This window comes from Cupriavidus sp. FW305-27, assembly GCF_058787995.1.
In genome coordinates this window covers 1-46,568 of sequence record NZ_JBYTAG010000058.1, presented here as the reverse complement: position 1 = coordinate 46,568, position 46,568 = coordinate 1, and the positions used below count along the sequence as shown (strand labels likewise).

46 protein-coding genes, 1 tRNA gene and 1 other RNA gene are annotated in these 46,568 nt (G+C 68.2%); 22 read left to right on the top strand and 26 right to left on the bottom strand.

What is annotated here, in order from left to right; genetic code table 11:
* Positions 1 to 65: 65 nt before the first annotated feature.
* Genes cobU through AC3WRI_RS24685 form a run of 4 tightly spaced genes read left to right on the top strand, consistent with a single transcriptional unit; the run spans position 66 to position 3,549 of the window.
* Entirely contained in the window at positions 66 to 641 is a 576-nt protein-coding gene (gene cobU, locus AC3WRI_RS24700; protein WP_492294266.1) for a bifunctional adenosylcobinamide kinase/adenosylcobinamide-phosphate guanylyltransferase, read from the top strand.
* Positions 635 to 1,609 (top strand): CobD/CbiB family cobalamin biosynthesis protein, encoded by a 975-nt coding sequence (locus tag AC3WRI_RS24695; RefSeq protein WP_010814910.1) that lies wholly within the window; start codon positions 635 to 637, stop codon positions 1,607 to 1,609. Before cobU ends, AC3WRI_RS24695 begins: the two co-directional genes overlap by 7 nt.
* Positions 1,606 to 2,625, top strand: coding sequence for a threonine-phosphate decarboxylase CobD (gene cobD, locus AC3WRI_RS24690; protein ID WP_439668195.1), 1,020 nt, complete (start codon positions 1,606 to 1,608; stop codon positions 2,623 to 2,625). Before AC3WRI_RS24695 ends, cobD begins: the two co-directional genes overlap by 4 nt.
* Positions 2,626 to 2,643: 18 nt before the next feature.
* Complete coding sequence (locus AC3WRI_RS24685; protein ID WP_492294264.1) at positions 2,644 to 3,549, top strand: cobalamin-binding protein; 906 nt, start codon at positions 2,644 to 2,646, stop codon at positions 3,547 to 3,549.
* Here AC3WRI_RS24685 and AC3WRI_RS24680 read toward each other — a convergent pair whose 3' ends face one another.
* The 7 genes from AC3WRI_RS24680 to AC3WRI_RS24650 are packed head-to-tail and all read right to left on the bottom strand — an operon-like array spanning position 3,550 to position 10,402.
* A complete protein-coding gene (locus AC3WRI_RS24680) occupies positions 3,550 to 4,131 on the bottom strand; it encodes a histidine phosphatase family protein (RefSeq protein ID WP_492294262.1) in 582 nt (193 codons plus the stop codon).
* The gene (locus tag AC3WRI_RS24675; RefSeq protein ID WP_058697777.1) at positions 4,116 to 4,940 is read right to left on the bottom strand and encodes an adenosylcobinamide-GDP ribazoletransferase; all 825 of its coding nucleotides are present in this window, start codon (positions 4,938 to 4,940) and stop codon (positions 4,116 to 4,118) included. Before AC3WRI_RS24675 ends, AC3WRI_RS24680 begins: the two co-directional genes overlap by 16 nt.
* Positions 4,937 to 5,977, bottom strand: coding sequence for a nicotinate-nucleotide--dimethylbenzimidazole phosphoribosyltransferase (gene cobT, locus AC3WRI_RS24670; protein WP_010814915.1), 1,041 nt, complete (start codon positions 5,975 to 5,977; stop codon positions 4,937 to 4,939). Before cobT ends, AC3WRI_RS24675 begins: the two co-directional genes overlap by 4 nt.
* Before the next feature lie 33 nt (positions 5,978 to 6,010).
* Positions 6,011 to 6,643, bottom strand: coding sequence for a cob(I)yrinic acid a,c-diamide adenosyltransferase (cobO, locus tag AC3WRI_RS24665; RefSeq protein ID WP_011615935.1), 633 nt, complete (start codon positions 6,641 to 6,643; stop codon positions 6,011 to 6,013).
* Positions 6,636 to 7,478 (bottom strand): ABC transporter ATP-binding protein, encoded by an 843-nt coding sequence (locus AC3WRI_RS24660; protein ID WP_010814917.1) that lies wholly within the window; start codon positions 7,476 to 7,478, stop codon positions 6,636 to 6,638. The genes cobO and AC3WRI_RS24660 overlap by 8 nt, the downstream gene beginning before the upstream one ends.
* Positions 7,475 to 8,482, bottom strand: coding sequence for a FecCD family ABC transporter permease (locus AC3WRI_RS24655; RefSeq protein ID WP_011615937.1), 1,008 nt, complete (start codon positions 8,480 to 8,482; stop codon positions 7,475 to 7,477). The genes AC3WRI_RS24660 and AC3WRI_RS24655 overlap by 4 nt, the downstream gene beginning before the upstream one ends.
* 15 nt (positions 8,483 to 8,497) lie before the next feature.
* Positions 8,498 to 10,402: a TonB-dependent receptor domain-containing protein gene (locus tag AC3WRI_RS24650; protein ID WP_041687494.1), complete on the bottom strand. Its 1,905-nt coding sequence runs from the start codon at positions 10,400 to 10,402 to the stop codon at positions 8,498 to 8,500.
* A 582-nt stretch (positions 10,403 to 10,984) separates the two neighbouring features.
* Here AC3WRI_RS24650 and AC3WRI_RS24645 point away from each other — a divergent pair.
* The 6 genes from AC3WRI_RS24645 to AC3WRI_RS24620 all read left to right on the top strand — a co-directional run bounded on the left by AC3WRI_RS24645 (position 10,985) and on the right by AC3WRI_RS24620 (position 14,401).
* Positions 10,985 to 11,305 carry a hypothetical protein gene (locus AC3WRI_RS24645; protein ID WP_010814920.1) on the top strand — a complete coding sequence of 107 codons (321 nt, stop codon included), beginning with the start codon at positions 10,985 to 10,987 and terminating at the stop codon, positions 11,303 to 11,305.
* Positions 11,302 to 11,634 (top strand): cell division protein ZapA, encoded by a 333-nt coding sequence (locus AC3WRI_RS24640; protein WP_010814921.1) that lies wholly within the window; start codon positions 11,302 to 11,304, stop codon positions 11,632 to 11,634. The genes AC3WRI_RS24645 and AC3WRI_RS24640 overlap by 4 nt, the downstream gene beginning before the upstream one ends.
* Positions 11,635 to 11,900: 266 nt before the next feature.
* A non-coding RNA gene (gene ssrS / locus AC3WRI_RS24635) (6S RNA) lies at positions 11,901 to 12,118 on the top strand.
* A 109-nt stretch (positions 12,119 to 12,227) separates the two neighbouring features.
* A complete protein-coding gene (locus AC3WRI_RS24630) occupies positions 12,228 to 12,710 on the top strand; it encodes an EVE domain-containing protein (protein WP_010814922.1) in 483 nt (160 codons plus the stop codon).
* Positions 12,711 to 12,763: 53 nt separating this feature from the next.
* Positions 12,764 to 13,588 (top strand): sulfite exporter TauE/SafE family protein, encoded by an 825-nt coding sequence (locus AC3WRI_RS24625; RefSeq protein WP_492294261.1) that lies wholly within the window; start codon positions 12,764 to 12,766, stop codon positions 13,586 to 13,588.
* 114 nt (positions 13,589 to 13,702) lie between these two features.
* Complete coding sequence (locus AC3WRI_RS24620) at positions 13,703 to 14,401, top strand: SIMPL domain-containing protein (protein ID WP_011615939.1); 699 nt, start codon at positions 13,703 to 13,705, stop codon at positions 14,399 to 14,401.
* A gap of 48 nt (positions 14,402 to 14,449) precedes the next feature.
* On the opposite strand, the gene AC3WRI_RS24615 is transcribed toward AC3WRI_RS24620, so the two are convergent.
* The 5 genes from AC3WRI_RS24615 to AC3WRI_RS24595 all read right to left on the bottom strand — a co-directional run bounded on the left by AC3WRI_RS24615 (position 14,450) and on the right by AC3WRI_RS24595 (position 20,308).
* Positions 14,450 to 16,003, bottom strand: coding sequence for a malonate--CoA ligase (locus AC3WRI_RS24615; RefSeq protein WP_010814925.1), 1,554 nt, complete (start codon positions 16,001 to 16,003; stop codon positions 14,450 to 14,452).
* Positions 16,004 to 16,076: 73 nt separating this feature from the next.
* Complete coding sequence (locus AC3WRI_RS24610; protein ID WP_010814926.1) at positions 16,077 to 16,859, bottom strand: enoyl-CoA hydratase/isomerase family protein; 783 nt, start codon at positions 16,857 to 16,859, stop codon at positions 16,077 to 16,079.
* A 44-nt stretch (positions 16,860 to 16,903) separates the two neighbouring features.
* Positions 16,904 to 17,917: a Bug family tripartite tricarboxylate transporter substrate binding protein gene (locus AC3WRI_RS24605; RefSeq protein WP_010814927.1), complete on the bottom strand. Its 1,014-nt coding sequence runs from the start codon at positions 17,915 to 17,917 to the stop codon at positions 16,904 to 16,906.
* Between the two features lie 147 nt (positions 17,918 to 18,064).
* Positions 18,065 to 19,522: a malonyl-CoA decarboxylase domain-containing protein gene (locus AC3WRI_RS24600; protein ID WP_492294260.1), complete on the bottom strand. Its 1,458-nt coding sequence runs from the start codon at positions 19,520 to 19,522 to the stop codon at positions 18,065 to 18,067.
* A gap of 66 nt (positions 19,523 to 19,588) precedes the next feature.
* Positions 19,589 to 20,308, bottom strand: coding sequence for a GntR family transcriptional regulator (locus tag AC3WRI_RS24595; protein ID WP_010814929.1), 720 nt, complete (start codon positions 20,306 to 20,308; stop codon positions 19,589 to 19,591).
* Between the two features lie 816 nt (positions 20,309 to 21,124).
* On the opposite strand from AC3WRI_RS24595, the gene AC3WRI_RS24590 reads away from it, so the two are divergent.
* Complete coding sequence (locus AC3WRI_RS24590) at positions 21,125 to 22,219, top strand: YjgN family protein (RefSeq protein WP_011615943.1); 1,095 nt, start codon at positions 21,125 to 21,127, stop codon at positions 22,217 to 22,219.
* 29 nt (positions 22,220 to 22,248) lie between these two features.
* A complete protein-coding gene (locus AC3WRI_RS24585) occupies positions 22,249 to 23,268 on the top strand; it encodes a M48 family metallopeptidase (RefSeq protein ID WP_010814931.1) in 1,020 nt (339 codons plus the stop codon).
* Between the two features lie 15 nt (positions 23,269 to 23,283).
* Here the strand turns inward: AC3WRI_RS24585 and lgt are convergent, their stop codons facing one another.
* Together lgt and AC3WRI_RS24575 are read right to left on the bottom strand one after the other, a co-directional pair.
* Positions 23,284 to 24,102: a prolipoprotein diacylglyceryl transferase gene (lgt, locus tag AC3WRI_RS24580; RefSeq protein ID WP_010814932.1), complete on the bottom strand. Its 819-nt coding sequence runs from the start codon at positions 24,100 to 24,102 to the stop codon at positions 23,284 to 23,286.
* 72 nt (positions 24,103 to 24,174) lie between these two features.
* Positions 24,175 to 25,119, bottom strand: a complete 945-nt coding sequence (locus AC3WRI_RS24575) for a LysR family transcriptional regulator (RefSeq protein ID WP_041687497.1) — start codon at positions 25,117 to 25,119, stop codon at positions 24,175 to 24,177.
* A gap of 168 nt (positions 25,120 to 25,287) precedes the next feature.
* Between AC3WRI_RS24575 and ilvD the strand changes: the two genes are divergently transcribed.
* Complete coding sequence (gene ilvD / locus AC3WRI_RS24570; protein WP_010814934.1) at positions 25,288 to 26,961, top strand: dihydroxy-acid dehydratase; 1,674 nt, start codon at positions 25,288 to 25,290, stop codon at positions 26,959 to 26,961.
* 102 nt (positions 26,962 to 27,063) lie between these two features.
* Here the strand turns inward: ilvD and AC3WRI_RS24565 are convergent, their stop codons facing one another.
* The 3 genes from AC3WRI_RS24565 to AC3WRI_RS24555 are packed head-to-tail and all read right to left on the bottom strand — an operon-like array spanning position 27,064 to position 29,553.
* Positions 27,064 to 27,549, bottom strand: coding sequence for a hypothetical protein (locus AC3WRI_RS24565; protein WP_010814935.1), 486 nt, complete (start codon positions 27,547 to 27,549; stop codon positions 27,064 to 27,066).
* Complete coding sequence (locus AC3WRI_RS24560) at positions 27,546 to 27,980, bottom strand: DNA polymerase III subunit chi (protein WP_010814936.1); 435 nt, start codon at positions 27,978 to 27,980, stop codon at positions 27,546 to 27,548. Before AC3WRI_RS24560 ends, AC3WRI_RS24565 begins: the two co-directional genes overlap by 4 nt.
* Positions 27,981 to 28,014: 34 nt before the next feature.
* Positions 28,015 to 29,553 (bottom strand): leucyl aminopeptidase, encoded by a 1,539-nt coding sequence (locus AC3WRI_RS24555; protein ID WP_454749639.1) that lies wholly within the window; start codon positions 29,551 to 29,553, stop codon positions 28,015 to 28,017.
* A gap of 187 nt (positions 29,554 to 29,740) precedes the next feature.
* Here AC3WRI_RS24555 and lptF point away from each other — a divergent pair, with 187 nt between their 5' ends.
* The 3 genes from lptF to AC3WRI_RS24540 are packed head-to-tail and all read left to right on the top strand — an operon-like array spanning position 29,741 to position 32,437.
* Positions 29,741 to 30,868 carry an LPS export ABC transporter permease LptF gene (gene lptF, locus AC3WRI_RS24550; RefSeq protein ID WP_011615947.1) on the top strand — a complete coding sequence of 376 codons (1,128 nt, stop codon included), beginning with the start codon at positions 29,741 to 29,743 and terminating at the stop codon, positions 30,866 to 30,868.
* Positions 30,865 to 32,031: an LPS export ABC transporter permease LptG gene (lptG, locus tag AC3WRI_RS24545; protein WP_454749640.1), complete on the top strand. Its 1,167-nt coding sequence runs from the start codon at positions 30,865 to 30,867 to the stop codon at positions 32,029 to 32,031. Before lptF ends, lptG begins: the two co-directional genes overlap by 4 nt.
* A gap of 13 nt (positions 32,032 to 32,044) precedes the next feature.
* Entirely contained in the window at positions 32,045 to 32,437 is a 393-nt protein-coding gene (locus AC3WRI_RS24540) for a sirohydrochlorin chelatase (RefSeq protein WP_058697783.1), read from the top strand.
* Positions 32,438 to 32,518: 81 nt separating this feature from the next.
* On the opposite strand, the gene cobA is transcribed toward AC3WRI_RS24540, so the two are convergent.
* From cobA to AC3WRI_RS24505, 7 genes are read right to left on the bottom strand one after another with little or no spacing between them, the layout of a single operon-like run.
* Positions 32,519 to 33,319, bottom strand: a complete 801-nt coding sequence (cobA, locus tag AC3WRI_RS24535) for a uroporphyrinogen-III C-methyltransferase (protein ID WP_010814941.1) — start codon at positions 33,317 to 33,319, stop codon at positions 32,519 to 32,521.
* A gap of 27 nt (positions 33,320 to 33,346) precedes the next feature.
* Positions 33,347 to 34,651 carry a sulfate adenylyltransferase subunit 1 gene (locus AC3WRI_RS24530; RefSeq protein WP_010814942.1) on the bottom strand — a complete coding sequence of 435 codons (1,305 nt, stop codon included), beginning with the start codon at positions 34,649 to 34,651 and terminating at the stop codon, positions 33,347 to 33,349.
* 25 nt (positions 34,652 to 34,676) lie between these two features.
* Positions 34,677 to 35,642: a sulfate adenylyltransferase subunit CysD gene (gene cysD / locus AC3WRI_RS24525; RefSeq protein WP_010814943.1), complete on the bottom strand. Its 966-nt coding sequence runs from the start codon at positions 35,640 to 35,642 to the stop codon at positions 34,677 to 34,679.
* Between the two features lie 11 nt (positions 35,643 to 35,653).
* Positions 35,654 to 36,457, bottom strand: a complete 804-nt coding sequence (locus AC3WRI_RS24520; protein ID WP_439668211.1) for a phosphoadenylyl-sulfate reductase — start codon at positions 36,455 to 36,457, stop codon at positions 35,654 to 35,656.
* Positions 36,454 to 37,038: a DUF934 domain-containing protein gene (locus AC3WRI_RS24515; RefSeq protein WP_010814945.1), complete on the bottom strand. Its 585-nt coding sequence runs from the start codon at positions 37,036 to 37,038 to the stop codon at positions 36,454 to 36,456. The genes AC3WRI_RS24520 and AC3WRI_RS24515 overlap by 4 nt, the downstream gene beginning before the upstream one ends.
* A gap of 16 nt (positions 37,039 to 37,054) precedes the next feature.
* Complete coding sequence (locus AC3WRI_RS24510) at positions 37,055 to 38,737, bottom strand: nitrite/sulfite reductase (protein ID WP_010814946.1); 1,683 nt, start codon at positions 38,735 to 38,737, stop codon at positions 37,055 to 37,057.
* Between the two features lie 28 nt (positions 38,738 to 38,765).
* On the bottom strand, positions 38,766 to 39,539 hold the full coding sequence (locus tag AC3WRI_RS24505; protein WP_010814947.1) for a sulfite exporter TauE/SafE family protein: 774 nt from the start codon (positions 39,537 to 39,539) through the stop codon (positions 38,766 to 38,768).
* A gap of 166 nt (positions 39,540 to 39,705) precedes the next feature.
* Here AC3WRI_RS24505 and AC3WRI_RS24500 point away from each other — a divergent pair, with 166 nt between their 5' ends.
* The 4 genes from AC3WRI_RS24500 (at position 39,706) to AC3WRI_RS24485 (ending at position 44,057) form a co-directional block, all read left to right on the top strand.
* Positions 39,706 to 40,647: a CysB family HTH-type transcriptional regulator gene (locus AC3WRI_RS24500; RefSeq protein WP_010814948.1), complete on the top strand. Its 942-nt coding sequence runs from the start codon at positions 39,706 to 39,708 to the stop codon at positions 40,645 to 40,647.
* 84 nt (positions 40,648 to 40,731) lie between these two features.
* Positions 40,732 to 41,895, top strand: a complete 1,164-nt coding sequence (locus AC3WRI_RS24495) for a methyltransferase (RefSeq protein WP_492294259.1) — start codon at positions 40,732 to 40,734, stop codon at positions 41,893 to 41,895.
* A gap of 94 nt (positions 41,896 to 41,989) precedes the next feature.
* The gene (locus tag AC3WRI_RS24490) at positions 41,990 to 43,147 is read left to right on the top strand and encodes an ABC transporter substrate-binding protein (RefSeq protein WP_037023635.1); all 1,158 of its coding nucleotides are present in this window, start codon (positions 41,990 to 41,992) and stop codon (positions 43,145 to 43,147) included.
* On the top strand, positions 43,131 to 44,057 hold the full coding sequence (locus AC3WRI_RS24485) for an NAD(P)-dependent oxidoreductase (protein ID WP_492294257.1): 927 nt from the start codon (positions 43,131 to 43,133) through the stop codon (positions 44,055 to 44,057). The genes AC3WRI_RS24490 and AC3WRI_RS24485 overlap by 17 nt, the downstream gene beginning before the upstream one ends.
* Before the next feature lie 22 nt (positions 44,058 to 44,079).
* On the opposite strand, the gene AC3WRI_RS24480 is transcribed toward AC3WRI_RS24485, so the two are convergent.
* Complete coding sequence (locus tag AC3WRI_RS24480; protein ID WP_439668214.1) at positions 44,080 to 45,000, bottom strand: alpha/beta hydrolase; 921 nt, start codon at positions 44,998 to 45,000, stop codon at positions 44,080 to 44,082.
* Between the two features lie 149 nt (positions 45,001 to 45,149).
* On the opposite strand from AC3WRI_RS24480, the gene AC3WRI_RS24475 reads away from it, so the two are divergent.
* Both AC3WRI_RS24475 and loiP read left to right on the top strand, forming a co-directional pair.
* Positions 45,150 to 45,234: transfer RNA gene (locus tag AC3WRI_RS24475), tRNA-Leu, on the top strand.
* A 194-nt stretch (positions 45,235 to 45,428) separates the two neighbouring features.
* Positions 45,429 to 46,172: a metalloprotease LoiP gene (gene loiP, locus AC3WRI_RS24470; protein ID WP_010814953.1), complete on the top strand. Its 744-nt coding sequence runs from the start codon at positions 45,429 to 45,431 to the stop codon at positions 46,170 to 46,172.
* Between the two features lie 211 nt (positions 46,173 to 46,383).
* Here the strand turns inward: loiP and AC3WRI_RS24465 are convergent.
* Positions 46,384 to 46,568: hypothetical protein (locus AC3WRI_RS24465; RefSeq protein ID WP_492294256.1), on the bottom strand; the 185-nt coding region annotated here is incomplete at its 5' end.

Sequence of the window (46,568 nt, the reverse complement as noted above, 5' to 3'; positions counted from 1 at the left end):
CCTCCGCCCCCGACACCGCCACCCAGCCGCGTGCCGCCGGCGGACACGGTAACCGCCAGCTCACCCTGGTGCTGGGCGGCGCGCGTTCCGGCAAGAGCCATTACGCCGAACAGCTCGCCACCGACCATGCCACCATCACCGGCGGCCCGGTCACCTACATCGCCACCGCGCACCAGGACCTGGCGCACGCCGACCAGGAGCTCGAGGTCCGCATCGCCCTGCACCGCGCCCGCCGCCCCGCCGACTGGCGCCTGGTGGAAGAGCCGGTGCACCTGGCCGATGCGCTCTACGCCAACGCGCGCCACGACGGCTGCATCCTGGTGGATTGCATGACGCTGTGGATGAACAACCTGATCTTCCCCGACGGCCGCGCGTATCCCGAACATGGCGTGATCACGCCGCCGGATGCCTTCACCGAGGAAATCGAAGCGCTGCTCACCGCGCTGCCGACGCTGCCGGGCCATGTGATCCTGGTCTCGAACGAGATCGGCTTCGGCGTGATCCCGATGGGCGCCATCACCCGCTTCTATGTCGATGAACTGGGCCGCCTGAACCAGAAGCTGGCCGCCGCCGCCGACTGCGTGCGGCTGATGGTGGCAGGCATTCCGGTTGCGGTGAAGGGCGCCGATCCCACATGCTGATGCTGGCCTGGCCGGCATGCGTGGCAGCGGCACTGACGGGCGTTCTGCTGGACCTCTGGCTGGGCGAGCCGCGCCGCTGGCATCCGCTGGTGGGCTTCGGCCGCATCGCTGCCGCGTTTGAGCGGCGGCTCAACCCTGCGCCGCACCGCGGTGCGCCCTGGCGCCAGCGCCTTGCCGGTCTCGCCGGCTGGTGTGTGCTGGTGCTGGTGCCGGCAACGCTCGCATGGTGGCTGGTCGACGCTGCGGCCGGCCTGCATCCTGTTGCCGCCCTGGCGCTGCATGCGGTGGCACTGTACGCCGCACTCGGCGCGCGCAGCCTGCACCAGCATATCGCCCCGATCGCCGCCGCCCTTGCCGCGGCAGACCTGCCCGCCGCGCGCACGCTGACCGCGCGCATCGTCTCGCGCGACACCACCGATGCCGATGCTGAAGCACTGGCCCGTGCCGCCTGCGAGTCGGCGCTGGAAAACGGCAACGACGCGGTCTTCGGCGCGCTGTTCTGGTTCCTGGTCGGCGGCGCGCCCGCCGTGATCGTGTTCCGGCTGGCCAATACGCTCGATGCGATGTGGGGCTACCGTACGCCGCGGCTGCTGTATTTCGGCTGGGCCGCGGCGCGCATCGACGACGGGCTCAACCTCGTGCCCGCGCGCCTGACCGCGCTGTCCTATGCGCTGCTCGGCGCCACCGCGCAGGCGTTGCATTGCTGGCGCACGCAGGCGCCGGCATGGTCAAGTCCCAATGCCGGCCCCGTGATGGCCGCGGGCGCCGGTGCGGTGGGCGTGCGACTCGGCGGCCCGGCGCGCTATCACGGCGAGATCGAGCAACGCCCGCCGCTGGGCGCCGGCCCCGCGCCGCAAGCCGCGCACGTGACGGCCTGCCTGCGGCTGGTCGAGCGCACCTTGTGGCTGTGGCTGGCGCTGGCAGGCGCCAGCGCGCTGGCCGTCCTTGCGCTTGCCACGCCGGCATGAGCAGCGCCCTGCCCCCGATCCGCCACGGCGGCGACCTGCTTGCCGCGGTGCGCCGCTACGGCCGCCCCGCCGGCGACTGGCTCGACCTGTCCACCGGCATCAATCCCGACGGCTATCCGGTGCCGGCGCTGCCTGCGCAAGCGTGGCAACGGCTGCCGCAGGATGACGACGGACTGGCCGAGCTGGCCGCACAGGCCTGCGGCGCGCCGCGGGCCTTGCCCGTCGCCGGCTCGCAGGCCGCCATCCGCACGCTGCCGGGTCTGCTGCGCCCGGGCCGCGTGGGCATCGCCGCGCTCGGCTACAGCGAATACGCGCCGGCCTTCGCTGCCGCGGGCCATGCGGTGGCGCCGCTGGATGAAGCGGCTTTCGCGCAGGCGGCGCTGGCCGACGAGCTCGACCATCTCGTCGTCGTCAACCCGAACAACCCGACCGGCCGCATGCTGCCCGCCGCAACGCTGCTGCGCTGGCACGCGAAGCTGGCGGCGCGCGGCGGCACGCTGCTGGTCGATGAAGCCTTTATCGACTGCCTGCCCGATGGCTCGGTGGCCGCGCACAGCGGCAAGGCCGGCCTGGTGGTGCTGCGCTCGATCGGCAAGTTCTATGGCCTGGCCGGCATCCGCTGCGGCTTCGTGCTGGCGCAGCCGGCACTGCTGGACGCGCTGCGCGAGCGCCTGGGCCACTGGACCGTATCGGGCCCGGCACGCGAGGTCGCGCGGCATGCGCTGGCCGACCACGGCTGGCAGGATGCCACCCGCGCGCGGCTGCAAGCATGCGGGGCGAAGCTGGCCGCGCTGCTGGACCGCCATGGCCTGGCGCCGGTGATGCATCCGCTGTTCTGCTGGGTGCCGCATGGCGACGCCGCACGGCTGCAGCACGGGCTCGCGCAACATGGCGTCTGGACCCGCTGCTTCGACGCCGCCGGCGGCTGCCCGCCGAGCCTGCGCCTGGGCCTGCCGCCGGACCAGCCGCACGCCTGGCAGCGGCTGGACGCGGCACTGGCCGCGGTCACTGCCTGAACCACTTTCCCCGATTCCATGCTGAACCGCCTGACGCCCGTTATCGCTTCCACGCTGCTGCTGGCAGCCCTGCCTGCCGCCGCCACGGTGTCTGCCGTCGACGACGCTGGCCAGACGGTGACACTGCCGCAGCCCGCGCGCCGCGTGATCTCGCTGGCGCCGCACGTCACCGAGATGATCTTCGCGGCCGGCGGCGGCGACCGCATCGTCGGCACGGTCAGCTACAGCGACTACCCGCCGCAGGCGCGCGAGATCGCGCGCGTGGGCGACAACAAGGCGCTGGACCTGGAGCGCATCGCCGCGCTCAAGCCGGACCTGATCGTGGTCTGGCGCCACGGCAATGCGCAGAGGCAGACCGACCGTCTGCGCGCGCTCGGCATCCCGTTGTTCTACAGCGAGCCGCGCAGGCTGGCCTCGATCCCGGAGAACATGGAGAAGCTCGGCACGCTGCTGGGCACCGAAGCCACCGCGCGGCGCGCTGCCGACGGCTTCCGCCAGCAGGTGGAGACGCTACGCAAGACTTACGCGGCCCGCCCGCCGGTGACGGTGTTCTACCAGGTCTGGCAGCAGCCGCTGATGACGCTCAACGGCCAGCACCTGGTCAGCGACATGCTGGCGCTGTGCGGCGGGCGCAACCTGTTCGCGGCCGAGACGCCGCTGGTGCCGACGGTGTCGGTCGAAGCGGTGATCGCGGGCAACCCGGAGGCGATGCTGACGGCGGGCATGGGCGCCACGCGCTCGGATCAGCCGCTGCCGGATTTCGAGATGTGGCGGCGCTGGAAGCAGGTCACGGCGGTGGCGCGCAACAACCTGTTCGTGATCGACGGCGACCTGGTCAACCGCGCCGGTCCGCGCGTGGCGCAAGGCGCCGAGCTGATCTGCAAGGACCTCGACACGGCGCGCAAGCGCCGGCCCGCACGCTGATCAGGCGGCGCGGTTCCACCAGCCGAGCCGGACCTCTCCCGGCCCCAGCGTGAAGCCACAACTGGCCCCGAAGCCCAACGCCCAGTTGACCGTCGTCGCCAGCGGCACGCCCAGCCAGTGCGCGGCCAGCATGCGCATCGGGCCGGCATGGCCGACCACCCACAGGCATTCCGCGCGATCTTCCGCCAGCGTTGCGGCCCAGCCGGCAACCCGCGCCATCGCCTGCGCCGGCGCTTCGCCGCCATGCGGGCGCGCGTGCAGCAGGTCGGCCGCCCACTGGTCGAGCGCGGCGCGGTCGATCGCATCCCAGGCCACACCCTCCCAACTGCCGAAATCGATTTCGCGCAGCCGGGGTTCGGTGTCGATGGCCGGCGCGCCGGCCGATAACGTCTGCACCAGCGCCTGCGCGGTGCCGAGCGCGCGCGCCAGCGGGCTGGCGACAATGCGATCTGGCGTGGGCAGGCCCGCGGCGATCTGTGCCGCCGCAGGCGCCAGCGGTGCCACCAGAGGCAGGTCGAGGCAGCCATAGCAGGTGCCCGCCGGCACCTGCGGCTGCGCATGGCGGATCAGGACCACATCCATGCCGCGGCCACCAGGTAGAGCAGGATCTCGGCGCACTGCTGGGCCATGCCCAGGCAGTCGCCGGTATAGCCGCCGATGCGGCGCACGAAGTAGCGGCCGAGCAGCAGGCGCAGACCCAGCAGCGCGACCACTGCCGCCGCGCAGAACCACGGCGACACCAGCCACAGCGGCACCAGCCCGCACAGCAGCGCGAACGCCAGCCCCGCGCCGGCCAGCTTCTGCGCCACCGGCTTGGCCTTGCCTTGCGCGCGCACGTAGGTCAGCGTGGCCAGATAGCTGACCGCCATCGCGCGGCTGGCGGCATGCGCGGCGACGATCACCGCCAGCAGCACCATCAACCCGCCGCGCCCGGCAATCGCCACCAGCAACTGCCACTTGAGCAGCAACGCCACCACCAGCGCGATCGCACCGAACGCGCCGATGCGCGAGTCATGCATGATGCGCAGCACGTCCTCGCGCTGCCACGCGCCGCCGAAGGCATCGACGCAATCGGCCAGGCCGTCTTCATGGAAGGCCCCGGTCAGCAGCAGCGTGGCGGCCATGCCCAGCAGCACGGCCACGCCGGGCGGCCACCACAGCATCGCGCCCCAGGTGACCAGCGCGCCCACGCCGCCCACCAGCAGCCCGACCAGCGGGAAGTAGCGCGCGGCGGCGTGCAGGTAATGCGGTTCGAATCCGGCCCAGCGCGCCAGCCAGCCCGGCAGCGGCACGCGCGTGAAGTAGCCCAGCGCCGTCAGGAAATAGCGCAGCTCGCCGGCCACGCCGGCGGGGCCAGCTTGTGCAGGCACCGGGTCGGACGGCACGCTCATGGCGAGGCGGTGCTGACGCCGGCGCCGCTGAAGGTCGCCATTTCGTTCAGGAATGCCGCCGCCGAAGCCAGCAACGGCCACGCCAGCGCGGCGCCCGTGCCCTCGCCCAGGCGCAGGTCCAGCGCCAGCAGTGGCGCGGCGCCGAACTGGTCCAGCAGCGCACGGTGGCCGCGCTCATGCGAGCAGTGCGTGAACACGCAGTACTGCAGCACATTGGGGTCCAGGCGCTGCGCCACCAGCAGCGCAGCCGTGGCGATAAAGCCATCGACCAGGATCACCATGCGGCTCGCGGCGGCGGCCAGGAAGGCGCCTGCCATCATCGCGATCTCGAAGCCGCCGAAGGTGGCCAGCACGTCCAGCGGCGCCTGCGCATCGGCATGCAGCGCCAGCGCGCGCTCCAGCACCTCGCGCTTGCGCGCGAGGCCGGCATCGTCCAGCCCGGTGCCGCGCCCGATGCAGTCTGCCAGCGGCAGGCCGGTCAGCCGCTGCATCAGGCACGCGGCCGCTGAAGTGTTGGCAATGCCCATCTCGCCGAAGCCGATCACGTTGCAGCCCTGCTGCGCATGGCGCAGCACGCGCGCCATGCCCGCGGTCATCGCCGCGGCGGCCTGCTCCGGCGTCATCGCGGGTTCGACGGCGAAGTTGCGGGTGCCGTCGGCAATGCGGCAGTTGACCAGGCCCGGTGCCGCCGGCAGCGGCGCGCGCACGCCCGCGTCGACGATCTCCAGCGCAATGCCGTGCTGGCGCGAGAACACATTGATCGCCGCGCCGCCGGCCAGGAAGTTCTGCACCATCTGCGCGGTGACCTCGGCCGGATAGGCGCTGACACCGGCGTCGGCCACGCCGTGGTCGGCGGCAAACACGATCACCGTCGGGCGCTGCAACACCGGCCGCGCCGTGCCGAGGATCAGGCCCAGCTGCAAGGCCAGCGATTCCAGCCGGCCCAGTGCGCCGAGCGGCTTGGTCTTGTCGTCGATGGCGGCCTGCAGCTCGGGGCGCAGGGCATCGTCGAGGGGAGTGATTTCCGGAAACTGCATGATGCGTTGACCTTGTATTCAAAAACGATGCGGCTACATCTCGACGCCGCGCTGCGCCTTGATGCCCTGCTGGAAGGCATGCTTGACCGGCGTCATGTCGGTGACGGTGTCGGCCGTCTCCACCAGCGCCGGCGGCGCGCCACGGCCGGTGATGACCACGTGCTGCATCGGCGGGCGCGCGCGCAGGTCGGCAATGACCTGCTCCACATCAAGATAGTGCAGCTTGAGCGCGATGTTCAGCTCATCGAACAGCACCAGGCCGATGCCGGGGTCGCGCAGCATGCCGCGCGCCACTTCCCAGGCAGCCTCGGCCTTGGCCACGTCGCGGGCGCGGTCCTGCGTTTCCCAGGTATAGCCCTCGCCCATCACGTGGAAGGCGCACTCGTCCGGGAAGCGGCGCAGGAACATCTCTTCGCCGGTGGGCTGCGCGCCCTTGATGAACTGGACCACGCCGGTGCGCATGCCGTGGCCAAGCGCGCGCACCACCATGCCAAAGCCCGAGCTGGACTTGCCTTTGCCGTTGCCGGTGGTGATGACAATCACGCCGCGCTCATCCTGCGCGGCGGCAATCCTGGCGTCGACGATTTCTTTCTTGCGCTCCATGCGCGCCTTGTGGCGGGCATCGCGGTCCGGGTCTTCTGCAGGCGGGTTCTGGGTATCAGTCATGACGTGTGTGGGGTATGGGTGGGGCGGCGCCGTCGGGAATCAGCGCAGTATGCGCGCCGTCGGTGACGCTGACGATGGCGGTGCGCAGCGCGCGCGAGCAGTGTTCAGGGGTCAGCACCCGGGCGGCAGTGCCATGCAGCGTAGTGCCGTCTTCGGCCATCAGCAGGGCGTGGGTGGCGTAGCGCAGCGCCAGCGTCAGGTCGTGCAGGATCACCACGATGGCATGGCGCCCGGCCCGGGCCAGCGCGGCCAGCTGTTCCAGAACCAGGATCTGGTGGCGCAGGTCCAGGTGCGAGACCGGTTCGTCCAGCAGCAGCAGCGGCGCCTGCTGCGCCAGCGCCGCGGCCAGCGAGGCGCGCTGGCGCTCGCCGCCGGACAGGGTCAGCACATCGCGCGCGGCCAGCGCTTCAATATCCATCGCTCGGATCACTTCCTGCACGATGCGGTCATCCTCGCGCCCGGTCCAGCCCCAGCCGGACAGGTGCGGATGCCGCCCCACGCGCACGGCATCCTGCACCGACATCGAGAAGGTGTCATGCACGGCCTGCGGCAGGTAGGCGCGCTGGCGCGCCAGCACCGCCGGCGCGATCTGCGCCGCCGCGGCGCCGTCGATCTCCGCGCTGCCGCCGTCGGCGTGGCGCAGCCCGGCCAGCACCGTCATCAGCGTGGACTTGCCAGCACCGTTGGGCCCGGCAATGCACCATAGCTGCCCCGCGCCGATGGTCATCGTCAGGCGCTCCACCAGCACGCGCTGGCCGGTGCGCAGCTTCACATCGCGCAGCACGAGCTGCGGACAGGCAGTGAGCGGATGGGACCAGTGCGGGGCCTGGCTCATCGCGGCCTCCGCAGCAGCAGGTAGAGGAAGGTCGGCACGCCCAGCAGCCCGGTGATCACGCCCACCGGCAGCTGCGCGGGCGCGACCACGGTGCGTGCGATCAGGTCGGCGGCCATCAGCAGCGCGCCGCCCAGCAGCGTGGCGGCCGGCAGCAGCAGGCGCTGGTCGTTGCCCCAGGCGAGGCGCACCAGATGCGGCACCACCAGCCCGACAAAGCCGATCGAGCCGGCCGTGGTAATGGCAGCGGCAATGCACAGCGACGCCAGCAGGAAGGTGGCCAGCCGCACGCGGCCCACGCGCACGCCCAGCGACTGCGCCACGGTCTCGCCCAGCAGCATCACGTTGAGCGCGCGCGCCATCGGCATGGCCAGCAGCAGCGCCACCACCAGCATGGCCAGCGCGCCGCCGTAGGCGGCGGTGCCGCCCAGGTCGCCGGTCAGCCAGAACAGCATGCCGCGCAGGCGCGACTCCGGCGCAATGGAGAGGATCAGGGTAATGACCGCGCCCCAGCCCGCGGCCAGGATCACGCCGGTCAGCAACAGCCGGGCGCCCGCCTCGCGGTGGCCGCCCTGCACCTGCGGATGCAGCAGGTCGCGCCGCGCCAGCGACGCCACCAGCACCATCGCCGCCAGTGCACCGGCGGCGGCGGCGGCCTGAACGCCCCACCACGGGGCCAGCAGCAGCATGGCCAGCAGCGCGGCAGTGGAGGCGCCGCCCGACACGCCCAGCACATAGGGCTCGGCCAGCGGGTTACGCAGCAGCACCTGCATCAGCGCGCCGGACAGGGCCAGCAGCCCGCCGCAGGCAAACGCCGCTGCCGCGCGCGGCAGCCGCAGTTCGCGCACGATCGCTGCGGGGGTGCCGGTGTCGGCACTGCTGAGCGCAAGCCAGAGCTCGCGCGCATCGAGCGGCACGCTGCCCAGCGCCAGCGACAACGCGAACGCCAGCAGCGCCGCGAGCGCCAGCACCAGCCAGATCGCCAGGGCGCGCCGGAACTCAGACATGGCGCGCCCGTGCGCTCATCGCTGGCGCCAGCCCAGCGTGATGAAGCCCGCGCGCCCCTGCGTGTTGTAGGGGTAGGCGAGCTGGTAATCCTTGTCGAACAGGTTTTCGACGCGGGCGGCGATGAACCATTGCTTGTCGATGTTGTAGCGGGCGTTCAGGTTGACGATACCGTATCCGCCCAGCCGGCGCGAGCCGGAATCCATGCGCGACGACGACACCAGCCATTCGCCGCCGAAGCGCCAGTTGCCGAAGTCGCGGCCCACGTCGAGCGCGGCATGGCGGCGCGCTCGGCGCAGCAGCTGGGTGTTGGTCTGCTCGTCGACCGGGTTCTGGAAGGTCACGCTGGCGCCGAAGTCGGTGCCATACACGGTGGCGCGCCACGAAGCCTCGATGCCCTGCACCTTGGCCTTGTTGACGTTCTGCGCCAGGAACATGCCGCTGGGCTGCTGCGCCGACACGATCAGGTCGTCGTAGCGCGTCTCGAAGGCGGTCACGCGCAGCAGGCCGGCGCTGGCGGTGGCGTACTGCACGCCGGCCTCGACCGACTTGGCACGTTCGGGCTGCAGGTTCGGCTGGCCGAAGTTGGGGAAGTACAGCTCGTTGAAGGTTGGCGCGCGGAAGGCATTGCTGACGCTGGCGATCAGCTTGAGCGCATCGGTCACGTAGTAGCCGTAGCCGGCGCGAAAGCTGCCCTGGTTGCCGAAGTCGGAATAATGGTCGTTGCGCGCGTTGAGCTGCAGCTGGTGCTTGCCGATGCGCCCGTCATAGCCGCCGAACACCGAGAACACATTGCGCGTGGGCGCGCCGTAGGCGCTGGAGTCGAGCTCCTGCTGCAGGTAGTCGGTGCCGAACAGCAGCGTGTGGTTGGCGGCCAGCGCATACTCGTTCTGCCAGTTGAACTGGCGGTTGCGGGTATTGAAAGTGCCGTTGGGCCTGCCATTGAGGAAGGTGTCGCTGCGGTCCTCGCTCTGTGACAGCTTGAAATGGGTGGACCAGTCCGCCCCCACCTTGCCGTTGACGAAGGCCGACAGCGTGTACAGCTCGCTGTTGGTGCGGTTGTCGTCGGTCGGGCGGCCGAAGGCGCTGTCGAACGACAGCTTGCTCTTCGAGTAATAGCCGGTGAAGCCCGCGTCCCAGTTCGGCGCGAAGCGGTGCTTGACCTGGCCCGACACGCTCTGGTTCTCGTACGGGTTGTCGTTGGGATTGGCGCGCGGCGCCTGCTTCGTGTTGATCGACGAGAAGCCGTCGGTCTTGAACGCCGAGCCGGTCAGGTTGAACGAGGTATCGCCGATCTGGCCGCCATAGCCGACCGTGCCCTGGCGCGTGTTGTTGCTGCCGTATTCCACCTGCGCATTGGCCGCCGGCGCCTGGCCCGCGCCGCTCTTGGTGAATATCTGCACCACGCCGCCGATGGCGTCCGAGCCGTACAGCGCCGACACATTGCCGCGCACCACCTCGATGCGCTCGATCTGGTCGGGCAGGATATTGGCCAATTGCGCGGTGCCGCTGCTCGCGGACGATACCCGCACGCCGTCGATCAGGATCAGCGTCTGGTTGGAGTTGGCGCCGCGCATGAACAGCGTGGTGTTGGTGCCCATGCCGCCGTTGGCCGAGAACTCCACGCCGGCCTGGTTGCGCAGCAGCGTGCGCAGGTCGGGCGCCTGCGAATTGACGATGTCCTGCTGCGTCACCACCGTGGTGTGAGGCAGCGCCTCGGTAATGGCTTGCGCGGTACGGGTGGAGGTGACCACCACCGGCGCGAGCTGCGTGGTGCGGCTGTCGGTGCCGCTGTCGGCCGCCTGCGCGAACGAAGTGGCCGGAACCAGGGTGAACGAGGCAATGGCCGCCAGGATGGCGGGCACGGACGGACGCACCGCCGGGGTTGCCGGGCGGGTCGACCTATGGAGCGATGAACGCATGATGCAGGACTGGATAGGAACGGCCGGGCCCGTTCCCCCGCGGACCATATGGCGATGAGGCGTGCCGCGCACGGGCGGCAGCCCGCGTTCAGGCCGGTATCCGGGCTGGCGACACTGGGCCGGCGCCTTCCCGAACCTGCGGTTCAGTGGCGTGTGGCCGGTCCTGCGGTGCGTGTGGCCGGGAATGGGATCCGGCCTTGCCAGCGGCGTTGCCGGCAGGCTGGCTGTCGGCTATGTCGGAGTCTGGCAGATGCGCACCGCGGTCGCTTACCGTTGCGGGGGCAGCACAGGTTGGCCTGTCCGGCGCGCAGCCGGCCTGGCTCCCTGTTTCCCGTTGAACTGCCCTTTCGCCAGGGACGAAAAGGGCGAGCACCTGGAACGTGCGCGAGTCTAGGGCGTTTCGCCCCCCGCGTCAACGCGGCTGCCAGTAGTGTTTTGTCACAACTCTGGTGGCGTTTTAGGTGCAGAAGCCTGCAACTTCCACGCGGGTCGCCAGTCACAAACCCTTTCCTCCGCATTGTGCAAGCCGGCGCATCGGCTAGAATCGCGATACCTGACACTTCTCCCATCATGACAGGCCCTATGCTCACCGAACTCGAACAACTGGCCGCCAAGATCGGGCGCGTGCTGCACCATGCGGACACCCTGGCGGCGGAGAACCAGCGGCTGCGCGACGAGATCGCCCGGCTGGAGGGCGAAGCCGCGCAGTTGCGCGGCGAGCGCGAGGCCATGGCAGCCGACCGCGAACTGCTCAATATCAAGATCGAGGAAGCGCAGCTGCGCATCCAGTCCATCCTTGACAAGCTGCCGACTGCCAGCGACACGCGCCAGCTCGACCTGCTCGGCGAAGAGGCTGCGGCGCAGGACGCCGAGCCGCACAAGGCCCCCGGAGAACACGCATGAGCAACAAGCAAGTCGAAGTCAATATCGCCGGCCAGCCCTACCGCTTCGCCATCGCGCCCGAGAACGAGGCCGCGCTGCTCGAAGCCGTGGCCCTGGTCGACACGCAAATGAACAAGCTGCGCAACGGCATCGCGGCCAAGGGCGTGGAGCGCGTGGCGGTCATGGCCGCCATCAGCATCGCCTCGGACCTGCTGTCGATGCAGCGCAAGCAGCAGGCCGAGGGCGCGATCCCGGTCGATGCCATCCGCGCGCGCATCCGCGAACTCAACGACCGCGCCGACGAGGCCCTGCGCCAATACGCGCACGTGGGCACCGGTACGCGCGGCTGAGCAATGAAAGGGGGATGTGCTGCGGATGCCGCGCTGCCGCGCAAAATGTAACGATACGCGCGAGTGGACTTGGTATGCCCTGCAACGCGGTGTATAGTGTAGCCAGACTGCACGAGGCACCATAGATGTGCAGCTACAGGCTAGGTTATCGCGCCCGGCCGCCGTTCTCATCCCATCCTAGTCAGAAACGGCAAACGTCTGACATCCCGCACGCGGATCCGGTTTTCCGGGCACGATGATGCGCCTGGAAAGTCAGACGTTTGACAGTTTCCCTGCCTGGTTCGTGAGGGTCATAAACTCCTTGAACCGATATGCATTGCATGGTGCGGGATCATGTCGCGTGGGCGAGCGCGTCGTCGCATTCATAGTCTGGGCCTGGCCTGGACTCCCTGAGTGGATGATGTACCCGAAATGCGACTTCCGCAGCCACTCTGAACCTCACTTGGGTTCAGGATGCCGACCCAGCGGCCAAGGCGGGGACCCCTTAAAAAGGCGGTGGTTTTCTGAACCATCGCCTTTTTTCTTGCCTGCGCGTCCGCGTGCACACCCTGTGCACGCGGCGCCCTGATCTGCTTCGATTCCTGAGCTGCGCCGTGAGCCCGAACCAGAACCAACGCGCCCGCCAGTACTGGCTGATGAAATCAGAACCGGATGAAGCCAGCATCGACGACCTGGCCCGGGAAGGCACGCTGCCCTGGACCGGCGTGCGCAACTACCAGGCGCGCAACTTCATGCGCGACACCATGCGGATCGGCGACGGCGTGCTGTTCTACCACTCGTCGTGCCCGGAGCCCGGCATTGCCGGCCTGGCCGAGGTCTGCTCAGTACCCTACCCCGACCCCACCCAGTTCGACCGCAAGAGCCCGTACTATGACGCCGCCTCCAAGGCTGACGCGCCGCGCTGGCTGCTGGTCGACGTGCGCTTCGAGCGCAAGAGCGCGCTGATCCCGCTGGCCGCCTTGCGCGAGCATGAGGAACTGGCCGACATGGTGGTGCTACGTCGCGGCAACCGGCTGTCGATCACGCCGGTGACACCGGCCGAATGGCGCTTCATCACCGGCAAGCTGATGCGCTGAACCCTGCCCGGCCGGCCCCGGGCAAGGCTGATCACAACAACCCTGAAGATACGATGCAGTTCGACAACCTGCCGGTGCTGGTCCCTGCCCTGCTTGCCCTGGGCGCTTTCACCGGCTTCTGCGCCGGGCTGCTCGGCGTCGGCGGCGGCATGATGATGGTGCCCTTCCTGACGCTGCTGTTCACCAGCCTGGGCTTTGCCGACGAGGCCATCGTCCATATGGCGATCGCCACCTCGATGGGCACCATCCTGTTCACCTCGTTGTCGTCCGTGCGCGCGCACCACCAGCGCGGCGCGGTGCGCTGGCCGATCGTGCTGGCGCTGGCACCGGGCATCGTGCTCGGCGGCATGATCGGCGGCGGCAAGGTGTTCGCGGCGCTCAAGACCAGCTGGCTGTCGCTGGCGTTTGCCGCCTTCGTCGGGTTTTCCGCGCTGCAGATGCTGCGCAACCGTCGTCCCAAGCCCGGCCGGCAGCTGCCCGGCTTTGCCGGCATGGCGGGCGCGGGCGGCGTGATCGGCTTCCTGTCCAGCCTGATTGGCGCGGGCGGCGCCTTTGTCTCGGTGCCGTTCATGACGTGGTGCAACGTGCCGATCCACAACGCGGTGGCGACCTCGGCTGCGCTCGGCTTTCCGATTGCAGCGGCCAGCGTGGCCGGCTATGTCTGGAGCGGCTGGCAGACGCCGGGGCTGCCGGCGGGATCGCTCGGCTATCTCTACCTGCCGGCCCTGCTGGTGATCGCAGCGGCCAGCGTAATGACCGCGCCGCTGGGCGCGCGCACCGCGCACCGCATGGATGTGAGCCAGTTGCGCAAGGTCTTTGCCGCGTTGCTGCTGTGCCTGGCGAGCTATATGTTGTGGAAGGCCTGGCAGGCATTCTGACCCGGACGGGGGAGGCGCGCCCGCGCCGGCTTCGCAACAATCGTTTGCAATGTCGCGGAACGATCGGGCACCCGGTCACGTCTGATACCCATCACGTTTGAACGGGAGAACAACATGAAACAATGGCTTGCCGCCACCCTGCTGGGCACCACCGCCATCGTTGCCTCGGCGCACGGTGGCCCCACTGAAACGCCGTCGGGCGTGCTGTCGCTGAACGCGCAGGCCGTCACCGAAGTGCCGACCGATATCGTGCACCTGACGCTTGCCGCGGAGCAGGAAGGCGCTGAACCGGCCGCGATTTCCTCGGGCCTGTCTACCAGGACGCAGGCCGTCATCACGCAGGCGCGCCGCGTCCAGGGCGTGACCGCCGAGTCGGGCGGCTTCACCATCCACCCCAACACCGACCGCAACGGCCGCATCAGCACCTGGCGCGGGCGGTCCGAAGTCATCCTGAAGTCGCGCGATTTCTCGGCCGTGTCCAAGCTCGCTGGCGAGCTGGCCAGCCAGATGCAGGTGCAGAACATCGCCTTCTCGCTGTCGCGCGAAGCGCGCGAGGCGGCCGAAGCCAAGCTGGCCGAGCAGGCCATCGCCTCGTTCCGCAGCAAGGCGCAGTCGACCACCAAACTGTTCGGCTACAACAGCTACACCATCCGCGAAGTCAGCCTGAATGAAACCGGCGTGGTGCCGCCGATGCCGCGCATGTACGGCGCTGCCAAGGCCATGATGGCCGACGCTGCGGTACCGGTGCCGGTTGAGGGCGGCAAGACGCAGGTGACGGTGTCGGTCAACGGGTCGGTGCAGATGCTGAAGTAAGACAGCAGCGCCCTGCGCCATCGCGCAGGGCGCTGCCCATCACGGCGCTCAGAGCACCGCGAACTGCTCGCGCAGCACGTTCTTCTGCACCTTGCCCATGGTGTTGCGCGGCAGCTCGTCCACCACGTGCACACGCTTGGGCACCTTGAAGTTGGCGATGCGGCCCTTGAGCGTGCCGATCAGCGCCGCTTCATCGATATCCGCACCCGGCTTGCGCACCACCACCGCCACCACGGCCTCGCCGAAATCCGCGTGCGGCACGCCGATCACGGCGCTCTCGGCCACGCCCGGCATCTCGTCGATAAAGCTCTCGATTTCCTTCGGGTAGACGTTGTAGCCGCCCGAGATGATCAGGTCCTTGCTGCGCCCGACGATGGTCAGGTAGTTGTCCGGCACCGCGCGCTCGCCGGCCTGGCTGGCAATGGCGCCGCCGAAGCGGCCGACGTCGCCGGTCTTGAACCAGCCGTCCTCGGTGAACTCTTCCCTGGTCTTCTCCGGCATGCGCCAGTAGCCCTTGAATACGTTCGGACCCTTGACCTCGACATTGCCGATCTCGCCCGGCGTGCACGGCTGGCCCTCGCCATCGACCACGCGCACCGACACGCCCGGCAGCGGCATGCCGACGGTGCCGCCGATGCGCTCGCCCAGCGCGGCATCGTACGGGTTGGACACCAGCATCACGGTCTCGCTCATGCCGTAGCGTTCCAGGATGGTATGGCCGGTGCGCTCGCGGAAGGCATCGAAGGTCTCCAGCAGCAGCGGCGCCGAGCCCGACACGAACAGCCGCATGCGGCGGCAGGTGTCGTCGTCGAAGCGCGGCTCCTGCAGCATGCGCACGTAGTAGGTCGGCACGCCCATCATCACCGTGCAGCGCGGCAGGAATTTCAGCACCTGCGCCATGTCCAGCCTGGGCGCCCAGATCATCTTGGCACCGGCCAGCAGCGCGCCGTGCGAAGCCACGAACAGGCCGTGCACGTGGAAGATCGGCAGCATGTGCAGCAGCACGTCGTCGCTGCGCCAGCCCCAGAATTCATGCAGCGTCTGCGCATTGGAGGCCAGGTTGCGGTGCGTCAGCATCGCGCCCTTGCTGCGGCCGGTGGTGCCGGAGGTGTAGAGAATGGCGGCAAGGTCGTCATCCTGGCGCGCGACCGTCTCGAAGGCATCTGGCTTGCCCGCCGCGCGCGACAGCAGCGAGCCGCTGCGGTCGTCGTCCAGCGTAAAGACGTGGTTGACGCCGTGGCGGAACGCCACCTTGGACACCCAGCCGAAATTCTTGCTGCTGCACACCACCACCGACGGCTCGGCATTGCCGACGAAGTAGTCGATCTCTGCCTCCTGGTAGGCGGTGTTCAGCGGCAGGTAGACGTAGCCGGCGCGCAGCGTGGCCAGGTACAGGAACAGCGCTTCGGGGGACTTCTCCACCTGCACCGCCACGCGTGCGCCTTCGGGCAGGTGCAGCGAGGCCAGCAGGTTGGCCAGCTTGGCGGTGGCGCGGTCAAGGTCGTCCCAGCTGTAATACAGCCCGTCATGCGTCTCGATGCAGCAGGCGGTGCGGTCGGCGGGGAAGCGGGATTCGAACAGGGCGAACAGGTTGGCGTTCATGTCGGGGATCGAACGAAAGGCTAAGGAAAACGAAGAAAACAATGGCGTGTGGAAGCAGTGCTGGCAGCGTGCCCTACTCCCCACGGAACTGCGGTGGCCGGTGCGCGAGGAAGGCGGCCACCCCTTCCGCATGGTCCGCGCCTTCGGCGTAGGCAAAATGCGCGTCCAGCTCGGCGGGCGACAGCGGTGCCGGCAGCGGCGCCAGCCGGCGGATGGTGGCCTTGTTGATGCGGGCGGCCACGGGCGCGCCGGCGGCAATGCGGCGCGCCGTGGCCTCGACCTCCGCGGCCAGCGCGCCGGGCTCGACCACGCGCGTCAGCAGCCCTTTGTCGCGCGCCTCGGCGGCGTCGAAGACCCGGCCTTCCAGCAGGATCTCCAGCGCGGCGGCGCGGCCCGCCAGCGCCAGCAGGCCCTGCAGCTCGCCGGGCGCCATCGGGAAGCCCAGGCGGTTGATGGGCACGCCGAAGCGGCTGTCCGAGGCGGCGATGCGCAGGTCGCAGTGGCTGGCGATTTCCAGCCCGCCGCCCACGCATACGCCTTCAATCATCGCCACGGTGGGGTGTGTGCATTGCGCCACCGCCGCCAGTGCCGGCGCGATGGTGGCCATGTGGTAGTGGCGCACCGCGGCCTCGTCGGCGCGCTCTGCCGGGAACTCGGCGATGTCGGCGCCGGCGGCAAAGTTGCCGTCAGCCCCGCGCACCACCACGCAGCGCAGCGAGGTATCGGCGGACAGGCGTGCAAAGCCCGCGGCCAGCTCGCGCCACATCTGAGCGGAAATGGCGTTGAGCTTGCCCGCGTGCGACAGCGTCACGGTGGCGGTGGTGCCCTGCGTGGCAAACAATACGGTGCCGCTCATCGCCGCGCCCCCTTGCATCGGATCAGCGTTGACATGGCGCCCCGTCAGTCGATCTTGGCGCCGGACTGCTGCACCACCTGGGCCCAGCGGCGAATCTCGGCGTGCTGGAACTGCGCGAACTGTTCCTGCGTAAACGCCGGCGTCTCGGAACCGTTGTTAAGCCAGACCTGCTTGAGCTCCGACGTGTTCAGCGCCTTCTCGGTCTCTGCGTACAGGCGGTCGACGATCTCCTTGGGCGTACCCTTGGGCACCCACATCGCATACCAGGTCGACACGTCATAGTTGGGCACGCCCGCCTCGGCCGCGGTCGGCACGTTGGGGAACGCCGCCGAGCGTTTGCTCGAAGCCACCGCCAGCGCCTTGATGCGGCCCGCGCGGATATGCTGCGCCGACGAGCCCAGGCCGTCGAACATCAGGTCGACCTGGCCCGCGATCAGGTCGGACAGCGCCGGGCCCGCACCCTTGTAGGGGATGTGGGTGATGAAGGTCTTGGTCTGGAGCTTGAACAGCTCGCCCGCCAGGTGGTGCGACGAGCCGTTGCCGGCCGAACCGTAGTTCAGCTTGCCAGGATTGGCCTTGGCGTAGGCAATCAGCTCCTGCAGCGTGTTGGCCTTGACGCGGTTGGGATTGACCACCACCACTTGCGGCGGCTGCGCGATCACCGTGACCGGGATGAAGTCCTTCTCGATGTCGTAGTCCAGCTTCTTGTAGAACGACGGCGCAATCGCGTGGTGCGCGCCGCCGATGAACACCGTGTAGCCGTCCGGCGCGGCCTTGGCCGCAATGCTGGCGCCGACCGTGCCGCCGGCGCCGCCGCGGTTGTCGATCACGAACTGCTTGCCGAGCTGCTTGGACAACTGCGCGGTCAGCGGCCGCGCAAAGGCGTCGGTGCCGCCGCCGGCGGGAAACGGCACGATCACGGTGACGGGCTTGGACGGCCAGGTGTCGGCATGCGCGGCGGGTGCGGCGAGCATTGCGCCGGCGCCCAGGCCGGCCAGGCCCAGGGCCACGCCCGTTGCGCGCGCGCACGCGGCCAGGCTGAACTGACGACGATTCATTGGTTGTCTCCTCTCTCTTCTGCGGAAAGTCAATCTGATGGCCGCGCGACACTGCCGCGGCGCGAAGTTACTGCTCAGGTCCCGACAAGAAAACGCGGCGCGCCAGGCGCCGCGGGTGCGGGGGCGACCCGCGTGACCGGACCAGGGTCACAGCAGCTTCCCGACGCTACGGCTGATGCGCGGGTTGCCGGCGCCCAAGCGTGCCAGATTGTCATCCAGCGCCTCGGGCACGTAAAGATAATTGACCATCATCCCGCAGCTCTGGCTGCGGCCTTTGCGCGACAGGTCGGCGCCCCAGTTCAGCCGCTCCACGCATGCCCCGTTGCCCAGGTGGAAGCGCGCGACCGGGTCGGCGGGCATCGACTGGTTGCGCTCGCGCACCAGGAAATGCGCGGCCAGGGTCATCGCGGTATCGCGGATCACGGTATCGGCGGCGTCCGGCACCAGCGCCTCCAGCCACCCGGCGCCGTCCGCTGGCGCCTTGCCGTGGCGCTCGCTCCAGCGCGCCAGGCGCTTGTCGCCCAGCACGCGCGCAACGGCATCGCCGTCCTGCTTGCGCAGCCAGTCGGCAAATCCGGGGATTGGTGAGAGCGTGGCGAACTGATTCACTTTTGGGAATTCACGCTGGACCTCCTCGATCACGCGCTTGAGCAGAAAGTTGCCGAAGCTCACGCCGCGCAGGCCCGCCTGCGTATTGCTGATCGAATAGAAGATGGCCCACTTGACGCGGCGCAGGTCTTCCAGCGGCGCGGCTTCATCCAGCAATGTATGGACATTGGCCGCCATCTCCGGCGCGAATGCCACCTCGACAAAGATCAGCGGCTCGCGCGGGATGCGCGGGTGGAAGAACGCAAAGCAGCGGCGGTCGGAATCGAGGCGGTTGCGCAGGTCGGTCCATGAGGCGATTTCATGCACGGCCTCGTAGCGGATCAGCTTTTCCAGCAGCGATGCCGGCGAATCCCAGGTGATCGGCTGCAGCTCCAGCAGGCCCACGTCGAACCAGTTGGAGAACAGCGCCTCGAGATCGTCGTCAAGCGGGCGCAGCCCTGGCATGCGGCGCTGCCAGCGCAGCATGTCGGCGCGCAGCTGGATCAGGAAGTGCAGGCCGCAGGCGCTGCTGCCGCGCTGGCCGTGCAGCGCGGCCAGCCGCTTGAAGAAGCGGATGCGCGCATTGGACAGGGCCTGGGCCAGGCCCGAAGACGCGGCCTGCGCGCGGGCGGCGCGCGCGCCCTTGTCGCCGTCGGCCCCGGCCTCTTCGCTGCCCTTGCCGCCGCTGCTGGCGACTTCGGCCAGCACCGCCAGCATGCCGCGCCGGGTGGCCTCGCCAGCAGCCTCATACTCGGCCTGCCATGCCTGCGCGGCGGCATTGGCGGCGCCATCGGTCAGGCGCGCGTCGAAGCAAAGCCGCAACTGCTCGCGCTGGCGGCGCACCGCGCGCGCCGCCAGCGGCGCCTCGCCATCGACCGGCGTTGCCGGGGCCTTGGTGTCGACCTCGCCCTTGCGTCCCCACCAGCGGCCCAGCCGCGACAGGAACTTGGAACCTGCCGGCTCGCTTTCGCCCAGCGGCGCACTGATCTTCTGGTCACCCGTGTCGAAGGAATTCATGCGGTACCTGCCTTGATGCATCGATCTGAACGTGGGAAAAACGTCGGACTGGGGTTGCGGCGCCGGCTACTCTTCGGCGCCGGCCATGCGCAGCACCGGCGGCGCGCGCACGGCCTGGGCCTCGGCTGCGCCGGCGGTGGCGCCGGCATCCAGCGTCTTGAGCGCCGCGCGCTGGCGCAGCAGGTGGGTCTTCATCATCGCCTCGGCGCCTTCCGGGTCGCGGGCCTTGAGCGCGGCAAACACGGACAGGTGCTCGGCGCAGGATTCCTGGATCCGGCCCGGCAGCTTCAGGCTCTTGTGGCGCGACAGCCGCAGCACCTTGCGCAGGTCGCTGATCAGGCCCGACAGCCAGCGGTTGCCGGCCAGCCGCTGGATCGATTCGTGGATCTGGAAGTTGGTTTCGTAGTAGGCGTCGATGTCGCCCGCCTGCGCATAGCGCGCCAGGTCGGCATGCAGGCCGTCCAGTGCGTCCAGGTCGGCGCGCGTGGCGTTGCGCGCCGCCTCGTAGGCACAGCGCCCTTCCAGCAGTGCCATCAGCGGGAAGATCTCGTCCAGGTCCTGCTCGGACAGCTCATTGACGAAGCAGCCGCGCCGCGGCTCCAGCCGCACCAGGCCTTCGGCGGCCAGCACCTTGAGCGCTTCGCGCAGCGGCGTGCGCGAGATGCCAAGCGTTTCGGCCATCGCGCTCTCGTCGATCCATGCGCCGGGCACGAGCGTATGCGCGTCGATCATGGCGCGCAGCCGGTCTGCCACTTCCAGGTACAACGCCTGCTGGACGATGCGCATACTTCCCCCGGGTCGGATCGCGTGACCGATGCGTCCCGGTCACGATCTGGCGTCGGCCAGGGCAGATGCGCCCGGCCAGCCATAATTCATAATTATGGATTAGGGTGCGAACGATACAAGGAATTTCGATGCTGCTCTGCAACAAGCAGTAGCGATGGTGGCTGGTGGTCGACCGGCAGGTGCGGTCTGTGAGGATGCGGCGCGGGGTGCGGTATGAGGTGCGGCGGGCGTTTCCATGCCTCCCTGCAAGGAAACACCCGCGCCTGAAAATTACTGCAGTACTGCTTTTCATCGTCGGCGGATACTTGCAAAAATATCTGCCGCGTGGGTCCATGGATTGCCGGCGCTGGCCCTGCGCCCCCCTTTTTGAAACGCGCTTGTTGCGCGGATTTTCCCGTCGCCCTGGCTTTACGTGAAGTGCCGGCAAGTGCGGCCTGTCGGCCTTCACTCCCTCCCTGGCACTTCCGTTGGCGGCTGTGGCTTGCCGCTCATCTTTGTAACAATCAAGATAGCGATTTACGTGCCAGCGGGACTAACCCCATGATTTCATTGGCAACACGCATTCAGAAGTTGTTACAGAATACGTCTAGTGTAACAGGATGTTTCTAGATTGTTACGAGGGTTTTCCCACATTTTCTTATACGCCTGCCCGCCTGGCGGCAATGGCATATGCAGATTGTGCCGTGGTCGCTATTTATCAGTGCGAGAATGTGAGCGCATCGCCGCAAGTGCCCGAACTGAAGTGGTTGCATTCCTGAAACTGCGGTCGAGGCCGCAATCCTTACTGTCGCTTTCCACACACACTGGAGCTCCGCCATGCAAGCTGGCAGCGATTTCACCCTGGCCGGCACCCCGGCAGACGAGACACCGGCGCCTGCCGAGCCGCGCTACGCCGTGCCGCGGGCGCTGGGCCTGTCCTTTACCGGATCAGGTTCGGAATACTTCCGTATCTGGATCGTCAATGCACTGCTGACCATCGTCACCTTCGGCATCTATTCGGCCTGGGCCAAGGTGCGCACGTTGCAGTATTTCTATCGCAACACGCGGCTCGACGGTGCGAGTTTTGACTACCACGGCAAGCCGTCCGCGATCCTGAAGGGCCGCGCCATCGTGTTCGCGCTGGTGCTCGCCTTCCAGTTCGCCTCCACGGTCTCGCCCTTCCTTGCGCTGGCGATGCTGGTGGCGCTGCTGGCGGTGTTCCCCCTGCTGCTGGTGCGCTCGTTGCGTTTCCGCATGGCCAACTCCAGCTACCGCGGCCTGCGCTTCGCCTTTACCGGCGGCGATGCCGATGCCTACAAGGTGTTCGTGCTGTGGCCGCTGGCCGCAGTGGCCACGCTGGGCCTGCTGGGGCCGCTGGCGCACCAGCGCTTCAAGCGCTACCAGCACAACCACACCCGCTTCGGCACCGCGCCGTTTGCCTTCCATGCCGGCGCGGGCGATTTCTACGGCGTCTACCTGCGTGCCTTCGGCGTGATGGTCGCGCTGGTGGCGGCCGCGGCACTGGCCGGCTTCATGCTGGGCGCGACCGCGTCGGGCCAGGCGGGCATGATGTTGTCGTTCGGCATCGGCGTGACCGGTTTCTACCTGGCGCTGCTGGCCGTCAGCCCTTACGTGATGGCACGCTTGCAGAATGTCGTGTGGAGCCACACCACGCTGGCGCCGCATGCGTTCCGCAGCGAGGTGGGGGCCGGCCGCATGGTCTTTATCTTCGTCACCAACCTGATCGCGATCGCGCTGACGCTGGGCCTGTACCTGCCGTTCGCGCGGGTGCGTTCGGCGCGCTACCGGCTCGAATGCGTGACCATGCTGGCGGCGGGCCCGCTCGACACCTTCGTGGCCGGCGAGGCGCAGCAAGTGGGTGCGCTGGGCGATGCGGCGGTAGACTGGTACGACATCGACATCGCGCTCTGAACACGCCGTGCGCTGACCCGGCCCGCACCATGATCCCAGTCACCTTCTTCGATGGCCGCTCGTCGCGCGCGCATCCGGCCACGCTGGCCGTTGAGGCGCAGCAGGCCGTGCTGCGCGACGACTCCGGCGCCGAGCTGCGGCGCGCGCCGCTGTCGGACGTGCGCGTGTCCGAGCGCGTGCGCCGCGCGCCGCGGCTGGTCACCTTTGCCGACGGCGCCTTCTGCGAGATCACCGACCACGCCGCCTTCGACCACCTGCTGGCCGCCACCGGCCATCGCGACAGCCTGGTGGCGCGCGCGCAGAACAGCTGGCGCCTGGCCGGCCTGGCCGTGGCGGGGCTGGTGGCGGTGCTGGTGCTGGGCTATTACGTGCTGCTGCCATGGGGCGCCGGCATCATGGCGCGCACGGTGCCGCCCGAGGTGGAGGCCCATCTCGGCAAGCTGACGCTGGCGAGCCTGGACAACGGCATGGTCAAGCCGACGCAGCTGCCGCCCGCCGAGCAGCAACGCATCCGCTCGGCCTTCGCGGCGCTGAAGCGCCCGCGCGATGCCGGCCACGACTACCAGATCCTGTTCCGCCAGGGCGGCGAGATCGGCGCCAATGCGCTGGCGCTGCCGGGCGGCACCATCGTGGTCACCGACGAACTGGTGAGCCTGGCCGGCACCGGTGCCGGCATGATGGGCGTGCTGGCCCATGAAGCCGGCCATGTCGCCAACCGGCACGGCTTGCAGCAGGTGATCCAGGGATCGGCGCTGGCGGCGCTGTCGGCCTACCTGTTCGGGGATATCTCGACGGTGCTGGCCGGGGTGCCGGCCGCGATCCTGACGCTGCGCTATTCACGCGACCACGAGCGCGAGGCCGACGCCTTTGCGATCGAGGTCATGCAGCGCAACGGCCTGCCGCCCGCGGCGCTGGCCGAGGTGCTGGTCAGGCTGGACAATCGGCGCGGGGCGGCGTCGGACGCCGAGCCGGAACGCGGCCAGGACTTCATGTCGACCCACCCGCAAACGCAGGCGCGCATCGACGCCTTGCGCCGCGCCGGCAAATAGCGCGCCGACGGGTTCTCAGGCCACCGGCTGTGATGCGCCGGCGCCGGGCTGGCGCCGGTAGGCCCAGACCACCATGGCGATGCCGGCCAGGATCATCGGCAGGCTCAGCCACTGGCCCATCGACAGCTTTAGCGCCAGCAGGCCCAGGAAGTTGTCGGGCTCGCGCGCGAATTCCGCGGCAAAGCGGAAGGCGCCATAGCCGATCAGGAATACCCCCGACACCGCGCCCATCGGCCGCGGCTTGCGCGCGAACAGCCACAGGACGATGAACAGCGCCACGCCCTCGCCGGCAAACTGGTACAGCTGCGACGGATGGCGCGGGATGTTGTCGCCCGCCTGCGGGAAGATCATGCCCCACGGCAGGTCGGTGGCGCGGCCCCACAGCTCGCCGTTGATGAAGTTGCCGATGCGGCCGGCGGCCAGCCCGCAGGGGATCATCGGCGCGATGAAGTCGGTCACCTCCATCCAGTGGCGCCGGCGCAGCTTGCCGAACAGCCACATCGCCACGACCACGCCCAGGAAGCCGCCATGGAAGGCCATGCCGCCTTCCCACACCTTGAGGATCTCGAGCGGATGGGCCAGGTAGTACGACGGCTTGTAGAACAGCACATAGCCCAGCCGCCCTCCCAGGATCACGCCCAGCACGCCGAAGAACAGCATGTCGTCCAGGTCGCGCGTGGTCCAGCCCTTGGCCGCGATATGCGGCTGGCGGATGCGCAGGCGCCCGAAGCCCAGGAACATGATGAACCCGGCCAGGTACATCAGCCCGTACCAGCGGATGGCAAGCGGGCCCAGGTGGATGGCAACCGGGTCGAACTGGGGATGAATCAGCATGTTGGCGTGAATGGAGGTTGTAAAGGCCGCGGCCTGCGTATTGTCAGTGGCCTCGGTGACATTGGTGACGTGTCAGCGAGGGGCGGGCCCGGCTGCGCCTGCTTCTTGCGCGAGCGCGGTCGCAATATCGATGAACGAGCGCAGCACCGGCGCCACGCCGGCGGACGCGCCGTCGCGCCAGACCAGCCCGGTCTCGATCTGCGGGCCGGCCTCGCGCAGCGCCAGGTAGGACACCCCGGTGCGGCGAAGGTTGCACAGCGAGGCCGGCACCAGCGCCACGCCCATGCCCGCCGATACCAGGCTGACGATGGTCTGCATCTGGATGGCTTCCTGCGCGATCACGGGCACCAGGCCCTCGCGCGCATAGTAGCCCGTAATGATGTCATAAAACGCCGGCGCGCTTCGGCGCGGGAAGATGATCAGCGGTTCATGGGCGGCCTCGCGCAGCGACACCGCGGCGTCGCCCGCCAGCACCGCGCCCGCCGGCCGCCAGCCGTCGGGCACGGCCAGCACCAGCGGCTCGCTCACCAGCGGCAGGTAGGCCAGCCCGTGCGGCATGGCCGGCAGCTGCGGCCGGATCACCAGGCCGGCGTCGATCGCCCCCTCCATCAACGCCTCGAGCTGCACGTCGCTGGTGGCCTCGCGCAGTTGCAGCTGCACCTCCGGGTGGCGCGCGCGGAAGCGCCGCAGCAGGTCGGGCAGGATGCCGTAGTCGGCGGTGCTGACAAAGGCCAGCGACAGCGACCCCACCTCGCCGCGCGCCAGCCGCTGCGCCAGCCCGGGCAGCGCCGCGGCATCGGCCAGCACGCGCCGCACCTCGGGCAGCCACTGCTGGCCGGCCGGCGTCAGCGCCACCGAGCGCCGCGTGCGCACGAACAGCTGCACGCCGATTTCCTCTTCCAGCGCCTGGATCTGCTGCGACAAGGGCGGCTGCGTCATCGACAGGCGCCCTGCCGCGCGGCCGAAATGCAACTCTTCCGCCACAGTGACAAAGTAACGCAACTGCCGCAGGTCCAAACGCCCTCCTGATATGTTTTTCGACTCAATAAAGGTCAAATAATATATTTGACACTCCGAAACGCAAGGGTCATTCTTTGGCCCACAACATCGCCGCCGTGCGTTCGTGCCTCCTGGTCTTCGGGCGCAGCGCGGAGCGGCACTGAAGATCCCCGGAGATTCCCCACCATGGCATTCAACAAACGCTCGCAGAACATCACGCAAGGCGTGGCGCGTTCGCCCAACCGTTCGATGTACTACGCCCTCGGCTACAAGAAGGAAGACTTCGACAAGCCGATGGTGGGCATCGCCAACGGCCACTCGACCATCACCCCTTGCAACGCTGGCCTGCAGCGCCTGGCCGATGCGGCCATCGACGCGATCAAGGCCTCGGACGCCAACCCGCAGGTGTTCGGCACCCCGACCATCTCGGACGGCATGTCGATGGGCACCGAGGGCATGAAGTACTCGCTGATCTCGCGTGAAGTCATCGCCGACTGCATCGAGACTGCCGCGCAGGGCCAGTGGATGGACGGGGTGGTCGTGATCGGCGGCTGCGACAAGAACATGCCGGGCGGCATGATCGCGCTGGCGCGCACCAACGTGCCGGGCATCTACGTCTACGGCGGCACCATCAAGCCGGGCAACTGGAAGGGCAAGGACCTGACCATCGTGTCGTCGTTCGAGGCCGTGGGCGAATTCACCGCCGGGCGCATGAGCCAGGAAGACTTCGAGGGCGTGGAAAAGAACGCCTGCCCGTCGACCGGCTCGTGCGGCGGCATGTACACCGCCAACACCATGAGCTCGTCGTTCGAGGCGCTGGGCATGTCGCTGCTGTACTCGTCGACCATGGCCAACCCCGACCAGGAAAAGGTCGACAGCGCCGCCGAATCGGCGCGCGTGCTGGTCGAGGCGATCAAGCAGGACATCAAGCCGCGCGACATTATCACGCGCAAGTCGATCGAGAACGCCGTGGCGCTGATCATGGCCACGGGCGGCTCGACCAACGCCGTGCTGCACTACCTGGCCATCGCCCACGCCGCCGAGGTGGAATGGACCATCGACGACTTCGAGCGCATCCGCCGCAAGGTGCCGGTGATCTGCAACCTGAAGCCGTCGGGCCAGTACGTGGCGACCGACCTGCACAAGGCCGGCGGCATCCCGCAGGTCATGAAGATCCTGCTCAAGGCCGGCATGCTGCATGGCGACTGCCTGACCATCACCGGCCGCACGCTGGCTGAAGAACTGGAAAACGTTCCCGACACCCCGCGTGCCGACCAGGACGTGATCCTGCCGATCGAGAAGGCGCTCTACGCCGAAGGCCACCTGGCCATCCTGAAGGGCAACCTGGCCGAAGAAGGCGCGGTCGCCAAGATCACCGGCCTGAAGAACCCGGTCATCACTGGCCCGGCGCGCGTGTTCGAAGACGAGCAGAGCGCGATGGAAGCGATCCTGGCCGACAAGATCAACGCCGGCGACATCCTGGTGCTGCGCTACCTCGGCCCCAAGGGCGGCCCCGGCATGCCGGAAATGCTGGCCCCGACCTCGGCCATCATCGGCAAGGGGCTGGGCGAATCGGTCGGCTTTATTACCGACGGCCGCTTCTCTGGTGGTACCTGGGGCATGGTGGTTGGCCACGTGGCGCCGGAAGCGTATGTGGGCGGCACGATCGCGCTGGTGCAGGAAGGCGATTCGATCACCATCGATGCGCACAAGCTGTTGCTGCAGCTGAACGTGGCGGATGAAGAACTGGCCAGGCGCCGGGCCAACTGGAAGCAGCCGGCGCCGCGTTATACCCGTGGAGTGCTGGCGAAGTTCTCGAAGCTGGCGTCGACGGCGAGCAAGGGGGCAGTGACGGACTGATCTTCGTCCTGCTCAATAAAAAAGCCTGCGAGCGATCGCAGGCTTTTTTGTTTGCCGACGTCTGTCGAGACCCGCCGGTCCGCTCCAGCCCTTCAGCCGCCGTTAATCCTCCCCCGGCGTCTTCTCGATCTCCTCCAGCGTCGCATCCAGCCATTCCACCAGCCGCGCCTCCAGCGACTGGGTCAGCTCGCTGGCCAGTTGCGCCGTCAGCGGCGCCAGGCGCGACTGCAGCGTGGCTTCGGTATGGGCCGCCACGACCTGCGGCCATTCGGTGCGGAAGCGCATCATCACGCGCGTCAGCAACTCGGTGCGCACGGCGCGCAGGTCGTCCTCGCCCGGGGCGCCGCTATCTGCCGGCATCGCCGATGCCGGCGCGGCGCCTTCGTCCGCCACGGCGTCGCCGGTATCGCCGACATGCATGACCAGGCCCGAATCGGCCATGCCGAAGGTATCGATCACGCCCTCCTGCGCAGCGGCAGCCGGCGCTGCTGTCCCTGCGTCCGGCAGTTCGAACACCTCGGTCAGCAGCGGGATGCTGTCATTCGGATCGAGCCGCGGGATCACCCGCGAGGTGGTGCGTTCGCTCATGCGGCGTCTCCCTTGGGCTGGCCGATGTCGTGGTGCGTCAGCGGATAGCCGCGTTCGCGGTAGAAACGGTAGCGCTGGCGGCCGGCTTCGCGCGCGGCATCGCCCGCGCCCACTACCTCGATCAGCCGTTCGAAGCTGGCAAACTGCGCCGGGGCCTGGTCTGCCAGGTTGATCAGCAGCTGGTGGTGCGGCACGCCTTCGGTGGTGGCGGCCAGCAGGATCGGCGTGACCGCCGCATTGGGGCTTTCCAGCCCGCAATGGGGCAGGAAATCCAGCGCGGAGAAGGTCCACAGGCGCGCATCCAGGTCCGCCAGCTGCGCCGGCGCCCCGTGGATCACCACCTTCTGCCCGGCGCCGTAGGCCTTGCGGACCAGCCGGCAGACATAGCCGAGCACGTCCGGCACGTTGCTGTGGAAATCGATGCGCGTCATGGACCCTTGCTGCCTCTGTTGCCTGCCGCCGCCATCAGGCCGCGCGGTCCATCAGGAACTGCGCCAGCAGCGGCACCGGGCGGCCGGTGGCCCCCTTGGCCGCGCCGCTCTTCCAGGCGGTGCCGGCGATGTCCAGGTGGGCCCAGTCGTATTTCTCGGTAAAGCGCGAGAGGAAGCACGCCGCCGTCACGCTGCCGGCCGGGCGGCCGCCGATATTGCCCATGTCGGCAAAGTTGGACTTGAGCTGGTCCTGGTACTCGTCGTCCAGCGGCATGCGCCAGGCGGTGTCCATGGCGCGGCGGCCGGCCTGCAGCAGGGCATCGGCAAGCGCGTCGGAGCGCGCGTACAGGCCGCTGTTGATGTGGCCGAGCGCGATGATGCAGGCGCCCGTCAGCGTGGCCACGTCGATCACCGCGGCCGGCTTGAAGCGCTCCACATAGGTCAGCGCGTCGCACAGGATCAGGCGGCCTTCGGCGTCGGTGTTCAGGATCTCGATGGTCTGGCCGGACATGCTGGTGACCACGTCGCCCGGCTTGGTGGCGATGCCGCTGGGCATGTTCTCGCAGGTCGGCACCACGGCGATGACGTTGAGCTTCAGGCCCATCTCGGCCACGGCCTGGATCGTGCCCAGCACCGAGGCGGCGCCGCACATGTCGTACTTCATCTCGTCCATGCCCTCGCCCGGCTTGAGCGAGATGCCGCCGGTATCGAAGGTGATGCCCTTGCCCACCAGCACCACCGGGGCCTGCTTGGCGCCGGCGCCGTCGTAGCGCAGCACGATGAACTGCGGCGGCTCTTCGCTGCCCTTGGTCACGGCCAGGAAGGCCCCCATGTTCAGGGCCTCGATCTGCTTGCGGCCCAGCACCTCGGCCTTGAGCTTGTGGCGCTTGGCAATGCCGCGGGCGGTATTGGCCAGGTAGGTCGGCGTGCAGATATTGGACGGCAGGTTGCCCAGGTCGCGCGTCAGCTCCATGCCGTTGGCGATGGCGGTGCCGCGCACCACGGCCTGGGTGGCGGCGCGGGCATCGCCGGTGTCGACCGCGATCACGACCTTGCGCAGCGAGGACTTGTCGTTGCCGTTGGGCTTGCCGTTGGCATTGGCGCGCTTCAGACCCGGATGGCGCTCCAGCAGCCGATAGCCGGCTTCGCGCACCAGCGTGATGGTGGTGATCACCGCCCAGGCGACATCGCGCTGCTGCGGCGCCTGTTGCGCCAGGCACCACAGGGCCGAGGCCGCACGCGTGGACGACAAGGCACGCACGGCGGTGCGGACCGCGTCGGCAAAGGCCTTGTCGCTGAAATCGGCTTCCTTGCCCAGGCCCACCAGCAGCACGCGCGCGGCGCCCACGCCGGCCACCTCATGCAGCATCAGCTGGGTGCCGCGCTTGCCTTCGAAGTCGCCCTGCTTGACCAGCCGCCCCACCAGGCCCTTGGTGGCCACGTCCAGTGCCTTGGCTACTCCGGCCAGGTTCTGGCCTTCGAACAGGCCGACCACCAGGCAGTCGGTCTTGGTCGCCAGGAAACCATTTTGGCCGGCTTTGCTCCAATCCAAGGCTTTTGTGCTAAATTCCATCGCGCTTCCTTCCAGGGGCTCGTTAGACACGAAAGCCTCCATTATCCGCGATTTTTATCCCGCGACCTGCCGCCGCTGATACGCCCCGGTCACGCTGACAGCATGCTGTGCTGCCAGCCAGCTGTTCTGCCAGGCACCTCGCACGGCACATCGCCCGCTCCGGCCGGCAGCCCGGAACCGAACCCGCATGATCCTTCAACAAGCCCTGCGACGCGAGCTTGCCTACACCGCCGGGGCGGTGTTCCTGGTGATGCTGACCTTCATGCTCACCTCGCTCGTGATCCGCATCCTGGGAATGGCTGCCAGCGGCAAGGCCAGTCCCAACGACGTGCTGATGCTGATCGGCCTGGCCACCATCGGCTACCTGTCCATCCTGCTGTCGGCCACGCTCTTCATCTCCACCCTGATCGTGCTGACGCGCTGGTACAAGGATTCGGAGATGGTGGTGTGGTTCTCGGCGGGCATCTCGCTGCGCGAACTGGTCAAGCCGGTGCTGCAGTTTGCGGCACCCTTCATCGTGCTGGCGCTGCTGCTGGGCATGTTCGCCTGGCCCTGGGCCAACCAGCAGAGCGCGCTGTTCCGCGACCGCTTCGAGCAGCGCGGCGTGATGTCGATGATCGCCGCCGGGCGCTTTATCGAGCCCGCCAAGGCCAACTATGTGCTGTTCATCGAGGGCATCGACGCCGACATGAAGCATGCGCGCAATGTCTTCGTCGCCAACTCCGAGGCCGACAAGATCGGCGTGGCGCTGGCGCACCAGGGCAAGTTCGAGACCATGCCCAACGGCGACCGCCTGGTGGTGATGGAAAACGGCCGCCGCTACTCGGGCATGCCCGGCCAGATCGACTACCGCATCGTCGAGTTCGAACGCTACGCGGTCAAGGTGGACAACAAGGCTCCCGAGTCCGAAGCCAAGCTGCCACCCAAGAGCCGCGACACCATCGAGCTGATCCGCAACCCCACGCGCGAAAACCTGGGCGAGCTGATCTGGCGCATCTCGCTGCCGATCCTGGCCTTCAACTTCGTCATGATCGCAATCCCGCTGGCCTACGTTAACCCGCGCCTGGGCCGCTACACGCCGCTGGTGTTCGCGGTGCTGATCTACCTGACCTACAGCAACCTGATCAACCTGACGCAGTCCTGGGTGCGCTCGGGCGCGATCCCGTTCTGGCTGGCGTGGTGGCCGATCCACCTGGCGGTGTTCCTGGGGGCGCTGCTGCTGTTCCGCTACCGCCAGAACCGCAGCCTGGGCGGGTGGCGCGCCGTGTTCGGCCTGCGCAGGCGTGATGCCGCGGCCACCGGAGGCCGGGCATGAGGATCCTGCGCGTCTATGAACGCTACTTCGGCCGGCTGATCTATGGCGTGTTCGCCTTCATCCTGTTCGCGGTGCTGTCGCTGTTCGTGTTCTTCGACATGCTCAACGAGCTGGAGAACGTCAACAACCAGTACACCTCGCTGGTGGCGCTGTTCCACGTCCTGCTGCAGGCACCCACGCGGGTGTATGAGGTGCTGCCGATCGCGGTGCTGATCAGCGCGATCTATGTGTTCTCGCAGCTGGCCAGCCAGTCCGAGTACACCATCTTCCGCGTGGCCGGCCTGAACACGCGCCAGGCGCTGTTCTCGCTGTTCAAGCTGGCGGTGCCGCTGGCCATCGTGACCTTTATCTTCGGCGAGTTCATCGCCCCCCGCGCCGAGCAGTACGCGCAGAAGATCAAGCTCGAGGCGATCGGCGCAACCGTGTCGTCGGGCTTCCGTTCCGGCGTCTGGGTCAAGGACCGCGACAAGGATGCCGCCACCGGCGGCGGCGAGATCACCCGCTTCGTCAACGTGGCGGGGTTGCGGCCGGACCAGACCATCACCGGCATCACCATGTATGAGTTCGACCCGCAATACCGCCTGCGCATGATCCGCGTGGCGCAGGAGGGGCGCTACCAGGGTGGCCAGTTGTGGGAGCTGCAGGGCGTCAACGAGACCCGCTTCATCGAACTGGCGTCCCCGGCCCAGGGCGCGAAGCCGGCACGCGATTCGCTGGCCCCGGATTTCCGCGCCGAGCAAGTCAAGTTCCCGCGCGTGACCATGCATTCCGAGCTGACGCCGCAAATCCTGTCAGTGCTGCTGGTGACGCCTGAGCGGATGTCGACGCTGGACCTGTTCCGCTATATCCGCCACCTGCGCGACAACAAGCAGGACACGCAGCGCTATGAGATCGCCTTCTGGAAGAAGGTGATCTACCCGCTGACGCTGTTCGTGATGATGGCGCTGGCCCTGCCCTTCGCCTACCTGCACGCCCGTGCCGGCGCCGTCGGCGTGAAAGTGTTCGGGGGCATCATGCTGGGGTTGTCGTTCCACTTGTCGAACACGCTGTTCTCGCACGTCGGCCTGCTGCATACCTGGCCGCCGATCATCTCGGCACTGGTGCCAGGTACGCTCTACCTGATGGTGGCGCTGCTGGCGCTGCGCTGGGTGGACCGGCACTGAGGGGCGGGCTGCCATGACCGCACCCACCCGGGCCCTGGTCCTGTTTGCGCATGGCGCGCGCGACGCGCGCTGGCGCGAGCCATTCGACCGCCTGCAGCAGAAGGTGACCGCTGCCCTGCCCGGGTGCGAGGTGCGGCTGGCGTTCCTGGAGCTGATGGCGCCCGCCCTGCCCGACGCGCTCGCCGACCTGGCAGCGCGCGGCGTGTCCGACGCCACCGTGGTGCCGGTGTTCCTGGGCCAGGGCGGCCACCTGCGGCGCGACCTGCCAGCCTTGCTCGACCAATGCCGGCAAGCGCATCCCGGGCTGCGCATCCATTGCGCGACGGCGGCAGGCGAGGCCGATGCGGTGCTGGATGCAATGGCCGCATACTGCGTTGCCTCAATGCCCGCAAGCGGCCAGCCCTGAGCAGAAATGTGGTCCCCGATGAAACAAGCCCTGTGCCGGCATGCCGGTACAGGGCATTTTTTCTAGTGGCGCGCAGCGCGCTCAGGCAGCGCGCGGCGTCTGCACGACGGTTTCACCCACGCCTTCGCGCGGCGTTTCGGTAGCCCGCGCAGCCAGCGCCGCCCCGATCATCAGCAGGCTCGGCTGCACCGGATCGATCCAGGCAGCGGCCTCGCCTGCTGCCATTCGGCCCAGCGTGAATTCACGGCTACGCTGCCGCGGCGTGCTGGCGGCTTCCACCACCCACGCCGGCGTCGACGCCGGCTTGCCATGCGCGATCAGCTGCGCGGCAATCGACGCCGCCTGGTCGCGGCCCATGTAGTAGACCAGCGTATCGGCCTTGACCGCCGCTTCGATATCGGCCGAGCCCTCGCCATCCGCAGCCTTCGCCTGCGTGGCAAACGCCACGCTGCGCGACACACCGCGCTTGGTCAGCGGCTTGCCGATCGCCGAAGCAGCCGCCAGCGCCGCAGTGATGCCCGGCACCACTTCATACTCGATGCCAGCGGCTTCCAGCGCCTGCAGCTCCTCGTCGGCACGGCCGAACAGCATCGGGTCGCCGCCCTTCAGGCGCACCACGCGCTCGTACTTGCCGGCCAGGTCGACGATCTGGCGGTTGATGAACAGCTGCGCGGTGGAGCGCTGCCCGCAGCGCTTGCCCACCTCGACCAGCTCGGCCTGCGGACACCAGGCCAGCATCTCCGGCGCCACCAGTGCATCATGCAGCACCACCTGGGCTTCGCCCAAAAGCCGTGCACCGCGCACCGTAATGAGGTCTGCCGCACCGGGGCCTGCCCCGATGAGGAACACCTTGCCGTAAGTCTTCTGCGCCTGCTTGTCCATCTGCTGCCCCTTTCCTGCCGTTACCGATCAGGAGAACGCACGGATCATGCCTGCGGCCACCGTGTGGTTGGTCGCTTCGTCGATCAGCACGAAGGCGCCCGTTGCCGGGTTGTCGCCGTAGGCATCGCACACGATCGGCTTCTGCAGCGAGATCTGCACCGAACCGATGTCGTTCAGGCGGATATCGTGGCGACCGGTCTCGTGCGACAGCGTATGCACGTCCAGCACGCGGTCCACCGCCGACACGCGCGCGAACACGCTGGCCGTGGTGTGCTTGAGCACGTACTTGCGCGCCGGGTTCAGCGATTCGTCGTCGAACCAGCACAGGTCGGCCTGCAGCTTCTTTGCCGAAGCCGTGGTCGCATCGGCGGCAACGAACATATCACCGCGTGATACATCGACGTCCTCGGCCAGGCGCACCGTGACGGTATCGCCGACGTTGGCCGATTCAGCGGCACCATTGGGCGTCAGCACTTCAGCCACCACGGCTTCGCGGTTGGCCGGCAGCACGCGCAGCTTCTGGCCCACGCGCACGGTGCCGGCTTCGATGCGGCCGGCATAGCCGCGGAAGTCGTCCGACTGCGAACCGTCCTGGCGGATCACCAGCTGCACCGGGAAGCGCAGCGCGGCGTCATCCTCGGGTGCGGCCTCTTCCACCGGCAGTTCTTCCAGCAGCGGCAGCAGCGGCTCGCCCTGGTACCAGGCCATGGCATCGCTCTCATGCACGATGTTGTCGCCGCGCAGCGCCGACACCGGCACGTAGCGCACGTCCTTGAGGCCCAGCTGCTCGGCCAGTTCGGTGTAGGCGGTGCGGATCTCGTTGAAGCGCTGTTCGCTGTAGTCGACCAGGTCCATCTTGTTGACGGCAACGATCACGTGCCGGATCTCCAGCAGCTTCAGGATCGCCGAGTGGCGCTTGGTCTGCGCCAGCAGCTCGGCACGGCCGTCGGTGACGGTGACGCGGGTGGCATCGACCAGCACGATGGCCGCGTCCGCGGTCGAGGCGCCGGTGACCATGTTGCGGGTGTACTGCTCGTGGCCCGGGGTATCCGCGATGATGAACTTGCGGCGCGCGGTCGAGAAGTAGCGGTAGGCCACGTCGATGGTGATGCCCTGCTCGCGCTCGGCCTCGAGGCCGTCGGTCAGCAGCGAGAAATCGATCTGCTCGCCGGCGGTGCGCTTGTTCTTGGCGTTGGCCAGCGCGGTCAGCTGGTCCGACAGCACGGCCTTGCTGTCGTACAGCAGGCGGCCGATCAGCGTGCTCTTGCCGTCGTCGACGGAGCCGGCGGTGATGAAGCGCAGCAGGCCTTGATGGGTTGCTTGGTGAGTCATGTCTGGATCCTTTGCTGCGTGCGGCTTAGAAGTAGCCTTCCTTCTTGCGGCGTTCCATCGAGGCTTCGCTCGTCTGGTCGTCCATGCGGGTGGCGCCGCGCTCGGTGATCTCGGTCACCGCGGTCTCGGCGATGATCGCTTCCGGCGAATCGGCAACGCTGGCCACCGGGCAGGTGCAGCTGATGTCGCCGACGGTACGGAAGCGCACCGACAGCACCTCACTGACGTCGCCGTCCTGCTTGGGCGTGATCGGCGTGACCGGCACCAGCAGGCCGTTCTTGCGCACCACTTCGCGCTGGTGGGAATAGTAGATCGGCGGCAGCGCCAGCTTCTCGCGGGCGATGTACTGCCACACGTCCAGCTCGGTCCAGTTCGAGATCGGGAACACGCGCATCTGCTCGCCCTGCGCCATGCGGGCGTTGTACAGGCTCCACAGCTCGGGGCGCTGGGCCTTGGGGTCCCACTGGCCGAACTCGTCGCGGAACGAGAAGATGCGCTCCTTGGCGCGGGCCTTCTCTTCGTCGCGGCGGGCGCCGCCCATCAGCGCGTCGAACTGATGCTCGCCGATGGTTTCCAGCAGCGTCACGGCCTGAGCCGCGTTGCGCGAATCGGTTTCCTTGCGCAGGCGCACGGTGCCGCGCTTGATCGAGTCCTCGACATGGCCCACCACCAGGCGCGCGCCCAGCTCAGCCACGCGCTGGTCGCGGAAGGCGATCACTTCCGGATAGTTGTGGCCGGTGTCGATATGCACCAGCGGGAACGGCAGCTCGATCTTGCGCTCGCCCAGGCGGAAGGCCTTCAGCGCCAGGTGCAGCATCACGATCGAGTCCTTGCCGCCCGAAAACAGCAGCGCCGGGTTGCGGCACTCGGCCACCACCTCGCGGATGATGTAGATCGACTCCGCTTCGAGGCGGTCGAGGTGATCGTTCTGTACTTGCAACAGGTGCGCCACGCTGCTGGTGGCTTCTGCGATGTCGTTCATGATGCCCATTTTGTCCGGCCTCAATGCTTGATGTTCTGTTCGTGGAGCCCGCACTCTTTCGAGTCCTTGCTCTCCCACCACCAACGTCCCGCGCGCACATCCTCGCCCGCGCGCACGGCACGCGTACACGGCTCGCAGCCGATGCTGGGGTAGCCCTTGGCATGCAGGTCGTTGACGGGCACGTTGTGGCGCTTCAGGTAGGCCCACACTTCGGGCTCGCTCCAGTCCGCCAGCGGATTGAACTTGGGGATGCCGCGGGCTTCGTCCTGTTCCTCGAACGGCAGCTCGGCGCGCGTGACCGCCTGCTCGCGGCGCTGGCCGGTCAGCCAGGCGTCGGCGTGCGAGAGCGCGCGGTTGAGCGGCTCGACCTTGCGGATGCCGCAGCATTCCTTGCGCAGCTCGACGCTGTCGTAGAAGGCGTTGAGCCCGTGCTTCTTCAGGTAGTTCTCGACGGCCTCGGCGTCCGGCGTGAACTGCTCGATGCTGTAGCCGTAGTGCGCCTGCACCTTGTCCAGCACCGCCAGCGTCTCGGCGTGCAGGCGCCCGGTCTGCAGCGTGAACACGCGGATGCCGGCGCGCACGGCTTCGGTGCCGCGCAGGATGGCGTCGGTCAGCACCATGTCCTCGGCCGCCAGGCTCGAGGCAAAGCGCGCGCGGAAGAAGCGTGCGGCGATGCCCGCCAGGCGCTCACCCAGCTCGCGTTCCTTCTGCGCCAGCGCTTCGATGCTGCCGGTGTATTCCGGCGCAACCCACAGCGCGGGCGGACGCAGCGCCGACACCGCTCCGGCATCGACCACCGCGATTTCGCTCAGCACCGTGCTCATGCCGTTTCCTTCGACTGCACGGCACCACCTTCGGTGCGCGCACGGCGGAACAGCGGCAGCGGCTCATCCACCGAAGCCTGGTAGGTCACGGTGAACTCGGTGAAGCCCTTGATGGCGTCCTCGATGTTCTTGTCGGCGCGCACCGCGAAGGCATCGAAGCCGCAGCGCTTCATGAAGTTGAGCTGGTCGCGCAGCACGTCGCCGATGGCGCGCAGCTGGCCCTTCCAGTGGTAGCGGGTGCGCAGCAGGTAGGCCGTGGAAAAGCCGCGGCCGTCGCGGAACACCGGGAAGTCCACCGCCACCAGCGCCACGCGCGCGAAATACGCCTCGGCATCGCCCGGCTCGTCTTCCGGGGCCAGCCACACGCCGGTGCGGGCCGCGTCGCGGCCGGCCAGCAGCGCTTCGTTGGCCTTGAACACCGACAGCGGGAACAGCACCGCGTCCTGGCTTTGCACGGCCGCTGCGATCTGCTCGTCGGTCAGCGGCTGCTCGGCGGTGCCGCGCAGCACGGTCCAGCCGTCATCGACGATGACGGGGGCGACGGTAGCGCCATCCTGTTGCAGTTGAATGATCTTTGCCATGTTCAGTCTCCGGTCCTCAGGCTTCAGCGCGCTCGCGCGGCTGCTTGTCGGCATAAACGCGCTCCTTGAACGGGGCGATGCCGATGCGGGACAGGGTTTCGATAAAGCGTTCGTCCTCGATGCGGTTGGCAACGAAGGTGTCGATGATGCGGGTCACCACCTCGGGCATTTCCTCGGCGCTGAACGACGGGCCGATCACCTTGCCCAGCGCGGTCTGGTTGCCCTGGGCGCCGCCCAGCGTGACCTGGTACCACTCCGAACCGTCCTTGTCGACGCCCAGCACGCCGATATTGCCGACGTGGTGGTGGCCGCAGGCGTTGATGCAGCCCGAGATGTTCAGCGAGATCTCGCCCAGGTCATAGACGTAGTCGAGGTCGTCGAAGCGGTCCTGGATCGCCTGCGCGATGGGGATCGACTTGGCGTTGGCCAGCGAGCAGAAATCGCCGCCCGGGCAGGCGATGATGTCGGTCAGCAGGCCGATGTTCGGGGTAGCCAGGCCGGCCTTCCTGGCCAGTTGCCAGAGCGCGTACAGGTCCTGCTTCTTCACGTCCGGCAGGATCAGGTTCTGCTCGTGCGCGACGCGCAGCTCGCCGAAGCCGAACTGGTCAGCCAGGTCGGCCACGGCTTCGATCTGCGCGTCGGTGGCGTCCCCCGGGGGCGAGGCCACGCCCGGCTTGGTCGACAGCGTCACCGCGGCGTAGCCCGGCACCTTGTGGCCGTGCACGTTGCGACTGACCCAGCGCGCAAAGGCCTTGTCTTCCAGCAGGTGGTTCTCGTACGAAGCATCGGTGTCGGCCAGCTTTTCATAGGCGGGCGGCGTGAAATACTGCGCCACGCGGTCGAACTCGGCCTGCGTCAGCGTGGCCGGGCCGTCCTTGCTGTGCTGCCACTCTTCCTCGACTTCCTGCGCGAACTTCTCTGCGCCGATGGCCTTCACCAGGATCTTGATGCGCGCCTTGTACTTGTTGTCGCGGCGGCCATAGCGGTTGTACACGCGGATGGCCGACTCGACGTAGGACAGCATGTGCTGCCACGGCAGGTCGTCCTTGATGATCGTGCCCAGGATCGGCGTGCGGCCCAGGCCGCCGCCGGCCAGGATGCGCAGGCGCGTTTCGCCTTCGGCGTTCTTGTAGGCGTAGATGCCGATATCGTGCATCTGCACCACGGCGCGGTCATTGGCCGAGGCCGAGATGGCGATCTTGAACTTGCGCGGCAGGAAGGCGAACTCCGGCTGGAAGGTGCTCCACTGGCGCAGCAGCTCGGCCAGCACGCGCGGGTCCACCGACTCGTCCGGCGCGACGCCGGCGAAGTGGTCGGTGGTGATGTTGCGCACGCAGTTGCCCGAGGTCTGGATGGCGTGCATCTCAACGCTGGCCAGCTCGGCCAGCACGTCGGGCACGCGCTCCAGCTCCATCCAGTTGTACTGGATGTTCTGGCGCGTGGAGAAGTGGCCATAGCCGCGGTCGTACTCGCGCGCGATATGGCCCAGCTTGCGCATCTGCTTCGACGACAGCAGGCCGTACGGAATCGCCACGCGCAGCATGTAGGCATGGCGCTGCATGTACAGGCCGTTCTGCAGGCGCAGCGGCAGGAATTCTTCCTCGGTCAGCTCGTCGGACAGGCGGCGGCGCACCTGGTCACGGAACTGGGCGACGCGCTCGGCGACGATGCGCTGGTCATATTGGTCGTACTGATACATGGCGGGGTCCGTTCAGTATTCGTTGAATTCAGGAAACGAGCTTGATGGCGACCAGCGTCAGCGTGGTCGCCAGTGCGGCACGCACCAGCCGTTCGGGCAGCGCCCGCGACAGTTGCGCGCCCAGCCAGATGCCGGGGATCGAACCCACCAGCAGCGCCAGCAGCAAATTCCAGTCGACCGTGCCGAGCCATACATGGCCCAGCCCGGCAAGCGCCGTCAGCGGGACGGCGTAGGCAATGTCGGTGCCGGCCACTTCAGCCGGCTTCATATGGGGATACAGCAGCAGGATCAGCGTGGCGCCAACCGCGCCGGCGCCGATCGACGACACCGTCACCAGCACGCCGATCACGGCGCCGACCACGATGGTGGCAATGACCTGGGCGCGGCCGTGCAGCTGGAAGCGCGGATTGCGTTCCAGCCAGGCCAGCATCTGCTTGCGGAACAGCAGCGACAATACGGTCAGCAGCACCGACACGCCGATGGTCAGGCGGATCGCGTGCAGCCACTGGGCGTTGAGCTCGCCGGCGCTCTTCAGCACCAGGATGGCGGCCACAGCCGCCGGCAGGCTGCCGATGCACAGGCGCCGCACCACCTGCCACTGCACATGGCCGTGGGCACGGTGCGCGATGGTGCCGAAGCCCTTGGTGATGGCGGCGAAGGCCAGGTCGGTGCCAACCGCGGTGGCCGGCGAAAAGCCGAACAGCAACGTCAGCAGCGGCGTCATCAACGAGCCCCCACCCACCCCGGTCAGACCGACGAGGACGCCTACAAACAGACCGGAAACCGTATAGGCAACAGACATGGGGGACTCGGTGGGAACCTGGCCCGTGGGTCTCGCATCACAAAGTGGCTGCTGCGAGAGGACGCACTGAGGGCTGGCCATTAATTAACAAAGTTCGAGAATCGTAATAAACTGGCCTCATACCTCAAACTAATAAGAAGTTGTTTGTTTATACGAACCCAGATATATGAACCTGCACCAGTTTCGCTTCGTGCGTGAGGCCGTCCGGCAGAACTACAACCTGACTGAGGCCGCCAAAGCGCTCTACACGTCACAACCCGGCGTGTCCAAGGCCATCATCGAGCTGGAAGAAGAGCTGGGCGTTGATATCTTTACCCGCCACGGCAAGCGCATCCGCAGCCTGACCGAGCCCGGCCGCCGCATCCTGAGCTCGGTCGAGAAGATCCTGCAGGAGGTGGAAAGCCTGAAGCGCGTCGGTATGGACTATGCGGCACAGGATCAGGGCAACTTCACCATCGCCACCACCCACACCCAGGCGCGCTACGCCCTGCCGCGGGTGATCAGCGAGTTCACCAAGCGCTACCCCAAGGTGCGGCTGTCGATCCAGCAGGGCAACCCGGCGCAGATCGCCGACATGCTGCTGCACGACCAGGCCGATATCGGCATCGCGACCGAAGGCATCTCCGCCGACAAGAACCTCGTGTCGCTGCCGGGCTACCAGTGGACCCATATGGTGATTACGCCACCCGAGCATCCCCTGCTGGACAAGAAGCACCTGGCGCTGGAAGACCTGATGGGCTACCCGCTGATCACCTACGATGCCAACTTTGCCGGCCGGACCAAGATCGACAAGGCCTTCGCGCTGCGCCACCTGGAGCCGGACATCGTGCTGGAGGCCATCGACGCGGACGTGATCAAGACGTACGTGGAGATCGGGCTGGGCGTGGGCATCGTCGCCGGCGTCGCCTATGATGCCGAGCGCGACCGCAACCTGCGCGGCATTTCGGCCGGCCACCTGTTTGGCAGCAACGTGACGCACCTGGCCGTCAAGCAGGGTGCCTACCTGCGCAGCTTTGTCTACACCTTCATCGAGCTGTTCTCGCCGACGCTCAACCGCAAGCTGGTTGAGCAGGCCATGTCCGGCGAACACGAAGCCTACGAACTCTGAGGACGGCCCGCCGCCTCTCCCTATATAAGAAGCAAACCCAACCATGCATCTGCTGCCCATCACGCCCTGCCGGCCGGAGGCCCTGTGAACGACCTGCCCCGCATTCACTGGACCGAGGACGGCATCGAGCGCAGCGCCGCCTGGCGCTCTGAAGCCGGCCTGCCGCCGCCGCGCCGCGTGATCATCGCCGACGACACCACCAGCGCCGACACCGCCTACCGCCTGGCCTGCGAGGGCACCGCGCTGCTGTGGCGCGGCGACTTCCAGAACGCGCGCCAGCTGCTGCACGCGCTGGCCCGCCGCACCGAGCGCAAGCCCAAGAAGGCCAGCCGCCCCGGCCAGAAAGCCAGGGACAAGGCCAAGGGCGGGGCCGCTTCGCCAATCGAGGCCTTCAACCTGCACCGGCTGGCCCAGTCGCAGCGCGCCCGCACGCTGGGCATGCTGCTGCTGCCGTTCGAGGCCAGCCACGAGGTGCCGCTGCGCCGCGCGCCGGATGTGCGCGACGCCTGCGAACAGGTCTACGGCCCGGCCAGCGAGCCCTACGTGGCGTCGATGCGCGAGTTGCTGGGCATGATCGGCGCCTATGAATGGCGCAAGAAGGGCGTGGAGATCCCGGCGCTGGAAGACCGCATCCACCCCTGGTACGGCGTGTTCTCGCCGGTGCGCGGCGAGTATGTCGACCTGGTCGCGACCGAGCCGCTGCCGGCCAAGACCCTCGCCTTCGATATCGGCACCGGCACCGGCGTGCTGGCCGCGGTGCTGGCCCGCCGCGGCGTGCAGCGCGTGGTCGCCACTGACCAGGACCCGCGCGCGCTGGCCTGCGCGCGCGAGAACATCGCGCAGCTTGGCTACGTCGGGGAGGTCGAAATCGTGCAGGCCGACCTGTTCCCCGAAGGCCGGGCGCCGCTGGTGGTGTGCAACCCACCCTGGGTGCCGGCCCGGCCCAGCTCGCCGGTCGAGCGCGCGGTCTACGACCCTGACAGCGCCATGCTGCGCGGCTTCCTGCAGGGGCTGGCCGAGCATCTGGCGCCGGGCGGCGAAGGCTGGCTGCTGCTGTCGGACCTGGCCGAGCATCTCGGCCTGCGCCCGCGCGAGGAACTGATGGGCTGGATCGACGCCGCCGGGCTGAAGGTGCTGGGCCGTTCCGATATCCGCCCGCGCCACCCGCGCGCGACGGATGCTGCCGACCCGCTGCACGCGGCGCGTTCCGCCGAGGTGACCACGCTCTGGCGCCTGGGCGTGCGCTGACCGGCACGGCCGCGGCGGGGCGCAGGCGTGCCCCGGCGGCCGAGTTCGGCTATCCTTCCCGTCACATATAAGAACGGAGGAGACCATGCTGACAATGCCCCTGCGCCCCCTGCTGCTGGCCGGCGCCCTGCTCTTCACCAGCGCCGCCGCGCATGCCGACATCCGTGTCGGCATCGATGTGTCCACCACCGGTCCGGCGGCCTCGATCGGCATCCCCTCCAAGAACACCGTGTTGATGTGGCCCCAGACCCTGGGCGGCCAGAAGGCGCACTACGTCATCCTTGACGACGGCACCGACCCGGCCGCGGCGGTGCGCAACGTGCGCAAGCTGATCTCCGAGGAAAAGGTCGACGTGATCGTCGGCCCCAACATCACCCCCACCGCCATCGCCGCGCTCGACGCCGTGGCCGAGGGCGAAACCCCGATGGTGGCACTGGCCGCCTCGGCCTCCATCGTCGAGCCGCAGACCGACGCCAAGCGCCGCTGGGCCTTCAAGATGCCGCAGAACGACTCGCACATGGCGACCGTGCTGACCGAGTACATGAGCAACCACGGCGTCAGGACCGTCGGCTTTATCGGCTTTGCCGACGCCTACGGCGAGAGCTGGTGGCGCGAGTTCTCGAAGCTGGCCGAGGTGCGCAAGATCAAGGTGGTCGCCAACGAGCGCTTCTCGCGCAACGACACCTCGGTGACCGGGCAGGTGCTCAAGCTGATGGCGGCAAACCCGGACGCGATCCTGATCGCCGGCGCCGGCACGCCGTCCGTACTGCCGCAGAAGACGCTGGGCGAGCGCGGCTACAAGGGCAAGGTCTACCAGACCCACGGCATCGCCACCTGGGACTTCCTGCGCATGGGCGGCAAGGATGTGGAAGGCACGCTGTTCCCGACCGGGCCGGTGGTGGTCGCGCGCCAGCTGCCCGAGAGCCACCCGGTGCGCAAGGTGGCGCTGGACTTCGTCAACCGCTACGAAAGCAAGTACGGCGCCGACAGCGTCACGCAGTTTGCCGGCGACGCCTGGGGCGCGTGGATGCTGCTGGACGACGCCGCCCGCCGCGCGCTGAAGACCGGCGCCCAGCCCGGCACGCGCGACTTCCGCGCCGCCATGCGCGACGCGCTGGAAGCCACCACCAACCTCACCATCCCCAACGGCGTGATGAACCTGAACCCGAAGGACCACCAGGGCTTCGACCAGCGTTCGCGCGTGATGGGGGTGATCCGCAACGGCAAGTTCGCCTATGCGGGCGATAAGTAGCCCGCCGCATCAAGAAAGGAAGCATGGCATGAGCACCACTCTCACCCCCACCACCGTCGCCTTCATCGGCCTGGGCGCCATGGGCTCGCACATGGTCCGCCACCTGCTGGCCGCCGGCCACACCGTGCGCGCCTTCGTGCGTCGCCCGGACGCGGCCGAGGCCGCGCGCGCGCTGGGGGCGGAGCCCTTCTTCACTCCGGCCGAAGCGGCGCGCGGCGCCAGCGTCGTCTTCACCAACGTGACCTCGTCCGAAGACGTGCGCGAAGTGCTGCTGGGCGAGCAGGGCGTGATCCACGGCGCCGCGCCGGGCACCATCTGCGTGGACCACAGCACCATCTCGCCGATCGTCACGCGCGAGATCGCCGCGGCGCTGGCCGCGCGCGGCATCGAGGCGCTGGACTGCCCAGTCTCGGGCGGCACCATGGGCGCCGAGGCGGGCACGCTGACCATCATGGTCGGCGGCAAGCCCGAGATGCTGGAGCGCGTGCGCCCGCTGCTGCAGCAGCTGGGCAAGACCATCACCCATATCGGCGACCACGGCGCGGGCCAGGTCGCCAAGCTGTGCAACCAGATCGCGCAGGTGGTCAATATCGAAGGCATTGCCGAGGCCATGCGTTTTGCCGCCGCGCAGAACGTCGACACCGGCCGCGTGTTCGAAGCCATGGCGACCGGCATGGCCGGCAGCCGCATGCTCGACCTGATGGGCCCCAAGATGGTGGCGCGCAACTTTGCCGCCGGCATCGAGGCGCGGCTGCACGACAAGGACTTCGGGCTGGCGCGCGATATCGCCGAAGAAATCGGCCTGGACCTGCCCGCGATGCAGGCCACCTCGGCGCAGCTGCGCACGCTGATGGCCAACGGCTGGGGCAAGGACGACACCTCGTCGCTGCTGCGCGTGCTGGAGGGCTGACGCCCTCGCGCCCGGTGCGCGCTCAGCGCTCCATCAGCCGCAGCACCGCGCGCGTCAGGGCACCGTCCGGGCTGGCAAAGCCGTCCAGCACGTTGAAGTGATGGCAGTCCGGCAGCACCAGGTCGCTCGCGGCCGGATGCGCCACCTTGGCCGGCCACGCCGCGCGGATCAGCGCGTGCTGGCGGTGGTATTCGGCGGCCTCGAGTTCCCCCACCGCGATCGCCAGCGGGGCACCGCTGGCCGGCGGCATGTACGCGGGCGACAGCCGCGCGACATCGTCTTCCGAGAACCGCAGGTCGCGCTGCAGGAAGGCAGCGCGCCGCAGCGGCTCCATGTCGTACAGCCCGCTGACCGAGAGCCCGCCCTTGACCAGGTCGGCCGGCAGCTCCGCGCCCAGCTGCGGCCAGCGCGCGGCCATCAGCATCGCCACCAGGTGGCCGCCGACGGAATGCCCGGCCAGGAAGAGCTTGTCCGGATCATGGCCCAGCCGGTCCGCCTGCCGGTACAGCCAGGCGACGCTGCGCAACACCTGCCGCACGATCTCCGGCACCGTCACCGCAGGCACCAGCGTGTAGTTCACCACCGCCACCGACACCCCCAGCGCCGGCAGCGCGCTGGCAACAAAGCTGTGGTCGTGCTTGTCCAGCGCCCGGTAGTAGCCGCCGTGCACGAAGACCAGCAGCGGCGGCAGCGCCCCGTTGGCCCGCTGCGCGGGGAAGTAGTCCAGCGTCTCGTCCTGCGCATGGCGCGAGTCCTCGCCGGCATAGCTCAGGTCCGCCAGATAAGCGCCGCGTGCGCGCACCCCGGCGGACCACTGCGCCCAGCGCGCCATATGCACGGCGTTGTCCGGCACATTGGCGCGGTTGTTGTATTCCCGGTCATAGAAGCCGGGGTCCTGCGAAGGCAGGCTGGCGAGGCGCGCCAGCGAAGCTTGGTCGGTCATGGCAGTCGGGGGTGGTCGGGACGATGGGCGAGTGAGAGGCTGGGCGCCATGCTACCGGATTTGCGCAGCCGCGCACTGGTTGTCCGACGACGGGATTTCCGGCATAATTCCCGGCTCAGCACGGTGCCGGTTCCGGCGCCATACACCCTGCCCGGGTGGTGAAACAGGTAGACGCAGGGGACTCAAAATCCCCCGCCGCAAGGCGTGTCGGTTCGAGTCCGACCCCGGGCACCATCGGCTTCTTCCCGACTAGTTCCCAGCATTGCCTCCGTGGTGCCATCTCGGCCGCGGGTCGGCGCACGCCTCCTGGCCTCGGACGTGCCCCGCCAGCCACTTTGCCTGAGCGCCTGTCGGACGGCGCCCACTGGCGCGCCCTCGCCCGGCTACCTATCCTATGGCATTGCCAACCCCCTTTCCCGGAGCGAACCATGAAGCGACTCGCCCTTTCCGCCCTCGCCTGTTCCGCGCTGCTGGCCGGCTGTGCCGGCGCCAATATGGAAAGCCTGACGCAGGCCGGCGGCAGCCTCTTTACCGCCGCGACGCTGTCGGACAGCAACGTCAAGATGCTGTCCGACCAGTCCTGCGCGGAAATGGACCAGAAGAACACCATCGCACCGGCGGACAGCACCTACGCCAAGCGCCTGGCCAATGTGATGAGCGGGCTGGGCAACACCGGGCTGCCACTCAATGCCAAGGTGTATGTGACCAAGGACGTCAATGCCTGGGCCATGGCCAACGGTTGCGTGCGGGTCTACAGCGGCCTGATGGACTTGCTCAGCGACGATGAAGTGCGTGGCGTGGTGGGCCATGAAATCGGCCATGTGTCGCTGGGCCATACCAAGGCCGCGATGCAGGTGGCCTACACCACGGCTGCGGCGCGCGGGCTGCTGGGGTCGACTGGCGTGGCTTCGCTGACGGCGCTATCGTCGTCGCAGATCGGCGCGCTCGCCGAGCAGTTCGTCAATGCGCAGTTCTCGCAGCGGCAGGAAACCGCGGCCGACGACTATTCGTTCGACCTGCTGACCAAAAACGGCGCCAACCGCCAGGCCCTGGCATCGGCGTTCCGCAAGATGTCGACCCTCGATGGCGGACAGTCGAGCATGCTCAGCTCGCACCCGGGATCGCTGGAGCGCGCCAAGCATATCGAAGCCCGCCTGGCCGGCGGGCGCTGACAGCGGCGCATTTGCCCTTGCCGCCGCACCCGTTCGGGTGAGGCGGCACCTCCCTCCCGACTGCCCCGCTTCACTTCCCTCGCGCACCGCTCCCGACACCGTTTCCACACTCGCGCGGCCATGCCCGCGGCGCGTTGACTGCGCTTAATTCGCCGACAAAAGCTTTCACTACGCTGGCCGGAAACCGGCGGAGATAATGCCTCACGCTGCATTAACGCGGTTGATGCGGTCGCGCCACTGCATGCGCGATCCGCGGCGCCAACGCTGCACCTGCCAGCTGCGGTGTGCGCGCCGCCACCGTGATTGCCGTGATCGCCATGATCACCTTCATGCCCGAAGGACACGCCCCCGCGCCATGGACATGCCCCGCCTCCGCTCGCCCCGCACCCGCAGTCC

Bases quoted from the DNA above. Each gene is read 5' to 3' on its own strand.
- AC3WRI_RS24695 (WP_010814910.1), top strand. From the start codon at position 635: ATGCTGATGCTGGCCTGGCCGGCATGCGTGGCAGCGGCACTGACGGGC.
- cobD (WP_439668195.1), top strand. From the start codon at position 1,606: ATGAGCAGCGCCCTGCCCCCGATCCGCCACGGCGGCGACCTGCTTGCC.
- AC3WRI_RS24685 (WP_492294264.1), top strand. From the start codon at position 2,644: ATGCTGAACCGCCTGACGCCCGTTATCGCTTCCACGCTGCTGCTGGCA.
- AC3WRI_RS24680 (WP_492294262.1), bottom strand. From the start codon at position 4,131: ATGGATGTGGTCCTGATCCGCCATGCGCAGCCGCAGGTGCCGGCGGGC.
- AC3WRI_RS24675 (WP_058697777.1), bottom strand. From the start codon at position 4,940: ATGAGCGTGCCGTCCGACCCGGTGCCTGCACAAGCTGGCCCCGCCGGC.
- cobT (WP_010814915.1), bottom strand. From the start codon at position 5,977: ATGCAGTTTCCGGAAATCACTCCCCTCGACGATGCCCTGCGCCCCGAG.
- cobO (WP_011615935.1), bottom strand. From the start codon at position 6,643: ATGACTGATACCCAGAACCCGCCTGCAGAAGACCCGGACCGCGATGCC.
- AC3WRI_RS24660 (WP_010814917.1), bottom strand. From the start codon at position 7,478: ATGAGCCAGGCCCCGCACTGGTCCCATCCGCTCACTGCCTGTCCGCAG.
- AC3WRI_RS24655 (WP_011615937.1), bottom strand. From the start codon at position 8,482: ATGTCTGAGTTCCGGCGCGCCCTGGCGATCTGGCTGGTGCTGGCGCTC.
- AC3WRI_RS24650 (WP_041687494.1), bottom strand. From the start codon at position 10,402: ATGCGTTCATCGCTCCATAGGTCGACCCGCCCGGCAACCCCGGCGGTG.
- AC3WRI_RS24645 (WP_010814920.1), top strand. From the start codon at position 10,985: ATGCTCACCGAACTCGAACAACTGGCCGCCAAGATCGGGCGCGTGCTG.
- AC3WRI_RS24640 (WP_010814921.1), top strand. From the start codon at position 11,302: ATGAGCAACAAGCAAGTCGAAGTCAATATCGCCGGCCAGCCCTACCGC.
- AC3WRI_RS24625 (WP_492294261.1), top strand. From the start codon at position 12,764: ATGCAGTTCGACAACCTGCCGGTGCTGGTCCCTGCCCTGCTTGCCCTG.
- AC3WRI_RS24620 (WP_011615939.1), top strand. From the start codon at position 13,703: ATGAAACAATGGCTTGCCGCCACCCTGCTGGGCACCACCGCCATCGTT.
- AC3WRI_RS24615 (WP_010814925.1), bottom strand. From the start codon at position 16,003: ATGAACGCCAACCTGTTCGCCCTGTTCGAATCCCGCTTCCCCGCCGAC.
- AC3WRI_RS24610 (WP_010814926.1), bottom strand. From the start codon at position 16,859: ATGAGCGGCACCGTATTGTTTGCCACGCAGGGCACCACCGCCACCGTG.
- AC3WRI_RS24605 (WP_010814927.1), bottom strand. From the start codon at position 17,917: ATGAATCGTCGTCAGTTCAGCCTGGCCGCGTGCGCGCGCGCAACGGGC.
- AC3WRI_RS24600 (WP_492294260.1), bottom strand. From the start codon at position 19,522: ATGAATTCCTTCGACACGGGTGACCAGAAGATCAGTGCGCCGCTGGGC.
- AC3WRI_RS24595 (WP_010814929.1), bottom strand. From the start codon at position 20,308: ATGCGCATCGTCCAGCAGGCGTTGTACCTGGAAGTGGCAGACCGGCTG.
- AC3WRI_RS24590 (WP_011615943.1), top strand. From the start codon at position 21,125: ATGCAAGCTGGCAGCGATTTCACCCTGGCCGGCACCCCGGCAGACGAG.
- AC3WRI_RS24585 (WP_010814931.1), top strand. From the start codon at position 22,249: ATGATCCCAGTCACCTTCTTCGATGGCCGCTCGTCGCGCGCGCATCCG.
- lgt (WP_010814932.1), bottom strand. From the start codon at position 24,102: ATGCTGATTCATCCCCAGTTCGACCCGGTTGCCATCCACCTGGGCCCG.
- ilvD (WP_010814934.1), top strand. From the start codon at position 25,288: ATGGCATTCAACAAACGCTCGCAGAACATCACGCAAGGCGTGGCGCGT.
- AC3WRI_RS24565 (WP_010814935.1), bottom strand. From the start codon at position 27,549: ATGAGCGAACGCACCACCTCGCGGGTGATCCCGCGGCTCGATCCGAAT.
- AC3WRI_RS24560 (WP_010814936.1), bottom strand. From the start codon at position 27,980: ATGACGCGCATCGATTTCCACAGCAACGTGCCGGACGTGCTCGGCTAT.
- AC3WRI_RS24555 (WP_454749639.1), bottom strand. From the start codon at position 29,553: ATGGAATTTAGCACAAAAGCCTTGGATTGGAGCAAAGCCGGCCAAAAT.
- lptF (WP_011615947.1), top strand. From the start codon at position 29,741: ATGATCCTTCAACAAGCCCTGCGACGCGAGCTTGCCTACACCGCCGGG.
- lptG (WP_454749640.1), top strand. From the start codon at position 30,865: ATGAGGATCCTGCGCGTCTATGAACGCTACTTCGGCCGGCTGATCTAT.
- AC3WRI_RS24540 (WP_058697783.1), top strand. From the start codon at position 32,045: ATGACCGCACCCACCCGGGCCCTGGTCCTGTTTGCGCATGGCGCGCGC.
- cobA (WP_010814941.1), bottom strand. From the start codon at position 33,319: ATGGACAAGCAGGCGCAGAAGACTTACGGCAAGGTGTTCCTCATCGGG.
- AC3WRI_RS24530 (WP_010814942.1), bottom strand. From the start codon at position 34,651: ATGACTCACCAAGCAACCCATCAAGGCCTGCTGCGCTTCATCACCGCC.
- cysD (WP_010814943.1), bottom strand. From the start codon at position 35,642: ATGGGCATCATGAACGACATCGCAGAAGCCACCAGCAGCGTGGCGCAC.
- AC3WRI_RS24520 (WP_439668211.1), bottom strand. From the start codon at position 36,457: ATGAGCACGGTGCTGAGCGAAATCGCGGTGGTCGATGCCGGAGCGGTG.
- AC3WRI_RS24515 (WP_010814945.1), bottom strand. From the start codon at position 37,038: ATGGCAAAGATCATTCAACTGCAACAGGATGGCGCTACCGTCGCCCCC.
- AC3WRI_RS24510 (WP_010814946.1), bottom strand. From the start codon at position 38,737: ATGTATCAGTACGACCAATATGACCAGCGCATCGTCGCCGAGCGCGTC.
- AC3WRI_RS24505 (WP_010814947.1), bottom strand. From the start codon at position 39,539: ATGTCTGTTGCCTATACGGTTTCCGGTCTGTTTGTAGGCGTCCTCGTC.
- AC3WRI_RS24500 (WP_010814948.1), top strand. From the start codon at position 39,706: ATGAACCTGCACCAGTTTCGCTTCGTGCGTGAGGCCGTCCGGCAGAAC.
- AC3WRI_RS24490 (WP_037023635.1), top strand. From the start codon at position 41,990: ATGCCCCTGCGCCCCCTGCTGCTGGCCGGCGCCCTGCTCTTCACCAGC.
- AC3WRI_RS24485 (WP_492294257.1), top strand. From the start codon at position 43,131: ATGCGGGCGATAAGTAGCCCGCCGCATCAAGAAAGGAAGCATGGCATG.
- AC3WRI_RS24480 (WP_439668214.1), bottom strand. From the start codon at position 45,000: ATGACCGACCAAGCTTCGCTGGCGCGCCTCGCCAGCCTGCCTTCGCAG.
- loiP (WP_010814953.1), top strand. From the start codon at position 45,429: ATGAAGCGACTCGCCCTTTCCGCCCTCGCCTGTTCCGCGCTGCTGGCC.